This window comes from Peribacillus sedimenti, from assembly GCF_046237635.1.
GTDB lineage: Bacteria > Bacillota > Bacilli > Bacillales > DSM-1321 > Peribacillus > Peribacillus sedimenti.
Window position 1 is genome coordinate 4,397,843 of record NZ_CP143547.1, and the last position, 57,671, is coordinate 4,455,513.

General features: G+C 42.2%; 55 protein-coding genes and 4 riboswitches (1 of these 59 cut by a window edge). Of the genes, 9 read left to right on the forward strand and 46 right to left on the reverse strand.

Going from position 1 to position 57,671, the window contains the following annotated elements:
* The 5 genes from thrB to yutH all read right to left on the reverse strand — a co-directional run.
* Positions 1-322, reverse strand: the 5' portion of a protein-coding gene (gene thrB / locus V1500_RS21630) for a homoserine kinase (protein ID WP_409306077.1). The gene continues 596 nt to the left of window position 1, outside the view; 322 of the gene's 918 nt are visible here — the first part of the coding sequence; the start codon lies at positions 320-322; its stop codon lies beyond the left edge, outside the window.
* Positions 322-1,383 (reverse strand): threonine synthase, encoded by a 1,062-nt coding sequence (gene thrC, locus V1500_RS21635; protein WP_409302500.1) that lies wholly within the window; start codon positions 1,381-1,383, stop codon positions 322-324. The genes thrB and thrC overlap by 1 nt, the downstream gene beginning before the upstream one ends.
* Positions 1,380-2,678, reverse strand: a complete 1,299-nt coding sequence (locus tag V1500_RS21640) for a homoserine dehydrogenase (RefSeq protein WP_409302502.1) — start codon at positions 2,676-2,678, stop codon at positions 1,380-1,382. The genes thrC and V1500_RS21640 overlap by 4 nt, the downstream gene beginning before the upstream one ends.
* Positions 2,679-3,274: 596 nt before the next feature.
* Positions 3,275-4,255: a 2-hydroxyacid dehydrogenase gene (locus V1500_RS21645; protein ID WP_409302504.1), complete on the reverse strand. Its 981-nt coding sequence runs from the start codon at positions 4,253-4,255 to the stop codon at positions 3,275-3,277.
* 99 nt (positions 4,256-4,354) lie between these two features.
* Complete coding sequence (yutH, locus tag V1500_RS21650) at positions 4,355-5,356, reverse strand: spore coat putative kinase YutH (RefSeq protein ID WP_409302506.1); 1,002 nt, start codon at positions 5,354-5,356, stop codon at positions 4,355-4,357.
* A 362-nt stretch (positions 5,357-5,718) separates the two neighbouring features.
* On the opposite strand from yutH, the gene V1500_RS21655 reads away from it, so the two are divergent.
* Positions 5,719-6,471: an HAD family hydrolase gene (locus tag V1500_RS21655; RefSeq protein WP_409302508.1), complete on the forward strand. Its 753-nt coding sequence runs from the start codon at positions 5,719-5,721 to the stop codon at positions 6,469-6,471.
* 198 nt (positions 6,472-6,669) lie between these two features.
* Here the strand turns inward: V1500_RS21655 and V1500_RS21660 are convergent, their stop codons facing one another.
* The 3 genes from V1500_RS21660 to V1500_RS21670 form a co-directional block, all read right to left on the reverse strand.
* A complete protein-coding gene (locus V1500_RS21660; RefSeq protein ID WP_409302510.1) occupies positions 6,670-7,476 on the reverse strand; it encodes an HAD family hydrolase in 807 nt (268 codons plus the stop codon).
* Between the two features lie 563 nt (positions 7,477-8,039).
* Positions 8,040-8,807 (reverse strand): TIGR01457 family HAD-type hydrolase, encoded by a 768-nt coding sequence (locus V1500_RS21665; RefSeq protein WP_409302511.1) that lies wholly within the window; start codon positions 8,805-8,807, stop codon positions 8,040-8,042.
* 470 nt (positions 8,808-9,277) lie between these two features.
* On the reverse strand, positions 9,278-9,715 hold the full coding sequence (locus V1500_RS21670) for a DUF86 domain-containing protein (protein ID WP_409302513.1): 438 nt from the start codon (positions 9,713-9,715) through the stop codon (positions 9,278-9,280).
* A gap of 400 nt (positions 9,716-10,115) precedes the next feature.
* On the opposite strand from V1500_RS21670, the gene V1500_RS21675 reads away from it, so the two are divergent.
* Complete coding sequence (locus tag V1500_RS21675) at positions 10,116-10,382, forward strand: DUF3055 domain-containing protein (protein ID WP_409302515.1); 267 nt, start codon at positions 10,116-10,118, stop codon at positions 10,380-10,382.
* Between the two features lie 151 nt (positions 10,383-10,533).
* Here V1500_RS21675 and V1500_RS21680 read toward each other — a convergent pair whose 3' ends face one another.
* Positions 10,534-10,809 (reverse strand): YutD family protein, encoded by a 276-nt coding sequence (locus V1500_RS21680; RefSeq protein ID WP_409302517.1) that lies wholly within the window; start codon positions 10,807-10,809, stop codon positions 10,534-10,536.
* A gap of 118 nt (positions 10,810-10,927) precedes the next feature.
* Here V1500_RS21680 and V1500_RS21685 point away from each other — a divergent pair, with 118 nt between their 5' ends.
* On the forward strand, positions 10,928-11,485 hold the full coding sequence (locus tag V1500_RS21685) for a YhcN/YlaJ family sporulation lipoprotein (protein ID WP_409306078.1): 558 nt from the start codon (positions 10,928-10,930) through the stop codon (positions 11,483-11,485).
* A 61-nt stretch (positions 11,486-11,546) separates the two neighbouring features.
* On the opposite strand, the gene lipA is transcribed toward V1500_RS21685, so the two are convergent.
* Positions 11,547-12,461, reverse strand: a complete 915-nt coding sequence (gene lipA, locus V1500_RS21690; RefSeq protein WP_409302518.1) for a lipoyl synthase — start codon at positions 12,459-12,461, stop codon at positions 11,547-11,549.
* A 264-nt stretch (positions 12,462-12,725) separates the two neighbouring features.
* Here lipA and V1500_RS21695 point away from each other — a divergent pair, with 264 nt between their 5' ends.
* Positions 12,726-13,694, forward strand: coding sequence for a M23 family metallopeptidase (locus V1500_RS21695; protein ID WP_409306079.1), 969 nt, complete (start codon positions 12,726-12,728; stop codon positions 13,692-13,694).
* Between the two features lie 21 nt (positions 13,695-13,715).
* Here V1500_RS21695 and yunB read toward each other — a convergent pair whose 3' ends face one another.
* The 27 genes from yunB to V1500_RS21830 all read right to left on the reverse strand — a co-directional run bounded on the left by yunB (position 13,716) and on the right by V1500_RS21830 (position 43,278).
* A complete protein-coding gene (yunB, locus tag V1500_RS21700) occupies positions 13,716-14,480 on the reverse strand; it encodes a sporulation protein YunB (RefSeq protein ID WP_409302519.1) in 765 nt (254 codons plus the stop codon).
* Positions 14,481-14,533: 53 nt separating this feature from the next.
* Complete coding sequence (locus V1500_RS21705; protein ID WP_409302521.1) at positions 14,534-15,640, reverse strand: HD-GYP domain-containing protein; 1,107 nt, start codon at positions 15,638-15,640, stop codon at positions 14,534-14,536.
* 179 nt (positions 15,641-15,819) lie between these two features.
* Positions 15,820-16,122 carry a YunC family protein gene (locus V1500_RS21710; RefSeq protein WP_409302523.1) on the reverse strand — a complete coding sequence of 101 codons (303 nt, stop codon included), beginning with the start codon at positions 16,120-16,122 and terminating at the stop codon, positions 15,820-15,822.
* Positions 16,123-16,184: 62 nt separating this feature from the next.
* Complete coding sequence (locus V1500_RS21715; protein WP_409302524.1) at positions 16,185-17,564, reverse strand: bifunctional metallophosphatase/5'-nucleotidase; 1,380 nt, start codon at positions 17,562-17,564, stop codon at positions 16,185-16,187.
* A 684-nt stretch (positions 17,565-18,248) separates the two neighbouring features.
* The gene (locus tag V1500_RS21720) at positions 18,249-19,094 is read right to left on the reverse strand and encodes a DUF72 domain-containing protein (RefSeq protein WP_409302525.1); all 846 of its coding nucleotides are present in this window, start codon (positions 19,092-19,094) and stop codon (positions 18,249-18,251) included.
* Positions 19,095-19,594: 500 nt separating this feature from the next.
* Positions 19,595-20,992 carry a Fe-S cluster assembly protein SufB gene (sufB, locus tag V1500_RS21725; RefSeq protein WP_409302527.1) on the reverse strand — a complete coding sequence of 466 codons (1,398 nt, stop codon included), beginning with the start codon at positions 20,990-20,992 and terminating at the stop codon, positions 19,595-19,597.
* A gap of 77 nt (positions 20,993-21,069) precedes the next feature.
* Positions 21,070-21,501, reverse strand: a complete 432-nt coding sequence (sufU, locus tag V1500_RS21730; protein ID WP_409302528.1) for a Fe-S cluster assembly sulfur transfer protein SufU — start codon at positions 21,499-21,501, stop codon at positions 21,070-21,072.
* Complete coding sequence (locus V1500_RS21735) at positions 21,491-22,720, reverse strand: cysteine desulfurase (RefSeq protein WP_409302530.1); 1,230 nt, start codon at positions 22,718-22,720, stop codon at positions 21,491-21,493. The genes sufU and V1500_RS21735 overlap by 11 nt, the downstream gene beginning before the upstream one ends.
* Positions 22,720-24,030 (reverse strand): Fe-S cluster assembly protein SufD, encoded by a 1,311-nt coding sequence (gene sufD, locus V1500_RS21740; protein WP_409302532.1) that lies wholly within the window; start codon positions 24,028-24,030, stop codon positions 22,720-22,722. Before sufD ends, V1500_RS21735 begins: the two co-directional genes overlap by 1 nt.
* A 15-nt stretch (positions 24,031-24,045) precedes the next feature.
* A complete protein-coding gene (gene sufC, locus V1500_RS21745) occupies positions 24,046-24,828 on the reverse strand; it encodes a Fe-S cluster assembly ATPase SufC (protein WP_409302533.1) in 783 nt (260 codons plus the stop codon).
* Between the two features lie 549 nt (positions 24,829-25,377).
* Positions 25,378-25,596 (reverse strand): hypothetical protein, encoded by a 219-nt coding sequence (locus tag V1500_RS21750; protein WP_409302535.1) that lies wholly within the window; start codon positions 25,594-25,596, stop codon positions 25,378-25,380.
* 115 nt (positions 25,597-25,711) lie between these two features.
* Positions 25,712-26,074 carry a carboxymuconolactone decarboxylase family protein gene (locus V1500_RS21755; protein WP_409302537.1) on the reverse strand — a complete coding sequence of 121 codons (363 nt, stop codon included), beginning with the start codon at positions 26,072-26,074 and terminating at the stop codon, positions 25,712-25,714.
* 343 nt (positions 26,075-26,417) lie between these two features.
* Positions 26,418-27,260 carry a MetQ/NlpA family ABC transporter substrate-binding protein gene (locus V1500_RS21760; RefSeq protein ID WP_409302539.1) on the reverse strand — a complete coding sequence of 281 codons (843 nt, stop codon included), beginning with the start codon at positions 27,258-27,260 and terminating at the stop codon, positions 26,418-26,420.
* A 31-nt stretch (positions 27,261-27,291) separates the two neighbouring features.
* Positions 27,292-27,960 (reverse strand): methionine ABC transporter permease, encoded by a 669-nt coding sequence (locus tag V1500_RS21765; RefSeq protein WP_409302541.1) that lies wholly within the window; start codon positions 27,958-27,960, stop codon positions 27,292-27,294.
* Complete coding sequence (locus V1500_RS21770; RefSeq protein ID WP_409302543.1) at positions 27,953-28,987, reverse strand: methionine ABC transporter ATP-binding protein; 1,035 nt, start codon at positions 28,985-28,987, stop codon at positions 27,953-27,955. Before V1500_RS21770 ends, V1500_RS21765 begins: the two co-directional genes overlap by 8 nt.
* Before the next feature lie 302 nt (positions 28,988-29,289).
* A riboswitch (SAM riboswitch) is annotated at positions 29,290-29,397 on the reverse strand.
* Between the two features lie 139 nt (positions 29,398-29,536).
* A complete protein-coding gene (locus V1500_RS21775) occupies positions 29,537-30,859 on the reverse strand; it encodes an O-acetylhomoserine aminocarboxypropyltransferase/cysteine synthase family protein (protein ID WP_409302545.1) in 1,323 nt (440 codons plus the stop codon).
* A 98-nt stretch (positions 30,860-30,957) separates the two neighbouring features.
* Positions 30,958-31,062: riboswitch (SAM riboswitch) on the reverse strand.
* Between the two features lie 149 nt (positions 31,063-31,211).
* Positions 31,212-32,474 carry an MFS transporter gene (locus tag V1500_RS21780; protein ID WP_409302547.1) on the reverse strand — a complete coding sequence of 421 codons (1,263 nt, stop codon included), beginning with the start codon at positions 32,472-32,474 and terminating at the stop codon, positions 31,212-31,214.
* 344 nt (positions 32,475-32,818) lie between these two features.
* Positions 32,819-33,130, reverse strand: a complete 312-nt coding sequence (locus tag V1500_RS21785) for a thioredoxin family protein (RefSeq protein ID WP_409302549.1) — start codon at positions 33,128-33,130, stop codon at positions 32,819-32,821.
* Between the two features lie 5 nt (positions 33,131-33,135).
* A complete protein-coding gene (locus tag V1500_RS21790; RefSeq protein ID WP_409302551.1) occupies positions 33,136-33,498 on the reverse strand; it encodes a toprim domain-containing protein in 363 nt (120 codons plus the stop codon).
* Positions 33,499-33,660: 162 nt separating this feature from the next.
* Entirely contained in the window at positions 33,661-34,044 is a 384-nt protein-coding gene (gene gcvH, locus V1500_RS21795) for a glycine cleavage system protein GcvH (protein ID WP_409302553.1), read from the reverse strand.
* Between the two features lie 67 nt (positions 34,045-34,111).
* Entirely contained in the window at positions 34,112-34,468 is a 357-nt protein-coding gene (locus V1500_RS21800) for an arsenate reductase family protein (RefSeq protein WP_409302555.1), read from the reverse strand.
* 220 nt (positions 34,469-34,688) lie between these two features.
* Positions 34,689-36,473: an acyl-CoA dehydrogenase family protein gene (locus V1500_RS21805; RefSeq protein WP_409306080.1), complete on the reverse strand. Its 1,785-nt coding sequence runs from the start codon at positions 36,471-36,473 to the stop codon at positions 34,689-34,691.
* A 103-nt stretch (positions 36,474-36,576) separates the two neighbouring features.
* The gene (locus V1500_RS21810) at positions 36,577-37,755 is read right to left on the reverse strand and encodes an acetyl-CoA C-acetyltransferase (RefSeq protein WP_409302557.1); all 1,179 of its coding nucleotides are present in this window, start codon (positions 37,753-37,755) and stop codon (positions 36,577-36,579) included.
* A gap of 192 nt (positions 37,756-37,947) precedes the next feature.
* Entirely contained in the window at positions 37,948-40,335 is a 2,388-nt protein-coding gene (locus V1500_RS21815) for a 3-hydroxyacyl-CoA dehydrogenase NAD-binding domain-containing protein (protein ID WP_409302559.1), read from the reverse strand.
* Positions 40,336-40,525: 190 nt separating this feature from the next.
* The gene (locus tag V1500_RS21820) at positions 40,526-41,443 is read right to left on the reverse strand and encodes a proline dehydrogenase family protein (RefSeq protein ID WP_409302561.1); all 918 of its coding nucleotides are present in this window, start codon (positions 41,441-41,443) and stop codon (positions 40,526-40,528) included.
* A gap of 191 nt (positions 41,444-41,634) precedes the next feature.
* The gene (locus V1500_RS21825; protein ID WP_409302563.1) at positions 41,635-41,883 is read right to left on the reverse strand and encodes a DUF2573 family protein; all 249 of its coding nucleotides are present in this window, start codon (positions 41,881-41,883) and stop codon (positions 41,635-41,637) included.
* A gap of 222 nt (positions 41,884-42,105) precedes the next feature.
* Positions 42,106-43,278, reverse strand: a complete 1,173-nt coding sequence (locus V1500_RS21830) for an FtsW/RodA/SpoVE family cell cycle protein (RefSeq protein ID WP_409302565.1) — start codon at positions 43,276-43,278, stop codon at positions 42,106-42,108.
* Between the two features lie 464 nt (positions 43,279-43,742).
* Positions 43,743-43,928: riboswitch (Lysine riboswitch) on the forward strand.
* A 91-nt stretch (positions 43,929-44,019) separates the two neighbouring features.
* On the opposite strand from V1500_RS21830, the gene V1500_RS21835 reads away from it, so the two are divergent.
* Together V1500_RS21835 and V1500_RS21840 are read left to right on the forward strand one after the other, a co-directional pair.
* Positions 44,020-45,474 (forward strand): amino acid permease, encoded by a 1,455-nt coding sequence (locus V1500_RS21835; protein WP_409302567.1) that lies wholly within the window; start codon positions 44,020-44,022, stop codon positions 45,472-45,474.
* Between the two features lie 331 nt (positions 45,475-45,805).
* Entirely contained in the window at positions 45,806-46,993 is a 1,188-nt protein-coding gene (locus tag V1500_RS21840; RefSeq protein ID WP_409302569.1) for a D-alanyl-D-alanine carboxypeptidase family protein, read from the forward strand.
* A gap of 51 nt (positions 46,994-47,044) precedes the next feature.
* Here V1500_RS21840 and V1500_RS21845 read toward each other — a convergent pair whose 3' ends face one another.
* The 4 genes from V1500_RS21845 to V1500_RS21860 all read right to left on the reverse strand — a co-directional run bounded on the left by V1500_RS21845 (position 47,045) and on the right by V1500_RS21860 (position 50,775).
* A complete protein-coding gene (locus V1500_RS21845) occupies positions 47,045-47,932 on the reverse strand; it encodes an NAD-dependent epimerase/dehydratase family protein (RefSeq protein ID WP_409302570.1) in 888 nt (295 codons plus the stop codon).
* Positions 47,933-48,089: 157 nt separating this feature from the next.
* Positions 48,090-48,410, reverse strand: a complete 321-nt coding sequence (locus V1500_RS21850; RefSeq protein ID WP_409302571.1) for a DUF948 domain-containing protein — start codon at positions 48,408-48,410, stop codon at positions 48,090-48,092.
* A gap of 112 nt (positions 48,411-48,522) precedes the next feature.
* On the reverse strand, positions 48,523-48,681 hold the full coding sequence (locus V1500_RS21855) for a hypothetical protein (protein ID WP_409302573.1): 159 nt from the start codon (positions 48,679-48,681) through the stop codon (positions 48,523-48,525).
* A gap of 132 nt (positions 48,682-48,813) precedes the next feature.
* Positions 48,814-50,775 (reverse strand): LTA synthase family protein, encoded by a 1,962-nt coding sequence (locus V1500_RS21860; protein ID WP_409302575.1) that lies wholly within the window; start codon positions 50,773-50,775, stop codon positions 48,814-48,816.
* Between the two features lie 667 nt (positions 50,776-51,442).
* Positions 51,443-51,540: riboswitch (guanidine-I (ykkC/yxkD leader) on the forward strand.
* 126 nt (positions 51,541-51,666) lie between these two features.
* Between V1500_RS21860 and V1500_RS21865 the strand changes: the two genes are divergently transcribed.
* Positions 51,667-52,008, forward strand: coding sequence for a DMT family transporter (locus V1500_RS21865; RefSeq protein ID WP_409302577.1), 342 nt, complete (start codon positions 51,667-51,669; stop codon positions 52,006-52,008).
* Positions 52,008-52,322: a DMT family transporter gene (locus tag V1500_RS21870; RefSeq protein WP_409302578.1), complete on the forward strand. Its 315-nt coding sequence runs from the start codon at positions 52,008-52,010 to the stop codon at positions 52,320-52,322. Before V1500_RS21865 ends, V1500_RS21870 begins: the two co-directional genes overlap by 1 nt.
* A 39-nt stretch (positions 52,323-52,361) precedes the next feature.
* On the opposite strand, the gene V1500_RS21875 is transcribed toward V1500_RS21870, so the two are convergent.
* Genes V1500_RS21875 through V1500_RS21890 form a run of 4 tightly spaced genes read right to left on the reverse strand, consistent with a single transcriptional unit; the run spans position 52,362 to position 55,989 of the window.
* Positions 52,362-53,306, reverse strand: a complete 945-nt coding sequence (locus tag V1500_RS21875) for a siderophore ABC transporter substrate-binding protein (RefSeq protein WP_409302580.1) — start codon at positions 53,304-53,306, stop codon at positions 52,362-52,364.
* A 37-nt stretch (positions 53,307-53,343) separates the two neighbouring features.
* Positions 53,344-54,102 (reverse strand): ABC transporter ATP-binding protein, encoded by a 759-nt coding sequence (locus tag V1500_RS21880; RefSeq protein ID WP_409302582.1) that lies wholly within the window; start codon positions 54,100-54,102, stop codon positions 53,344-53,346.
* The gene (locus V1500_RS21885) at positions 54,096-55,046 is read right to left on the reverse strand and encodes an iron chelate uptake ABC transporter family permease subunit (RefSeq protein ID WP_409302584.1); all 951 of its coding nucleotides are present in this window, start codon (positions 55,044-55,046) and stop codon (positions 54,096-54,098) included. Before V1500_RS21885 ends, V1500_RS21880 begins: the two co-directional genes overlap by 7 nt.
* On the reverse strand, positions 55,039-55,989 hold the full coding sequence (locus V1500_RS21890) for an ABC transporter permease (protein WP_409302586.1): 951 nt from the start codon (positions 55,987-55,989) through the stop codon (positions 55,039-55,041). Before V1500_RS21890 ends, V1500_RS21885 begins: the two co-directional genes overlap by 8 nt.
* 395 nt (positions 55,990-56,384) lie before the next feature.
* Between V1500_RS21890 and V1500_RS21895 the strand changes: the two genes are divergently transcribed.
* Entirely contained in the window at positions 56,385-56,921 is a 537-nt protein-coding gene (locus V1500_RS21895) for a YceI family protein (RefSeq protein ID WP_409302588.1), read from the forward strand.
* A 75-nt stretch (positions 56,922-56,996) separates the two neighbouring features.
* Here V1500_RS21895 and V1500_RS21900 read toward each other — a convergent pair whose 3' ends face one another.
* Complete coding sequence (locus tag V1500_RS21900; protein ID WP_409302590.1) at positions 56,997-57,536, reverse strand: NADPH-dependent FMN reductase; 540 nt, start codon at positions 57,534-57,536, stop codon at positions 56,997-56,999.
* Between the last annotated feature and the right edge of the window lie 135 nt (positions 57,537-57,671).

Sequence of the window (57,671 nt, forward strand, 5' to 3'; positions counted from 1 at the left end):
ATTCAATCCCTGCAACTATCGCTGAAGCACTGCTCCCCAGCCCCCTTGTCAAAGGAATTTCGCTTGAGACCTCTACCCTGCAAGGAGCAAGCTTGGTTCCATAAGCAGACGCCACTTTTCGAGCAACTGTTATCATATAATTTGTTTCATCTGAAGGAAATTGCTTCAATTCCTTAGACAATGCCACTACTTCCCAATTCTGGGACAGTGATACCTGTAATTCAAGGTACAGGCCGAGTGCCATACCGATTGAGTCGAATCCTGGACCCAGGTTAGCAGTACTGGCCGGCACTCTAATTGAATATGTTTCTCCCCTGGCAATCATGGCTGTTTCACACCCTGAAGGTGCTCAATGATTATCCTCTCATCCATTGGGAGCAAAACAGGCTGAATCTTACTGCTTTCTACCGCCACATTAGGATCTTTCAATCCATTTCCAGTAAGAACCGCTACCACGCGGCTTCCTTTCTTAATTTCGCCTGTTTCAATTTGCTTTATGATTCCTGCGATCGAAGCACAGGACGCCGGTTCAGCAAATATACCCTCTTTGGATGCTAACAGATGGTAGGCTTTCAATATCTGTTCGTCCGATACTTCATCAATCTTTCCATGGGACTCCTCCGCTGCTGCTTCTGCGAATTGCCAGCTTGCTGGATTTCCAATTCGGATGGCCGAGGCAATGGTCTCTGGTTTTTCAAACACTCTGCCGTGCACAATCGCCGCTGAACCTTCGGCTTCAAATCCCCTCATTTGCGGGAGTCCAGTTTGTTTTTGCTCATGATATTCCTTAAATCCTTTCCAGTATGCCGTAATATTGCCGGCATTCCCTACCGGAAGTGCGAGAACGTCTGGCGCAGAACCAAGAACATCGCATATTTCAAAAGCTGCCGTTTTCTGCCCCTCAATCCGGTATGGATTTACAGAGTTCACAAGTGTGATAGGCTCAGATTTGCTGATGTTTCGTACAATTTCTAATGCGTTATCAAAATTGCCTTCAATCGATACGATTTCAGCTCCGTACATGACCGCCTGTGCAAGTTTTCCCATCGCAATTTTGCCTTCTGGAATGACAACGATACACCTGATTCCTGCCCTTGCAGCATAGGCGGCGGCAGCAGCGGAGGTATTGCCTGTAGAAGCGCAAATAATGGCATTGCTGCCTGCCTCAATCGCTTTTGCCACCGCCATTACCATGCCCCGATCCTTAAAGGATCCCGTTGGATTTGCACCCTCATATTTAACATACAGGTCTACTCCCAGTTCATAAGATAGCCTGCTGCAGGACAGCAGCGGAGTGTTTCCCTCCAATAATGACAAACTAGGCGTATCGTCAGTAACCGGTAAAAACTCCCTGTATTCCTGAATCAGCCCCTTCCAGCTCATATAACTTCCTCCCCTTCAACACGGTATATGCTTTTTATTTCTTTTACCATTTCGTAATCATTTAATCTTTCCACTATTTGGTCGAAATTATCCATGGATGCCCTATGTGTCACCAGGACTATTTCAGACGCTTCTCTTGGCTGAAGCGGAAGCTGAAGTATTTTATCAAAACTAACGCCGTACTCAGAGAACATCGATGTTATGCTCGCAAGTACACCCACTTCATCCTTTACATGCAGACGCACAAAAAATTTGGCAAAAATATCTTCAGGTCCCTTCAACGCTTTAGGGTATTGAGGAACTACAGCACTCCGTCCATTTACTCCCAATCTCATATTCTTCAAGACTCCAACCAGATCCGAGACCACAGCGGTCGCGGTTGGAAGGCTGCCGGCACCAGGACCATAAAACATCGTTTCACCCACGGCTTCGCCATATACATACACAGCGTTGTATTCATCATTTACAGAAGCAAGAGGATGTGATTCAGGCAGTAAGGCAGGCTGTACACTCACCTCAACCTTTTCACCGTCTCTTGCTGCCAATCCTATCAATTTCATAGTGTATCCCAATTTTTGGCTATATGATAGGTCATCCTTCGATATTTCGGTGATACCTCTTATCTGGACGTCATCAAGATCTATCGTCATTGAAAATCCAAGTGTTGAAAGAATCGCCATCTTCCGAGCAGAATCCATCCCGCTAACATCTGCAGTTGGATCTGCCTCAGCGAACCCAAGATCCTGTGCCTGCTTCAGTGCGGATTCATACTCACTTCCGTTTTTGCTCATTTTTGTAAGAATGAAATTTGTTGTTCCATTGACAATGCCCATCATTTTGGTAATTCGGTCAGACGCCAGCCCGTCCACCAGGCTCCTTAATATTGGGATGCCCCCGGCCACGCTTGCTTCATAGAACAAATCGCATTCGTTTGCAGCCGCTTCCTTAAGCAATTCCGGGCCATGAACGGCCATAAGGTCCTTGTTTGCCGTTACCACATGCTTTCTATTTCTCAGCGCTTTTAGAAGATATGATTTGGTCTCCTCAATTCCGCCCATTACCTCTATAACTACATCGATTTCAGGATCTTCCAGGACCTCGTTCGGATTATCCGTCAATAGATGGGAATCTATCTTAACCTGCCGTTCTTTTTGTAAATCCTTAACCGAGACTTTTCTTATAATGACTGGACAGCCAACCTGATGCATCAATTTATCCTGATGACTTTCCACAATCTTGACCACTCCAGAACCAACAGTGCCTAATCCTAATAAACCTATCGAGATCGCCCGCATCCTCTTCCCTCTTTTCTGTTCATCTGAAAAGTACATTTGTTTTCATATAATAGACATTATATGGGTAAAATCCGGGATTTTCAATAGAAAAAAGTTATACCAAAAGTGTGTAAGCGTTTCACAGACTGGTATGAAGGTATTTTCACACAAGAAAATTTTTTGAAAAGTGAATCAATAAATGGTCCGCTTGCCTCAAGCGTACTTTTCCCAAATGTTTCTTACGGGGATATTTCATACACCTTCATAAACTCCCTATTCCTGGCCAAAGAAAAACCCTCCCATATATGGAAAGGCATTCTTTAGGTATTACAACCTGGCTGCCTTAGCATAGTTAGAATACATCGAACTCATGTATGAGGGCCGCATCTGTGGATCCATTCATATTACAAGGGGACACGGCTTTTTTCTTGGTTGCTTCGTACCATGGGTTGGCTGATCTGGAAGGAAATAATCTTGTTTCATACTCCGGAAGCCTCCCTTTCGACAGCTAGCTACAGTTCCAGCAGCTCTCGCGCCGATGGCACAAAAACAAGAAAGGAAAAAATCGAGAATAATGCTGTTATTAGGTTAATTTATCCCTGTACATTTATCCTCGTTCATTTTGCAAGCTGTTTGTTAACCAGCGTTTTTGGAGCATTGTTATGTAGTACCAGCTCGATATTTTCGATACATAGGTTCATCATGGCAGTCCTGGTATCAATGCTCGAACTTGCAATATGAGGCAACGCCACTACATTTTTCAAGGAAAGTAATGGATGGCCGGCATCTATGGGTTCTTGCTCGAATACATCTAGGCCGGCGGCTGCTATTTCTCCTGAAATGAGAGCATTGTGCAATGCAGCCTCATCTACAACAGGGCCTCTGGATGCATTGACAAATACTGCGGTGGTTTTCATTTTCATAAAGGACTGCTTGTTGAACATTTTTGTTGTTTCCGGGGTTAATGGAGCAAGACAAACAATAAAATCGGATGTGGAGATCAGCTCTTCGAATGAACAGTAGCGCGCGCCATACAGCTCCTCTGCCATAGGGTTCCTGCTGCGGTTATGGTATAGGATTTCCATATCAAACCCCTTGGCGCGTTTTGCGACCGAAGTTCCGATTTTCCCCATTCCTACAATTCCTATTTTTTTATGATGAATATCATGACCTGCCAGTAAAAGAGGACTCCAGCTTTTCCATTCACCGTTTTTAACGATATCTGCAGCTTCTACTATTCTTCTTGCTGCAGCCATCATTAATGCAAATGTTAAATCAGCAGTTGTTTCTGTCAGTACATCAGGCGTATTGCATACAAAAATGTCCCTATTCGTGGCTGCATCAATATCTATATTGTCAAACCCCACCGCAAGATTGGCTATCACCCGTAAATTCTTTGCCTCATCCATTACAGCTGCATCTATTTTTTCTGACAGCATAGTCAGCAAACCTGCTGCTTCCTTTGCCTCTTGCATCAATACTTCTCGCGGGATAGGCTCATCCTCCGACTCCCACATCTTTACCCTGAAGTTCGTTTCAAGCTTCTTGACGATTTGGGCTGGCAATTTTCTAGTGATAAAAACGTAAGGATTATCCATGATTTTTCTCCTGTCTCTCCAGTTTTTTACTGTATATAATTATCATAACATACAGAAAAATGAAGATTCAAAATCATTAGCCCAGTTCTTTCTTTCTCATTAGAGCCAGCTAAGAAGCGGTATTTGGAGGCTTTTTGCAGGAATTCCGGCAGCGTCAAAGAAACTCCTGAGAAAATCTTCATAGCGGCTGGATTTTTCAGTGTATTCGACTATCTTTTCTTCCAGCTGGTTGAGTCTTGTTTCTGATTGCTGCTGATAATAATTTTCCACCGTTTCGAAATAATGGATGGGCAATATCAAGCGTGCGTATAAAAGCCTGAAGGAAAAGTTTGACAGCCTGTTTGCACTTTGATAATCGTATAAAAATTGGCGCATTCCTGGCTGGTATGTTTGCTGATTTGATAAGTAGTGCTCTCTTATCCATTCGCTAAGATCCCTGGCTCCATGGTCAAATACCCAATCAAAGGGATTCTTGATACAATATACTCCACTCCAGCTCGTATTTGAGAAACGTTCGTATCCCGCAGTCCCTGCGTCACATTCCTCCGGATTTTCATCAATTTCCGTATCCACCAAATATTGTATAGCGTTTTCGGCCAGAGCCATGAAATAAGGAAAGGACTCCACAAAAATTCTTTCAAACTGATTATTCGGGTGTGCTTGCAGCTTCTCCATCCATACTTTTTCCAGCTGGTCGATCCTGACTTCCCATAGCTGCTTCCACTGTCCAATCCTTGAGCACTTTTTTATCGGGTAATTTATAGATCGCGCCCGGTGATGAAATTTTGCAAGCTTTCTTCCCAGCCTGGTTCCCTTTGGAAGCCCAATTGGATTGTTGGCAAGAAGCATGAACATGCGGTTATCTATTTCCGAAATATAGCTTTGCTTATTTGACATGACAAAAGCAGATATATAACGGTCGCCTGACCCGATCAAGTGCTCAGACAATTTCAGCCTTTCCATCAGTTCGTCCTGATCCAGCTTCTCAAGTGGAACGATGCTGTATAATAAGTTCCCCGAGCGAAAAGAAGGGAAACGGCCTACGCGCTCCTCCCGTTCGACCTCTATGCCATAATTCTGTTTAATTACATCCTCTAACATTTGCCGCACCGCCCTCCACTGAACCCAATTACAGAAATTGGACATTTTATCTTTATGTATATGTGGAAAATGGCAATGTTTGAACGAAAAATAGCTGTCATGTAGATTTGTATTGAAATCATTTTTTCCGAATCCGTGTGGAGCTAGGTTTTGCTTCAACAAAGGCGCTGCTGGCAGGCCGGCATATGCTTAGTAATAATTTTATTTCGGCGTGCACTATTTATCTCAAAAAGGGTAATAGATATATGTGGAATTATGTATATGGAGTGCTGAAATACACTCAATTGTGACTATTTTATGAACATCGCGGCGGCACTTCTACATATAATATTTATACACCGTAGAAAAGGAGACTTGAACATATGGAGAAACAAACATTGATATTTGACCTAGATGATACTCTCATTCATTGTAATAAATACTTTAGGGATACGATTAATAAATTTGTTAATCAGATTCAAGAATGGTTTCCTGCCCTGGACACACAAGAGATCAGGCAGATACAGCTTGAAATTGATCTAAAAAGCATCGCGGAACACGGACTTCATTCCTCTCGTTTCCCTGAATCATTAGTGTCTACCTATATATATTTCTGCGAAAAATTCAGCCAAAAAGTCGAACCTGATAGGGCTGATAAGGTGAGGCAAATCGGGCAAAGTGTCTTTCAAATTGAGGTACAACCTTTCCCTAATATGTATGAAGTATTGAATGCCCTTAAACAAGATGGCCACGATCTCTATATGTATACAGGCGGAGATAAAGAAAATCAGACTCGAAAAATCATGCAGCTGGAGTTGGAGGCTTATTTCGGGCGAAGGGTGTTTATTTATGAACACAAAAATTCATCCGCTCTAAAAGAAGTGCTTCAGATTATTGAAGCAGATCCTAGAACTACATGGATGATAGGAAATTCCTTAAAAACCGATATTAAGCCAGCTATCGAAAATGGAATTCATGCCATCCATATTCCCTCAGAGTTAGAATGGAGCTATAACAATGTTAAAATTGATATAGATCCTAAAGGAGAACTGCTTACAGTCAATTCCTTGGATCAGCTCCCTGAAATTTTCAGAAAGTATGGGACCATGAATTATAGAGATGAAGCTGCGATTTAAAACATTTCTGGTCGGTCCATACGATCGGTTCTATAAGACAAGTTCCGGCTTATCCAGTATTAGACCCCGAAAATTCGCATGTCCGGGGAGTCTCTGTCGAATATGGGTAAATAAAGACCCTGTTTATAAGGGTCTTTTCTGTTTTTCCATTCATGCAGCCATATCATGTATGCAGTTACCTAATTTTTACATTACCGGTTATAGATCAGCCTGATTATGAGAATTCAGTGTATTTTGAGTTTCGCTGCCATGCAGATTCCCGGCAAAGTCACATGATTCATATGAATTGTCCCTAATAAACTGAGGAAGCTCCCTAAGTGAAGGTATAGTCATCGCTTTACCAAGAGCAGGCTGATTTGCTTCCAGACTGTTGTTGTAGCTCCATTCGATTTCTGAGGGAATGTGAATGGTGTTCAACCCCAGCTCGAGCGCTGGAGAAATATCTGTCCTCAATGAATTTCCAATCATCCAAGTGGAACGGAGGTCGCACTTAATCGTTTTTAACACCTTTCTTAATGCCTCGGTATTCTTATGCGTAACAATGAATACTCTATCTCCAAAATATGTTTCTAATTCAAGCTGAATGATTTTCCTGCTTTGATTGGCTTCATCCCCGCCTGTAAACAAATACAGCTCGTGTCCATCTTCCTGAAGCTCATTCAGCACTTCATACATATAAGGAAAAGCCTCCACCTCTATTTGAAAAACCTGCAGACCAATCGACCGCACGCGTTCCATTTCACTTTCCTTTGTTTCCCTCTTAAATTGCTTGCAATAATGCTGGTAAGCCGAAACAAATGATTCCGGAAACCGGGATGAGTTAAGGCCATGGATTTCTATGCTTTTGATGTCGATTTCAAGCTGTTTTGCTTTTATATCATTTTCGGATACATCCGGAAACCATATTTGCATCTGTTCGGCAAATTGATTTGTAGCATCTCTGAAATATTTATTACATTCAATTAAGGTATCATCAAGGTCAAAAATAAGTGTTTGCGGATTCATCTAATTACCCCTTTTTCACCGTCGATTGACCTTATTATGTGTCAAAAAGGCAGTTCCACCGTTTTGTAAATTTTGTGAGCACAAATAAAAACTGGGCTGTGCATCACAAGGTCAGATGACCGTATATAAGGGTATCGAATGAAGTCTTAGGGCCTTTTTTAAATCTCTGGTTTGCCACCGTAAAATCAATTTTTCATGGACAAGCGATTTAAGGCAATTCATCTTTTATTGATTTTACATTTTTGATATTCGATGCCTACGTCATTTTACTTATCCACTCAGGATGGTGTTTGGCAACCTCCAACATAACATTTGAAAACCTGTTAATCTTCATTACAGGGGCGAAGACTTCTGCGGGAGCAGCGGACAGGTGAGACCCTCGAGGTACGGCACTGACGAGGAGGCTCACCGCCCGTCCCGCGGAAAGCGAATCGTCTTTCACTGCAATCTAGAAATCCTATTAACGAGCCAAATAAAAAAGACTATAGGCAAGCTCGATTTTTCATCGCACCTGTCTACAGTCTGATCCGGTTATGTATTACCGGATAAAAAAGCAGCAGTTTCTATTCAAATTTCCAGTCCTTTAAAGAATCAATAGCGTAAGTAGGTCTTTCTTTATAATGTTCGAGCAGTTCCCTGGTTGTCACGCCAGTATGGACCAGCAAAGTATCCATTCCTGCATTGATACCTGCCATAATATCTGTATCATAGTTATCACCAACCATGATGGTCTCCTCTTTTGGCAAGCCCAGTACTTTCAAAGCCTGCTCTACAATTACCGATTCCGGTTTCCCGATGAAAATTGGCTGAACCTGGGTTGAAACGGAAATTACAGAAGTCAGAGATCCGTTTCCAGGCAGCAAGCCTCTTTCAGTCGGAATTGCGATATCGCCATTCGTTGAGATAAAGGTTGCCCCGTTACGGACGGCTATACAGGCGAGCGCAAGCTTCTCATAGTTAATGTTCCGGTCAATGCCTACTACCACGAAATCAGGACTGTCTTCAACAAGCTTGACCCCATTTTCTTCAAGCGCAGTGATGATCCCTTCCTCTCCAATCACATAAGCGCTGGCATCACTCTTTTGTTCCACAATATAGTTGGCTGTAGCCATACTAGTCGTGAAGACTTGCTCGTCCTCTGTCGGGATATCAAAACCTCTGAGCTTTTCGGCAACCTGCGCGGGTGTCCTAGAGGAATTATTCGTAACAAACAAATATGGAATATTTCTTTTATTCAGTTCTTTAATAAATAAGCCAGCTTCCTCAATTTTCTCTGTTCCTCGATACATCGTGCCATCTAAATCAATTAAATATCCTTTATATTGTCTCATCCATCTTCACTCCTGTATTTTTTACAATACCCAAAATCAAAATAGGTATGAAATCGATACTCACAAATTCAATTATAATCATATATTCCCGCCATTAAAATAAAAAAGGCCGGAATCTTGCAGGCACCCTTTGACAGGTTCGCCAAGAAACCAGCTGTTTGACGCAGACGGATTTGCTAACATCGGGGTTTTCAGGCCCCGCAAGACGCATGTCAATGTTGTCAGGAATCACAGGACTTGAGGTCAGTCAGCGTTTCCGGCCCCACACGATGTGGCGTTCTTAGTTGACTTTCATCTTGTGGCGCTTGTAGTTGACTCTCAACTTGTGGCGTTCTTAACTGACTATCAACATGTAACGGGTTGAACTGATTGACATTCCACAGTGTCACTGTAATCGTGGACGGGTCGAGCTGCCTTCCGCTTGTTGTGCTTGCAGCCGATGATCCCTAACTCTGCAGAGTTTATTATGCCTAGTTCTTAAACGCTGAAACCGGGCCGAGTTGACTGTTCAAGTACTGCCGAATGGCATCGGGGTATTTTTTGAATGCATCTAAGTTCTCCCCAAAAACAGCCAGGTGATCAGAAAGCGCTGGATCCGTATATTCCTGAACCAGATTTTTCCGTAATGGCAGTGTATTTTTAAACTGGACACTATCCGATTCTGTAATCACGTTTTCATCAAGCAATATATCTATAATATCTTCGAAACTGCCGGGGTCACGCATAATAAAGCCGTCTATCATGGCATTTCCGACATCAAGTACAGAATCTATGGATGTTTGGATAATCCTTTCCAGCGATAAAGCAAGCAGTTGATCGTCCCAATTTTTATTGCCTTCAAATAGGGTTAACTGCTTTTCCAAATATATTAAAAGCTGTTCAATTTTTTGCCGGTCTACAAAGTACATCTGTCACAGATCCTTTCCGGTATTTATGTATGCAGGCTGAACAGATGGCTGCACGCAGCAAGCCAGTGCACAGGATTTTGCACCTTAATAGCCCCAACTGCTAAAGCCTGTTTATCTGTTGCGAGGGGCGGAAATCTCTTCGAAATAAGTGAGTTTTGTATCCCTGCAAGATCAACCTTATTCTAACATAATACCACAGCCTCCTTAGCTCTCTCAATTCCATGTGACAGGTTTAAGGATTCTGGCTGTATATTTATACCGCATCTTGTGGTATCCGGTGTGCAGGTGCATCCCGTAAGATATTCATCCCCACTATTATGTATTTTTTACATACTTTACACACATAAATTTGTTATGATTTAGACATCGATTATATTCCGGATAAACAGGGGGGCTTCATTTGTCAGAACGTTTTTTCTTATATAATGACCTTATTGATACAAAAACGCGTTTTGTAAGTTTCATGGGAGACAATTCACGATATGATCTGGCAATTATCATGACAGACAGATTCTATGGCAAGAAGCTTGTACTTGATATGCAAAGCAGCCGATTTGCCATCATTGGCCACGATGACCTGGAAGAAGAGGGCTACATTGAACACGCCTTTCACATTTCTGAAGAAGAAGCCTCTGAGCTAAAATCCTTCTTATACGAAGTGATTTAAATTTATTGCTGCATCGGTTGCTAATGCCATAAGCAGCTCTGAATGCCTAGCTACTTCCTAATTGCTGATTTCCCATGTGTTAATGTGATTTACAAAACGAAAGTGTACAGTAAACTCCAGCAAAAAAGCCGGATTGTGGTCCGGCTTTTTTTTATTTTTTTATTTTCTTTAAAACGAAATAAGGGCAGCCAAAATTACAGTATTCATATAAATATTCGGTTAGAGTGCTTATTTTGGTATCAAATGTTGCCTTTTGGTTTTGGTCATCAAAAAAGCCTTTCAACCTCAATTGCCCATATCCCCAATCACCCACAATGTAGTCATATTTCGTAAGTATTTCACTATATCTGGCACGAAAAGCCTCTTCATTGAAGCCTTCCCTGTAATTCTCGACTACTTCAAATTCCATATTATTTATGGTTAGCATGATATCACCTCTCAATAGATATCCTTTAATTAAATTATAACTCATTCACCACTAATTTCTAAGCTAATTTTCAGTTACCAGCCCATCATAAGCATAGGGGGTGTCTTTTTTGAGAAATATGATTTATCCGATTTGTCTGGTCTGCTTGTTTTTCGTTCAAGCGTGTGGAAATGAAACCACGGGTGAGGACAAAGTTCATACTGCGCGTATTAACTCGCCAGACCGTTATTACAATGAAGATGACCGAAATAACGATACACGCAGTGAACAGTTCGGATTTGTCCGGTTGACCCAAACAACCGGGAACGAGCACATGATGGCTGATTCACCATCACTTGACCGGGAACAGCTTGCCGATATTATTGCCAGGCTTACTTTACAGCTGCCCAATGTCGATGATGCCGCTGCTCTGGTAACGGATGAAGAGGTATTGATTGTGTATGACAACGATGCTAAGGACAGAAATTTGATCGCAGATCAGGTAAAAAGGACAGCAGCTTCCGTTGTGCCAAGTTATTTTCATATATATGTAAGTGACAATGAAGCCCTTATGCAGGACATAGAAAATTACGCAAACCTTGGTACTAATAGTAGGGACATTGACGAGTCCCTGGATGTTACCATATCCCATATGCTTAAATCTCCACAGGGCAAGAATAAGACAAACCAAGACTAGCGTTAAAAACAAAAAGTGCCGTGAACGATTCACGGCACTATTTTCATACGGATAGAATGTATTAAGCCTCTACAGCCTGTTCACCCTGTAATTGAATTTGCTTAGCAGCAGCATTTACCTGCTCATCAGCATGATAGGACGAGCGAACTAACGGACCTGCTTCACAATGGCTAAATCCCTTGGTCAGTGCGATTTCTTTTAATTCTGCGAATTCTTGAGGAGTATAGTACTTCTGAACCTTCAAATGCTTTTTCGTAGGCTGCAGATATTGTCCGATTGTCATTATATCTACTTTATGGGCACGAAGGTCATCCATAGTTTCTATAATTTCCTCTTTTGTCTCGCCCAGACCGATCATCAAACTGGATTTTGTAGGAATTTCAGGATACATTTCCTTTGCTCTCAATAGAAGCTCAAGAGAGCGGGTGTATTTAGCTCTAGCTCGAACCCTGTCAGATAGTCGTCTGACAGTTTCTATATTATGGTTCAATATATCAGGTTTAGCGTCCATCAATGTTTTCAGATTTTCATGCACTCCGCCCATATCCGAAGGGAGTACTTCAATTGTAGTGAAAGGATTCTTTCTGCGGATGGCACGAACTGTTTCTGCAAAAACTGCAGATCCTCCGTCCTTAAGGTCATCACGGGCCACTGCAGTGATGACGGCATGCTTTAAGTTCATCGCGAATACAGAATCAGCCACACGCTCCGGTTCGGCTAAGTCCAGCTCGGTAGGCAGGCCTGTTTTCACAGCACAAAAACGGCACGCCCTCGTACAAATGTCCCCCAGGATCATAAAGGTCGCCGTACGGCGCACCGCCCAGCACTCATGTATGTTTGGGCATTTAGCTTCTTCACAGACTGTATGTAAATTTTTTTCTCGCATCATTTTTTTAAGGTCAGTATAGTTTTCATTGGTGTTTAACTTTATCTTTAGCCACTCCGGCTTCCGAAGGTGCTCTTCTTTTGTACTCATGAAGATGTCACTCCAATTCAAATTTGTAGGCGTAAAAAGAATCCTTCTTTTGTCACTTTATCATAATAAAACGCTTTCCGACAAGTCCCATGGCTTATTACCATAATTTTGATTTCATTATTTTCTCAATAAATCAGCAAACTAATCACGAAATAAAAAGGAGAATGAACAGATTGAATTGTGCGGAATGTTTCAATCGGTTACAAACCGGAAAGGAGTGAGAATGTGCTTGTTATTAAATTCCTTTCAATCCTCTTAGTATTCATGTTAGGGAACAGCCTCCATGTGAATGGCTCAGCGGCAACACCCGGTCAGCAGGCAGAAAGAGACCTGATTAAGCGCAGGATGGACCTTTATAAAACGGTAGAGGCTGCATCATTTTTACCGTGGTATTACCTGGCGGCTGTCGACCAATATGAACATGCTGTTCGCAAGGCTAGAAAAGACCGCGAACAGGCCAGGGGGGCCATCGGCATCTATATTGAACCTGAAAGATGGAGCGGATTCCTGAATCCTGACCCTAATGACAATGATCCAATGTCTATCAGTTTTTTCGATGGTATTGGACTTGATGGAAACGGAGATGGCAAAGCAGACCGCAATAACGATGAGGATTTGATTGTTACTATGGCCAACCAGCTTCTGTATTACGGTACAGACGAAGATAATATTAGAATTGCCTTGTGGAACTATTATAAAAGAGATAAAGCAGTGGGCATCATTATGGGAAATGCACGCCTGTTTAAATACACTGGCCGTATTGATCTTCAGGAAAAAGTGTTCCCCGTTCCTGTTCGGACTCATTACAGCTATCGAAGTACATGGGGTGTAGCTCGAGGCTGGGGAGGGCGCCGCAGCCATGAAGGAACCGATATCTTTGCAGACTATGGTTTGCCAGTGCGTTCTACTTGTTATGGCATTATCGAAATGAAGGGCTGGAATAAATATGGAGGATGGCGCATCGGTATCAGGGACATCAATAATACCTATCACTATTTTGCACATCTAAGCGGTTTTGCCAAAGGTATAAAAGCCGGCCAGATCGTCGAGCCTGGCATGCTCATTGGAGGTGTGGGAAGTTCGGGATACGGACCGCCGGGAACGTCCGGAAAATTTCCGCCTCATCTGCATTATGGAATGTATAAGGATAATGGCAAAATTGAGTGGAGCTTCGATCCTTATCCATATTTACGTATTTGGGAACGAGCGGATTTGAGGAAAAAACGAAAGTAGAGACCTCGGTCAGGAGGTCTCTTACTTCTTATTTTTTTTCGGCAGTTCAATGGCTGGGGCTGTTGATCCTCCATTGTTAAAATACTCGGGAACTTCTCCCTCGATATTTTCCATGCCAAGCGGTATATCCCTTTTCACAGTGACCTTCTTAGAAGCAAAAGGCAAAATCATCTGCACGTTGACTTCAATATGGACATAAAGGTGAATAAAGGCGTTATTAATGCCCCATTCTTCAATTTTATGGTCAACGGTGGTCGATACGCTGCTGACGGGCTGGAATTTAACAGGAACTTTCGGACCTAGATTGCCCAGTAGTGATATGTTAGTTGCCTGGCCCAAGGGTACATAAAATACAAGGCCATCTGACTTTCTTCCCGTCATCTTGATGTCTACGTCTGTCAGTGATTCCAAATCCGCCAGATTTCCTTTTTCTGCTTCTTTTAAGTTTTTCAGAATCAAGTTTTCCGTTTCTCCCTGGACGCGGATTACTTTGGCGGGGTCATAATCCTTGATCGGATTTCCCGTACCATTTGGATTTGGGACAATGGTTATGATATCATTCAAATCGTTTTCCTCGATTACCTTCTTCGTTATGGCATTATTGATGACAAGCGTAGCAATTTTTTTCGTCTGGGCTTCAGCATAACTGGACAGTGTAGGCTCAATTCCCTTATTAATAATAAATAAACCTCCCGCTGTCGAAAAAACAAAGAATACAAAAGTAAGCAAAAATACATATCTCACGGGCAGAGGGCCCTTTGGTATCACTTTACGTTTGAACCCCAAACAAAAATCCCCCCTTACAAGCTAAGTGTATGCTCGTATGGAGGGATATAGGTTTACATTTTGATCGTTTCTTTAATGGCGGTATCACATCCTGTAATCACCACATCTATTTTTCCGCTTAAATCTATTTCATAGGGAATACTGACAGGCATGCCTTGCTCCTCTAGAATACGAACGACAGGGCGGTCGCTCATGCCCTTGTTTTGACTGGATACAACGCCCTTTCGCCCATCATTTAAAATAACTCCCAAGCCGTTGGGATAAATCGCCACCGATTTTCTGAATGCATCGATGATTTTTACATCAAACTGGCGGCCCGCTCCGGCATACAATATCTCTAATCCCTCATGCGGAAGCATCGCCGTCCTATATACCCTGTGGGAAGTAACAGCATCAAACACATCGGCAACTGCTATGATTTTGCCAAAATCATGTATTTCATCTCCAATCAATCCACGGGGATATCCAGAGCCATCTAATCTTTCATGATGCTGAAACGCACAGTGTGCAACAAGGAGCGGCAATGTATCCACATTTCGGATTAAATCAAACCCCCATTCGGAATGCTTCTTCATGGCACCGAATTCATCTTCGGTCAATTTTCCTGGTTTCATTAGGATCTCTAAAGGAACCTGCATCTTGCCGACATCATGCAGGATTGCGCCCAGTCCGAGCGTTTCAAGCTGCTTTTGTGGCAGCTTCAGTTCAAGTCCTATGGCGAGAGTATATAACGTAACATTCAATGAGTGAGTGAAAATATAATTATCATAGGTATAAACATCGGCCAGCAATGTGATAAGTTCGGTCCTGGATTTAACTTCCTCCATGATATTCCTGATTATGCCCAGAAATCGGCGAGATGCTTTTTGCAAAGATAAGGTATTTTTAAGGGCATCCCTTTTTTGCATCTCATAAAAGGTAGTTTCTATCGCCTCCATGGCTTCCTGTCTAAGAGGTTCCGAAATGGCGCTCTCAATTCGGATATTCTCCGTTCGGGGATCCTGAACATAAACATAGGGAATATTAAGCTCGGTCAGGCGCTGTATCATGCGGCTCGTAAGTTCAACACCTTCATTAATCAAAATGTGCCCGCTGCTGTTTCGTATGCTTTTCCCCAATTTTTGACCATGGCTGATAGAATCCAGTTTTAATAATCTCATGTTTATTCTCCCGTTCACATTCAGGTACAATCTATTATGTATAGTACCATATCCTATTGAATTATAGAGGAAATTTTTTCATGAAGGCCGGATTTTCCTCAAACCATCATTGTCGCCATCTGGATCTTGTTATGTAATTTACCATAGAAAATGCTACACCAAATGATGCAGCATTACACTCAGTACATATATAATAAAGCTTCCCTTCCGGTCATCCCTGTTTTGATCCCTGATTTTTCAGCTTCATAGGTTACCGATTCCAATGGAGCATTCAGCAACTCGTCCAACGTCTTAACTCCAACAGCTCTTCCGGCAATAATTTTGCGCTCACTCAGCTTCTCATTAAGAAGGGCTACATCCAAAGCTCCGCACATAATGTATCCTTTCTCAGATGTAATGACAAGAAGATTTGTCTTGGGGAGCGCAACAGAGATTCCCAGAAAAGTTTTGCCATCAATTATTATAGGTGTTATATTCATCATGTATATCGCCCCTTTCCCCATATTTTATGAAATAAAGGAAAGAAACGTGTGTACTGCTGGTTTTACTGAAACATATTTTTCAGTTTCCAAGCCATAACATCTCTTAAAAATTCAGGCATGTGGTATTCCTTAGTCTTCGAGCGATGGATGTTCGGAAAAAAATGGCCGAATGTGAACATATCAGGCAGTGCAAGCTTATAGATTTGTTCCCGCTGAAGCGGCAATCCATTTATTAATATGCTTATGACTTGATCATTTTCATTACATACAAATTCAATCCCGTCATATACCATCGTCCCTAATACCTTGCCTCTAAATCCAAACCCATTCAACTGCAGGTGAGGCCATTCGGGATTACGTGACTCCAGCAACGTTTCCTTTAATTCACTGCCGCTCAAAAGAACGGTACAAGGATTGATCGGATGAGGAAGTATTCTATGGATATCTCCTTTAGTCACCAGACCTTTAGGCAATGAATCCAGTGCGAGGCCTGCATTTAATAAAGCACAGTCTGCATCACACCATTCCCTGACAGCTTTACACATGATTTCCGGGAGTTCCGAACGTTCAAACCAATCACTAGAAATTGGCCTAGGCAGGTCGACACAAATTTCATTGAGAGCCTCCTTGCCATTTTGGATTATTTTCTCTAGCCACTCAGGATCACTGGCATTCTCGTCGATTTCATTTGTGTCATACAAGCTTGCTGTTTTAGCGATTACAGAACGGTTGTCGTCAATTGTGAGCTCTACATGGCCCAGAAACATCCCAAATTTTCCTGCACAGCAAAGCAGGCCGTTATTGACTAGTTTCCCATGATGTAAAATATGATGGGTATGTGATCCAAGAATTACATCGATTTCTGGAAAGTCTTTTGCCATTCTTTCATCGTCATGAATCCCTAGATGCGACAGGATCACAATCACATCTGTCTGGCTTTTTATCTTTTCCAATTGTATAGCCAGTTCTTGGAAAGGATCACTAATCTGCCAATCCAGCTTTGAGTAAAATGCTTCAAAGAAGGCTGTAACTCCAACCATCCCTATCCTTGTACCCTTTCTGGTAGTATGAATGGCATAAGGCAGTGCCCATCCCGGTCTTTTTCCGTCCAAATTGAAAAGATTCGCCACCAGCACTTTAAACTGGGCCCCTTCATATAATTCATCCAATGATTCATGCGGAAGGGTAATGCCCTCATTATTTCCAATAGTCACATAATCATAACCAGCATCATTGAGAAGCATTACATTTCCTTTACCATGAGTTCCCTCGGTGAAAGGATGCCAGCGATCCATATGGTCTCCAATATCCAGGATCAATGTTTCTTCTCCGGTCTCACTATGCAGATTTTTTCGTTCGTTAACAAAATCAACAATTCTTGGCCATTTATCAAAATGGCTATGTACATCGTTTGTATGGTAAAAATGAATGGTTTCCGGCATCTAAATCCCTCTTATTCTGTTATAACCCTATAATCGGCCACAAGCTAACGCACGCCGGGATGATGATGGTTCTCTCGGACGGTATCGTTAAAGATTTCACCAGACTTTGACCGTATTCGGAAAAAGAACAATAAACGTTAACAATATCATAACTTTGCCAAAATGGCATTTTCAATATGTACGTTCCATAGTTCTATGATTCTTCGTTTCTGATTTCAATCTTGCCACTGACTAGGAAAAAGGCATGAATTGTGGTTTGTCTTCTATGTATTTTTAAAGTCACTCATGAAAGTAAGATATTATTTTTAACCGTTACTATTGGATTTATAGCCCAAAAGAGTTTACACCGTTTAAAAATCAATAGGCGGGGAGATATAATCCACCGCCTTCTATCAAACATTGGATGGACCGGGCTGCATGCCGCGGCCATCCACCTTGTGCCATCATATTCTATTTGCGGGCTTTTTTATGGCAGAAAGAGAGTACTGATATCCAGTTCCAGGCGCTTCGCTTTTCTTTTGGGCGGTCAGTGAGCCGCCCGGCGGGTCTCATCAGTCCCCGTGCTCCTGCAGGAGTGTTCGGCTTAAGTGAAATCAACAGGTTTTTAATTAATAGTATCAGGTTGTTGCTGTGTATTTGAACAATTAGAGCCTACACCTCTGCGTAAATTAAAAGAGTTTCGCTTTAAAACAGATCCATCTGCCTTGGGGCTAGCCCTTCATACTCTATTCCCAATATATCCAGCATTTCCTTTGCGTTGTCAGCAGCGTCTCCGCCAGAATTATTATTAAACAGGACAAAAATATCTTTACTTTGCTGCTCTAGAGCAAGTAAACGCTCTGCCCATTCCTCCATCTCCCTGCTGTTATAGCGGTATAAATAACGGACTTCTCTCCAATTGCCGCTAGAAGGCTTCTTCCAGCCATGTACATTCCGTCCATGAAAACGCACCACAGTGGCATCTTTATTTGTTGCATGAAGAATTATTGGAACAGACCCTTCGCCTGCCTGAGGTTCATCGCATATGGAATGAATCCATCCCTCATCCTCCATGAAACGAAGTGTTTTCTCGTAGTATTGGGAATTGAACCAGGTATTATTTCTAAATTCGAGTGCCGAAGGAAAAATGTCCATTTCCTGCTTGCACATACGTAAATATTCTACATTTTCCTTTGTACAATCGAACCACGGAGGAAATTGAAAAAGGACCATTGCCAGCTTTCCCGCCTCCTGATAAGGAAGTAACGAATCCTTAAAGGCATCGAACATTTCCTGCCTATTCTCAAACGGAATCTGTCCGCGCTGGTGGCCGGTCATACCCTGGTAAGCCTTAACTATGAACTTAAATCCTTCAGGAGTATCCCGTACCCATTTCTCAACATTTCTTTTGGGCTGGATGGCATAGAAAGCTGAGTCCACTTCCACTATAGGGAAATTAGCGCCATATTCTTTCAGTTTGTCGCGGGGTGCTATTTTGTCAGGGTATAAAGAATCATGGTCTCCCCACCCTGTTACCCCAATATAAATCATACTAATCACACCGTCTCATCATATAATATTACTCATCATATCATAATTTCATAAACAAATCGTACATATGTAGCCTATACCCCACGCCGTCTCCTTCTTAACCATTGGATTAGGATTAAAAGCAGATCAGGTCAGAAAAACGGAAGCGCCCTGCGAATGAACCTGAGCTTACTGCTGCCACGTCATATGGCAAACCGAGGTTAGCAAATCCTGTGGAAGTGCGACCAGCATAAGAAGCAACTCGCAGGGAGACCTGCCTTCCGAAACAGGGGTGACTTATGACCTTGAGGCGGGCAAAAACGCCAAATATGGTACGTTTAGGTATAACCGTCACTTGTGGAAGGTCAGCTAAACCCGTCACATGTGGGGCATGCCGACGTCTGCACTTGTATAGATCGTGTACGACGATTCTAGACATCAGCTTAGGTGAAAAAAGCTATATTTTCTTATTTTATAACAAAAAAAGACCGCCAATAACAGCGGCCTTTCTATTGTGGTGATTAACCAATGGAACCTTCCATTTCAAACTTGATCAAACGGTTCATCTCAACTGCGTATTCCATTGGAAGTTCTTTTGTAAACGGCTCAATGAATCCCATAACAATCATTTCTGTCGCTTCCTGTTCGGAAATACCGCGGCTCATCAAATAGAATAACTGTTCTTCTGAAACCTTGGAAACCTTCGCTTCGTGCTCTAGAGAAATGTTGTCATTAAGGATTTCGTTGTATGGGATGGTATCAGAAGTAGACTGATTATCCATAATTAGTGTATCACACTCGATATTCGCACGTGCCCCATCCGCTTTGCGTCCAAAATGAACGATACCGCGGTATGTTACCTTTCCGCCTTGCTTGGAAATTGATTTAGACACGATAGTTGAAGAAGTGTTAGGTGCAAGGTGAGTCATTTTTGCCCCGGCATCCTGGTGTTGTCCCTTACCAGCGATTGCGATGGATAGAGTCATTCCCCTTGCTCCCTCGCCTCTAAGGATAACAGCTGGATATTTCATTGTCAGCTTCGAACCGATGTTTCCGTCAATCCATTCCATAGTTGCGTTTGCGTCACAGACAGCACGCTTGGTAACAAGGTTATAAACATTGTTAGCCCAGTTCTGAATTGTAGTATAACGGCAGTAGCCGCCTTTCTTTACAATAATTTCAACTACCGCACTGTGAAGTGAGTTAGTTGTATATACCGGAGCTGTACAGCCTTCAACATAGTGAACGTGAGCATCTTCATCCACGATAATAAGTGTGCGTTCAAATTGTCCCATATTTTCTGAATTGATGCGGAAGTAAGCCTGAAGCGGAGTATCTACTTTTACACCTTTAGGTACATAGATAAAAGAACCGCCAGACCATACTGCTGAATTCAAGGCAGCGAACTTGTTATCAGTCGGAGGAATAGTCTTTCCGAAATGTTCACGGAAAATGTCCTCATTTTCTTTAAGGGCCGAATCCGTGTCCTTGAACACAATTCCCAATTGTTCAAGATCCTCTTTCATGTTGTGATAAACAACCTCTGATTCATACTGTGCGGAAACACCTGCAAGATACTTTTGCTCCGCTTCAGGAATTCCCAGCTTATCGAAAGTCTGCTTGATTTCTTCCGGTACTTCATCCCAGGATTTTTCAGATTTCTCAGAAGGCTTCACATAATACGTAATCTCATCAAAGTTAAGGCTGTTTAAATCCCCGCCCCACTGAGGCATTGGCATGTTATAGAAATGTTCCAATGACTTCAGACGAAAATCCAGCATCCATTGCGGCTCTTCCTTCATACGTGAAATTTCTTCGACGATTTCACGTGTTAAACCACGCTTTGAACGGAAGATAGAGACGTCTCTATCTGCAAAGCCATATTTATAATCTCCGATTTCAGGCATTTTTTTTGCCATTGCTCGTTTTCCTCCCTTTCAGGAAGCAGAGAATGTATGTGAGCAGAGTCATATACATTCTGACTGCTCCTTTTTTGTTATTCCTGCAGACCCTTCTCGAGTGCCTTCCAGGCAAGTGTGGCACATTTAATGCGGGCGGGGAATTTAGAAACTCCCTGCAGGGCTTCTATATCACCAAGGTCCATGCCATGATCATCATATTCTTTACCCTGTATCATATCAGAAAAAGTTCTAGAAAGCTTCAATGCTGTTTCAACATCTTTACCTTTTACGGCTTGTGTCATCATGGAAGCAGAGCTCATTGAAATGGAACAGCCTTCCCCCTCGAACTTTGTGTCTGCCACCTTTCCGTCTTCAACCTTCATTGTTAGACGGATACGGTCCCCGCAAGTAGGATTGTTCATATCAACAGTCAGACTGCCATTTTCCAATATCCCTTTATTGCGTGGATTCTTGTAATGGTCCATGATGACCTGACGGTATAATGCATCCAGATTATTAGAAGACATTGCTGAAATACTCCTTTGTTTTGACCAGCCCTGCTACAAGCTTATCAATCTCTTCTTCCGTGTTATATAGGTAAAAGCTGGCTCTTGCCGTTGCAGAGACATTAAGCCATTTCATAAGCGGCTGTGCACAATGGTGGCCAGCACGCACCGCAATTCCATCCGCATCGAGAACCGTTGCTACATCATGCGGATGGACGTCATCGATATTAAAAGTGATGACACCAGCGCGCTGGTTAGCATTTTTCGGACCGAATATCCTAATGCCTTCTACAGTTGACATTCTCTCCAATGCATAGGCAGCAAGCTTATGTTCATGAGCTTCAATATTCTCCATTCCTACATTCTCGAGGAAATCGATCGCAGCCCCGAGGCCTATCGCCCCAGCAATGATAGGAGTTCCGCCTTCAAACTTCCAAGGCAGCTCTTTCCAGGTTGATTCGTACAAGCCAACAAAGTCGATCATCTCGCCGCCAAATTCGATTGGCTCCATCTTCTCGAGGTGTTCTTTTTTACCATATAACACACCGATTCCGGTAGGACCTACCATTTTGTGACCTGAGAAAGCAAAGAAATCACAGTCCAGGTCTTGTACATCAACCTTAAGATGCGGAGTGCTCTGCGCTCCATCAACAACCATGATGGCGCCATTTTCATGAGCAATTTTCGCAATTTCCTTAATCGGATTGATCACGCCAAGCACATTGGACACATGCATGATTGAAACAATCTTGGTATTTGGCGTTACGGTATTTCTCATGGCTTCAAGGGAGATCGTTCCATCCTCCTGAAGATCCACATATTTCAAGGAAGCGCCGGTTTCTTTAGCGATCTGCTGCCATGGGATGATGTTGCTGTGATGCTCCATATGAGAAATCACAATTTCATCACCCTCCGACAAATTAGCGCTGCCATAGCTTCTTGCGACAGTGTTAAGGGCTGTTGTTGTACCTCTTGTGAAAATTACTTCTTCAGTTGAAGAGGCATTAATGAACTTACGTACTTTCTCACGTGCACCTTCATACGCATCGGTAGCCCTCGTCCCGAGTGTATGAACCCCGCGGTGAACATTTGAATTATAGCCGCGATAATATTTATCTAGTGCCTCAATGACCTCTACAGGCTTCTGTGAAGTCGCTGCACTGTCCAGATAAACTAATGGCTGGCCGTTGACTTCCTGATGAAGGATTGGAAAATGCTTACGCAGTTCGTTAGGGTTCATTATCTAACTTTCCTTTCGATTACCTCAGTGAGCTGTTTCTTAACTCCTTCAATTGGAAGCTGGTTAACTACCGGGGCAAGGAAACCGTGGATAACAAGTCTTTCAGCTTCCTGTCTTGAGATACCTCGGCTCATTAGGTAATAGAGCTGAATCGGGTCAACACGCCCGACAGAGGCTGCATGGCCTGCAGTAACGTCATCTTCGTCAATTAACAGAATTGGGTTTGCATCTCCACGTGCTTTTTCGCTAAGCATCAGGACACGTGATTCTTGTTCAGCATTTGCCTTGGTTGCTCCGTGTTCGATTTTACCGATTCCGTTGAAGATAGAAGATGCATTATCCTTCATAACACCATGCTTCAGGATATAGCCTTCAGATCGTTTTCCATAATGGATAACCGAGGTGGTGAAATTTTGTCTTTGCTCTCCACGGCCGACTACCACAGTTTTAGTATCACCAAAAGAACCATCACCCATTAGGTAAGTAGTATTATCGGAAATGGTATTTCCATCGTTCATTAAGCCAAGCGCCCATTCAATACGAGCGTCGCGGCCAGCTACACCGCGGCGGTTTACATAAGTGGTGAAACCTTTTGATAATGTATCGACAGCACCATATTCCACTCTCGCATTGTCGCCGGCAATCACTTCAGTGATGATGTTTGCAACGCCGTTATCGGCTTCAACAGTGGAAATGTAGTTTTCTACATAAGTTACAGAACTATTTGTATCCGCCACCACAAGCACATGGTTGAATAAGGTAGTGTTTGGGTCATCAACCAAGAATACCGCCTGGAAAGGTTCACTGATTTCTACATTTTTAGGTACATATAAAAATGATCCGCCATTTAGTAAAGCTGCGTGCAGAGCTGCCAATCGGTGTTCATTAACCTTCACGCCGTCTTTCATAAAATACTTCTCTACCAGGTCAGCATGTTCCCGGGCTGCAGTCAGTATATCAGTGAAGATGACACCTTTGTTCTTAAGGTCATCTGATAGATTGCTGTAAGCAGCATTATTATTGCGCTGGATATACACATTTGCACCCGCATCATCCAGCTGGATTAATGATTTCACTTCTTCAGGAAGCTCATCCAATGTAGTGAAAGCACTGCTTTCCACAGTGTGGGCAGCAAAAGAAGTGAAGTTCCAATTATCTATTTTGGTTTTGTCCGGCTTGGGCATAGGCAGGTTTTCGGATTCCGCAAGAGCTTGAACCCTAAGATTTGCTAGCCATTCCGGTTCATTATTTTTAGCAGATAAGTTGCTAATATATTCCTTATCAAAAGGTAGTTTCGTTTCCGTAGTCATTGCAAATCCTCCTACTTACGCTTCTTGGCCAACTGTTTCGTCTTCAATGCCCAATTCTTGCTTGATCCAATCATATCCCTCTGCTTCTAGGCGCTGCGCAAGCTCAGGTCCGCCAGATTTGACAACGCGGCCTTGCATCATAACGTGCACGAAGTCAGGCGTAATGTAGTTAAGCAAACGCTGATAGTGAGTTATGATCAGGCAGCCGAAGTCCTCTCCGCGCATTTGATTGATACCTTTAGAAACGACCTTCAATGCATCTATATCAAGACCGGAGTCAATTTCATCAAGAATCGCAATCTTTGGCTCAATCATCATCAACTGAAGGATTTCATTGCGCTTCTTCTCGCCACCGGAGAAGCCTTCGTTTAAGTAGCGCTGAGCCATATCTTCGTTCATTTCAAGGAATTCCATTTTCTCATCCATCTTACGAATGAATTTCATAAGAGAAATTTCATCGCCTTCTTCACGTCGGCTGTTAATAGCTGAACGCAGGAAGTCAGCGTTTGTTACACCGTTTATTTCACTTGGATATTGCATAGCAAGGAAAAGTCCTACTTTAGCACGCTCGTCAACTTCCATCTCAAGAACGTCTTCACCATCGAATGTGATGCTGCCGCTCGTTACTTCATATTTAGGGTGTCCCATGATAGCAGAGGAAAGGGTTGATTTACCTGTACCATTCGGACCCATGATTGCATGGATTTCTCCGCCCTTAACTTCAAGATTTACACCCTTTAAAATTTCTTTTCCGTCGATTGAAACATGAAGATCTTTAATAGTTAATGTTGATGCCATTGTTTTTACCTCCGTGGATCTAGTCCTGTTTTGATAGTTGGAAAAAAAAAGAGCTTCTTTCCTCTATGATTATTTTTACAACCATTCTCATTTTATTCTCATTACAATATTATAACAAATGAAAAGTGGAATCAACTAATTAACGCAGAGTTATCTATAGACACATAATATGCATTTGGCAGGCCCGTAAGATGCGGGGGGAATTTATATTCCCAGGCCATACAGGAAGTCAGGTCTGCCAGCGTTGCCAGGCCCACAGGATGTAAGTCTTCAGCATTGCCAAGCCCACAGGATGTAGCTGATCTACCCCACGTGGCGGACTTAGCTGGCAGTATTCACGACGCGTTCTGAGCTGACTTCCTTGTCAGCCGATGATTTTTTATACGCTATCTTTTATGTTGCTCGATTTTCCGAATCTTAATTCCATTAAAATCTGCGAGGCACATATAAAAAAGGCCAGTCTCAAAGCAATTCTAACAGGGGCCAATCTGGCTGTTGAATCAATAGTTATGCTTTAAGTCTGTCCTTTTATATCGTTTCTATATATGTTTAGAAATGTAGTCTTCTATTCAGATTATCCACCATTGCATGACATTTTTCATATTCTCTCTCGCGGCGTTTCTCTACCTGGAGGCGTATGTCCAGACGCCTGCTATATTCACTGTAGCCTACACCGTGTGCTTGCTGCATCGCCTTTTCCATTTCACTAGTAACGTTTAAATCTAGAGGGTTAATAATGAACCAATCCTTTCTGGTATTAAGAATCAATACCTTTGACCTTTTCCCTCTGCCATTCATTGTAAACAGGAAATATACACCAAAAGAAAGGTGCAGCATTCTTGGTAAATGGAATAGCCCTGTCGCAGGGGACAGGGCTATTCCATCAATGTTTCTGCCGAAGGTCCTCGATTGCATCCTGAACGAGTGTAACAGCCATGCTCATAACAGGACCGCCTCCGAATGCGGCTGCCACTCCGATTGCATCATAAATTTCTTCTGGCGCGGCTCCATGGTCCAGGCAGCCCTTCACATGGTATACGATACAATACTCATCCTGTAAGTTCATACTTATTCCAAGGGCAATCAACTGCTTCTCTTTTTGGGACAGTACGCCTTCTTCAAAGCAAGCTTCGGTAAATGCATTATAATGCTGGGCCAGACTCGGCATTTTTTCCATGAAAACACCAAGGCCTTCTTTATAATCCATAATTACCGCTTCTGATGGATTCATCGGATCTTCAATCATGGTTATCACTCCTCTTTCTTTGTCGTCTATAGTATGGACATTGCACATACTACTATACAGAAATGAGAAAGCTCGGTGAGTCCCAAAGCAAAGTACGGGAACATGCAGGCCCGGCAATTGTTTTTCAGTATTCTTGCTTTGAAATAATAGCGTGTTCCGTTCTTTACTGGTGCTAGCCGCTAGGGCCATATCTCTGTATTGCTTTAGGAACTGCCTCCTCGCAGTCTGTCTATGCTGGTATGCGACTGAAAGTGCCGTCCGATTTTCTTGGGGATCGCCCTCAGAAAGCAAGTGATTGTTCATAAAAAAGAGGCAGCTCTTCATCGAGCCGCCCTTGTCGTTATTATTCAGCTGCAGGAATTACAGCACCTTTGTACTCATTTTTAATGAAGTCTTGAATTTCTTTAGATTGGAGTACTTCGACCAAAGTCTTGATTTCCTTGCGGTCCTCGTCACCTTTGTTTACAGTGATGATGTTTACATATGGATTATTCTTTGGAGATTCTACAGCAATTGGATCTTTAACCGGATCTAACCCAGCATCTAAAGCGTAGTTTGCATTAATAACAACTGCATCGCCTTCATTGTTTTTGAACACCTGCGGCAATAGGCCAGCTTCTACATCAGCCTTGAATTTCAGGTTTTTAGGGTTTTCAATAATGTCATTGATTGTCGCTTTAGTTTTATCCACACCATCTTTCAGTTTAAGCAGCCCTTTTTCCTGAAGCATAGCCAGAATACGGCCATGGTCGGCAACGGAATCCCTCATGATGATGGTAGCACCCTTTGGAAGCTCCTCAAGGCTCTTGTACTTCTTGGAATAGATTCCGATTGGCTCGATATGCACGCCGCCAGCGTTAACAAATTTGTAGCCTTCTTCCTTCATCTGCAACTCCATGTAAGGGATGTGCTGGAAGTAGTTTGCATCGATTTCTTTATCATTAAGCGCTTTGTTCGGTAAAATATAATCTTGGAAAACTTTGATTTCAAGATCTACGCCCTTTTCTTTAAGAATAGGCTTTGCCTTTTCCAGAATCTTTGCGTGCGGAATATTTGAAGCTCCCACTACAATTTTCTTATCCTCTGAATCGGATCCGGAAGACCCTTTGTCGCCGTCTGCTCCACATGCTGTCAAAGATAACACTAACGCTGCAGAAGCTGCAATTGCTGATAACCACTTTTTCATTTCTTTTCCTCCCACTATTATAAAATTCATATTATCGTTTATCTATTTTTGAAGTGATAATATCACCTATGAACTGAATAATGAATACAATGACCAAAATCAATACTGTAGCCAGTAAGGTTACATCATTATTGCTTCTCTGGAACCCCTGCAGGTACGCCAGGTTGCCCAATCCCCCGGCACTGATGGCACCCGCCATCGCGGTAAAGCCTACCAATGCTATCGCCGTAACGGTAATACCTGAGACCAGGGCAGGCATTGACTCCGGCAGCAGAACCTTAAAAATAAGCGTGCTGGTTTTTGCCCCCATGGACTTTGCCGCCTCTATTACTCCTTTATCAACCTCACGCAGCCCAATTTCAACCAATCTTGCATAGAACGGGGCAGCCCCGATAATCAATGCCGGCAATGCAGCGCTTGGTCCAAGCATTGTTCCCACAATCGCCTTAGTGAACGGTATGAGCAGGATGATTAGGATAATGAAGGGAATTGATCTAAAGATATTTACAAACGCCGAAATCACGACATTGATCATTCTATTTTCCCACAACTGCCCTTTGGAAGTCAGGAAAAGCAATAAGCCTAATAAGATGCCAAGAAAGAAGGTGGCAATGAGCGAAACCCCGCTCATATATAAAGTTTGGCGTGTAGCCTCCCAAAGATCCGGCCAGACGACATTGGGAAATAGTTCACTAATCATGTGACATCACCTCCACGCCTACCTCTTGCTGCTTGATGAATTCAATCGCGCGGACTATTTCTTCCTCACTGCCGTTTATGTGCACAAATAAAGTACCATAAGAACCATTTTGGGTTTTAGAAATTTTCCCCTGGACAATGTTCACTTCCAGGTTATAGTTGCGGACCAACTTGGTAATCAGCGGATTTTCCGCACTATCCCCGACAAAGGTCAGTTGAACTACCTTGCCTTCCGGATATTGATGCAGCAGGTGCTCAATTGTTTCCTTTGTTTCTTCCGGTTCTGTGACCTGCTGAACGAATCGTTTTGTGATCGGCGCCTTCGGATTGCGGAATACATCCAGGACAGGCCCAAGTTCAACAATCCTTCCGTTTTCCATAACGGCAACACGATGGCATATTTTACGAATAACATGCATTTCGTGAGTGATCAAAACAATGGTCAAACCTAGACGCTTATTTATATCAACAAGCAGTTCCAATATTGAGTCCGTTGTCTGCGGGTCCAAAGCTGATGTTGCTTCATCACAAAGAAGAACCTTAGGATTATTGGCCAGAGCCCTGGCAATCCCTACTCTTTGTTTTTGCCCCCCGCTGAGCTGGGATGGGTATGCATTGCTCCGTCCTTCGAGCCCGACAAGGGATATAAGTTCTTTCACTCTCGCATCTCGCTCTTTCTTTGGAACACCGGCTATTTCCAATGGAAAGGCAATATTTTCATGCACTGTCCTGGACCAGAGGATATTAAAATGTTGAAAAATCATGCTGATTTCCTGGCGGGCCTTTCTGAGGCTGGGACCCTTAATTTTAGAAATCTCTTTCCCGGCAACCATCACTGTCCCCTCTGTCGGTGTCTCCAGGCCATTCAGCATACGGATCAGCGTACTTTTTCCCGCGCCGCTGTATCCGATGATACCGAAAATCTCGCCCTGATTGATTTCCAGATTGACATCTTTTACTGCAGTGATTTCTTCACCGCGGGCAGCTCCCGACCGGAATATTTTGCTGATCTTTGAAAGAGTTATCATTGTCACTCACCTCTCTTTTCCCAATGAGACCTATGAACTTAGCATTCCAGCAAGGAGGATTTCTCTTTTTAATATTTATAAAACCAAGTTAGTTTATTAATGTTTTCACTGAGTTTTATAATTAAATCTGTACCCTTGCCTTGTTTTTAACTAACCATTTTTCGGAATAAAATGATACACACGAGCAGGGTATCACTTTATTCTCCAGGAAGATCTCTATGTACCGGACTTCCTAATCTACTAAATAAAAATGCCTTTCTGCGAGAGCAGAAAGGCATTATATGTTGATTCAGCAGGCCTTTCTCTCATCTTCCAAAGCTGCGCTTTGTGTGAATTGGCACCTTTTCAAGGTTTACCTTGCCGGTTGCCGGGCTTCATAGGGCACATCCCTCCACCTCTCTCGATAAGAGCAAATATTTATATTTAAAAATAATTAATTAATGTTTAGTTCAAAAAGCTCATTTTCTATCACGAAAGTGATTGTATCATGGGAAAAGAAGGAGTGTCAATGAATAAAATTAATGTCCAATTATTCCCGACTTTTCGGCTTTAGCGTACTTTTACTCCTGCTATCGATACCTTTCCGGACGCATTTTCAATTGCCTGCTCCAAATCATCGATCAAATCCTCCACATTCTCTATTCCAACTGACAGACGCACTAATTCTTCAGTAACCCCTGACTTTGCTAAATCTTCTGCCCCTAGCTGCTGGTGAGTGGTGCTTGCAGGATGAATAATCAGGCTTTTAGCATCTCCGACGTTCGCAACATGTGACCACAGCTTGACTGCATTTATCAATTTGGCACCCGCTTCCCTGCCGCCTGATATTCCAAATGTGACCACCGCTCCTGCACCCTTCGGCAAGTATTTGTCTGCTAATCCCTTATCAGGATGATCTGCATTTCCCGGATAAGAAATCCAATTCACAGCCGGGTGAGCTTCCAAGTACTCGACCACTTTTTTGGTATTGGCAATATGCTCTTTCATTCTTACATGCAATGTCTCCAAACCCAGTGTAAACTGGAACGCGCTATGCGGGCTTAATGACGGACCCAAATCTCTCAAAAGCTGCACACGGGCTTTTGCGATATAAGCTGCCGATCCAAGAGCCTCACTGTATACAAGATTATCATAGCTAGGATCAGGCTCTATAAACGAAGGAAACTTGGGAGAATTCCAATCGAACTTTCCGGCATCTACTATAATTCCTCCTAGTGTCGTGCCGTTCCCCAGCAGCCATTTAGTGGCGGAGTGAACGATGATATCCGCACCGAAGTCTATCGGCCTGCAAAGATATGGCGTTGCAAATGTATTATCTACTATTAATGGAATTCCTGCGTCGTGGGCAATGGAGGCTACTGTTTCTATATCCAGTACCTGCAGGCTCGGATTTCCGATAGTTTCCCCGAAAATCGCTTTCGTCTTAGGTGTAATGGCCCTGCGGAAGTTTTCCGGATCGGCTGCGTCCACAAAATGGACCTTTATTCCGTATCTGGGCAATGTATTCGCAAATAAATTATAGGTTCCTCCGTATAACGTGGATGCCGAGACAATTTCATCGCCTGCTGAGGCAAGGTTCAAGATGGCAAGCGTAATCGCAGCCATACCGCTGGAAACTGCGAGTGCCCCAATTCCGCCCTCCAATAGTGCCACTCTTTCTTCAAAAACAGTTACTGTTGGATTGTGAATCCTTGTATATATGTATCCCTCTTCCTTTAAACCGAATAGATTGGCGGCATGCTCAGTATCTTTAAACAAAAATGCATTACTTGGATAAATCGGAAGTGCACGTGCACCTGTAACTGGATCCGCCTGCAGTCCGCCATGTACGCTTAATGTTTCAAATCTGTAACCTTTTTGTTCTTCTGCCATCAAAAACACTCCTTTTCATAAGATTTTCCGGTCTCAACTAGGAAGAATGACTTGAGATAGAAACAAAAAAACCCCTTCCTAAGAAGAGGCTGTATCTCTCCTTATCTTTCAGAGCAAAATACTCCGCTGGAATTAGCACCGTGTATTTACATACCGGTTGCCGGGCATCTTCGGGCCAGTCCCTCCGCCTCTCTTGATAAGAATGCTTTATTCGATTAATTCGCTTACAAGGAAATATAACATGAAGAAAATATAACGTCAACAAATTGTTCGAAAAATTCAAACTTTTATTCAAATGTATACTTTGTGATAGAAAATTTCAGCTGACTAAACTAGCCTTGCTGTTTCCGCATCATGCTGCTGCGGGCGCCTCCCCTGTTTGACCGCTTCTTTTAAAGGATTTTAAAATAAAATAAAAGTACAGGGTTCCTAATAAATAGATGAATGCAGTGATTGTAAAGACAGCAGCATACCCCCAATAATCCCCAAAATTCATCACCAACGATGCAGATACAGGTCCCATGAATGCCCAGCCAAAATTAAAAGCCATTTGATTGATCGAATTCGCCAAGCCTTTATAACGGTCTTCTACAAGCGACATCATCAGGGACATCTGAATCGGGTTTCCAGCGTTCATGAGTGCCTGCCTGAATAGAAAAGCGATACCAGCAATCCATAAGCTTTCCGTATAGGCAGTGAGCAATAAAAACGGAAGGGAAAGGAGCTGGAGGATCATAACAGCCTTCACTTCACCGAATCTCTTAACAAAAGCAGGCCCAACGAACATCGCAACGGCAGTGGCAGCCTGCCCGATCGCTAAGATCACTCCAATTACCGAATTGGATGCTAAGAAGCGATCTGCAAAATACAAATTCAGGTAAGGGATAACCAATCCTGATCCCGTTCCAATAAATAATTGGGAGATAAAGAAAATAACGATGATACGGATGCTGTCCCTATCTATTGTTGCTTTGGTCATCCGGCCGCTATTTTTCTGGTGAACCTGCCTCTTCTGTTCGGTAATTTTGAAAAGCGGGATAGATCCTGCAACAAATATAATAACACCGATGATTAACGAAATACGTATTGCGTGCAAGTCTGACAGAAAAAGTGAAAGGCCGTCTGTCAAAGAGCCTCCAATTAAATTCCCGACTACATTTGCGGCAGTGGTTACGGCGAAATGAAAACTAAATAAATGCACCCTCTCTTCAACACTGGAGTTTTCAGCCAGAAGCGGAATCACGGACACCTGAAAAAACGCGGTGGAAGCTCCCATTAGGAAGGCAAGCGTCAACAGTAAAGATTCTGATTCAAACACAGACCGGAAGAGCATAAAAATCCCCGATGCAATCAAGCCTGCCAACAATACTTTTTTCCTTCCTTTATGGTCACCCATCAATCCTGCCGGAATTAGAAATAGAGCTGTGGCCAGGGATGCTAATGAAATGACATGACCGTTAACAGCTTCCTCAAATCCCAGCGTGCGGATATAGAAGTTGTAAATGATGGACGTGATTCCCAGTCCGATTTGAATAAATATATTGCCTAGTATCAACAATTTGATATTTCTGTTATAGGATGTAAAACGGGTAATAGAATCTTGAAGCATATTCATATGTCGCCCCTCTGATATTTCGTTACCCTAAACATTATAAGGGAAATCCGTGGCTTTCACTATAAAATTTTTAATATAGTGAACATTCAATCCACTTTTGCTTATATGGGCTGGATGCCCGAAGGTCTTTGCAGTAAGGAAATTTCGGCGGGGGTTGAGGTGGAACGACCTCGTTGGTTATTTTAAATATCGTTCACTATAAAAAACACCTATGCATATAACTCCACAGCTTCACGCAATGGACGAGATCATTCCCTAAAAGAAGGCTAGTTAAATAAATATATCCTTTCGTCACAATTAAAAAGATGGCATATGCAGGGCACAGGCCATCTTCGATGAGAACATCATCTGCTTACATGCTTAAGTATGTCGCAAATATACGGAACAGAATGAAACGCATATATTTTATTTTGCAGATTTCCATTTTTAAAAACCAACAGACATGGTACGCTTTCGATTTCATATTGCCGGGGGAAGTGCCTTAAAAAATTCAGATTCATTTTCCCGCATGTAACAACTGGATATAATTCAAGGGATATGGATAAAATACGGGATGCTAGCTGGCATGTTCCGCACATCGGCGTATATAAAAATACGCAAAAATTACCTTTTGATTGTATGGCTGCGTTTAATTCATGTTCCTGCCATTCCTGCATAGTGACTAAATCATCCTTTGTTCAACAAATTCCATGTTTACATCTATATTCGCACCTAGAAGCACGGTTGCGATGTGATTAGCGGGAGCTGTCGCTACCTCACGATACATCCTATCAATGTAGAGATGGATAGCCTCTGGCAGCTCCCTTTTAAATTGTTTTCGAAGCTTTTCTCCTGAATCATCTGCGTCAACCAGGATGTAGACTTCCTTATTGAACAGTTCATCGACAAGCTCATCCAGCCTGGAAAGGGAAATGGTGCCGTTTGTACAAATAACCTGTATAGGCTCTCTCAATACACTGTTTACTTTCCGTTTATCAGAAGTCCCCTCAACAATGATAACTTTATCCAACGAATAATCTTCCATTGTCATCACCTGTCATTTCGAATTCTTACTTTCGGCCACAGATGTTCAACTTAAAAAAACCTGTGTTTTAGTTTTCTACTTTCCCGTTATAGTGATTCAAGAAACCGGAATGCCATTTTGTTGAAAGAAAAAATAGAGAAGGCAGCTGCCTTCCCTACCAGATCATTCTTCGTTGATCATTTGCTGATATTGTTCTGCGTTCATTAATTTGTCCAATTGATCCTTATCGGATGGCTGTATGACAATCATCCACGCTTTTTCATATGGAGACTCATTCACAAATTCAGGATTATCATTCAGGTCTTGATTTACTTCCACAACTTTTCCGCTTATGGGTGCATAAAGCTCAGACACAGTTTTAACGGATTCCACACTGCCAAAAGGCTGGTCGACCGTTAATTCATCGCCGACTTCCGGAAGCTCAACAAATACGATGTCCCCAAGCTCAGATTGTGCAAAATGCGTAATCCCTACGCGGAACGTGTCTCCTTCGGTTTTTACCCATTCATGTTCTTTTGAATACAAAAGCTCCTTTGGTACTGCCATAACAAATCCCTCCATTGTATGTAATTAAAAAGCATCTATTGAAAAAATACATATCTACATTATGAAATTAAAGCCAGGTTTTCAGGTACTCATCTTCCTTGAAGCCCACTGTTACGTTATTTCCGTCGGTTGCAATCGGTCTTTTAATCAGCATTCCATCTGACGCAAGGATATCAAGCATCTCGTCCTCAGCAGCGGACTTTAGCTTTTCCTTTAATCCGAGTTCCCGGTACTTCATTCCACTTGTGTTGAAAAACTTTTTCAGCTCCAGCCCGCTATTGCGATAAAGCTCAAGAAGCTCAGCTTTTGACGGAGGATTTTCGGCAATGTTTATCTCATTGTATGATAGATTCTGGTTATCCAGCCACTTCTTGGCATTCCGGCAAGTACCGCATTTTGGATACCAGTAAAATGTTATGGCCAAATTCGTCACCACCTATTGTTAGAATACCCGTTTTGGATTTACAATACAAAGTTCGAGCAAGCGCTCTCCGGGATATTATGGCATAAAAATGGTACATAAATAAAGAGAAAAAGATGAAACTATATGGAAAGTATAGCATTGTAATAAAGAAAAGTCAGAAAAAAATAAAAACGGGAATACCTAACAGCAGGATATTCCCGTCAGCAAAGCCGGAATTGAATTATAATACTAGTCTTTCAGCTTCAATCAGTTTAACAGACGCTTCACGCTTTTTAGCGATGACATTGATCGGATTATGTCTTGTCAGTTTACGAAGCGCAGACAGCATAATGCGAAGTGTATCGCCAGTCTCCGTAGCAATCAATGTTTCCTTTGCATGCTGCTCGATTGCATTGAATGCTTCCTGGCAGAAAATTTCAGTATAAAGAACCTTTTGCTGATTCTTTTCAAGTCCAGTTGCAGCAATCGCCTTTTCTGTACGAAGTACTACAGATTCCATTGCGTAGGCAAAAGAAACAATATCAGCAATGTTTACCAGAATCTCCTGTTCCTGCTCAAGCTTTGTGCCATATTTCTGTGCGGCTAGGCCAGCTGCCAAAAGCCCGATTTTCTTGGCGTTGGAAACTAATTGCTTTTCTTGTGCCAACGGCTCATCACCTGGCTCTTCAGGCATCATCATCATCAATTCCTCTTGAAGGCTCTGTGCCTTTTGAAGCAATGGAAGCTCGCCCTTTAGCGCCTTCTTTAAGAATGTGCCTGGAACTAGCAGACGGTTGATTTCGTTGGTTCCTTCAAAGATTCGATTGATGCGGGAGTCGCGGTATGCCCTTTCGATTTCATATTCCTGCATAAATCCATAACCGCCGTGAAGCTGTACGCCTTCATCGACTACATAATCAAGTACTTCAGAAGCAAAGAACTTGTTTAGTGAGCATTCAATCGCATATTCTGCGATCGCCTTTGCCACTTCTTTTCCATCCTTCACTTCTTCTTCTGATAATGTGCCCATACGTTCTTCAAAAAGCCCTACGGTACGGTAAACAGAGCTTTCAGCTGCATAAATTTTGGAAGCCATTGTCGCCAGCTTTTCTTTTGTAAGGTTAAAGGAAGATAGCGGTGTTTTGAATTGCTGGCGTTGATTTGTATAGGCAGCGGCTAATTCAAAAGCACGTTTGGCTCCGCCGACAGCCCCAACCCCAAGCTTGTAACGTCCGATATTCAATATGTTAAATGCAATGACATGCCCTTTTCCGGCTTCGCCAAGAAGGTTTTCTACAGGAACTTGAGCATCTTCCAGGATTAAGGTACGTGTGGATGAACTTTTGATTCCCATCTTCTTTTCTTCTGCACCTGTAGATACTCCAGGGTATTCACGTTCTACGATAAAAGCGGAGAATTTTTCGCCGTCAATCTTGGCATATACAACGAATACATCAGCAAAGCCTGCATTAGTGATCCATTGCTTTTCTCCGTTCAGTAGGTAATGTGTGCCTTCTGCATTCAGTTTGGCAGTTGTTTTGGCGCCAAGAGCATCTGAACCGGAGCTTGGCTCTGTAAGTGCGTAGGCAGCAATTTTCTCACCAGTTGCAAGCAAAGGAAGATACTTTTGCTTTTGCTGCTCGTTCCCGAACAAAACAATCGGCAGTGAACCGATACCGACATGTGCCCCGTGAGTGATGGAAAAGCCGCCTGCACGTGCAAATTTTTCTGAAATTAAAGCAGAACTGATTTTATCAAGGCCCAAACCTCCATACTCTTCAGGTACATCGGCACCAAGAAGGCCAAGTTCTCCAGCTTGCTTTAAAAGCTTTACTGACCGCTCAAATTCATGATTCTCCAAGTGCTCTACCTGTGGAAGGACCTCGTTGACAACAAAATCCTCAGATGTCTTGGCAATCATTTTTTGTTCATCAGAATAGTCCTCTGGTGTAAACACATTTTCATAAGAAATATCATCAATTAAAAAGCTTCCGCCCTTTACTAATTTTTCAGTTTGGTTTGTCATAGTCAATGTACCTCCTGATTTTTTCAAAGTGGGCCCCTCCCGTTTAGGCGGGGCAAGATGGCTCAGGTAATGATTTCCCTTTTGGAGAAGGTGAACCCTTCATTTATGCAAGCAGTTCAAACACTCCAGCAGCACCCATGCCGCCTCCAATACACATGGTCACTACTCCGAACTGAGTATTTCGGCGTTTCATTTCATGAAGCAGGCTAAGCGTCAATTTGGCTCCTGTACATCCAAGCGGATGCCCCAGTGCAATAGCTCCCCCGTTTACATTCACAATATCCTCGTTTAATCCAAGCTCACGGATAATCTGGATTGATTGGGAAGCAAATGCTTCATTGAGTTCGAATAAGCCAATATCGGATAGCTCAAGGCCTGCCAATTTAAGCGCTTTTGGAATGGCAGCCACCGGCCCAATTCCCATGATTTCTGGCGGCACTCCGGCAACTGCGAACGAACGGAATCTACCCATTGGCTGCAAGCCGAGGGAGGAAGCTTTTTCGCTGTCCATGATCATGACAGCGGCTGCTCCGTCGCTTGTTTGTGATGCATTTCCTGCGGTGACAGAGCCCGTAACAGAGAATGCAGGCCTTAGCTTTGCCAGCACTTCGGCTGTGGTCCCTTCCCTCACTCCTTCATCCTGTGTGAACTGGAATGTCTTCTCTTTTAATTTATGGTCAGCCCCTACTGAGCGAACTGTTACATCCACAGGTACGATTTCATCTGTAAACTTGCCTTCCGCGATAGCCTTGGCTGCTTTTTGATGGCTTCGTACAGCAAAAGCATCCTGATCTTCCCGGGTTATGCCATATTTCTTTGCCACTTCCTCGGCGGTATGCCCCATCCCCATATAATATTCAGGAGCCGTTTCAGCAAGCTTTGAGTTCGGACGGGTTACATGTCCCATCATCGGCACCATGCTCATGGACTCAGCCCCGCCAGCGATGATCGTATCGCTTTGGCCCAGCATGATTCGTTCTGCCCCGTAGGCAATGCTTTGTAATCCGCTGGAGCAGTAACGATTGATAGTAATAGCAGGGACGTTATACGGCAGCCCGGCGAGTGCTCCGATGTTTCTGGCCATGTTAAGCCCTTGCTCTGCTTCCGGCATAGCACACCCTATTATCAAATCGTCAATATTTCCTTCATAATTGCCGGCACGCTTTAAAGTCTCTTTAACAGCCAGGGCACCTAAATCGTCTGGGCGCACAGTAGCAAGAGAGCCCTTTTTTGCTTTGCCAACCGGAGTCCTCGCTCCGGCAACGATAACCGCTTCTCTCATGGAGATCCCCCTTACAAAATTTTTCGGATCAATTGCACTGGATCATACAAATCCTCTTTCCCTGCAACTGTTTCAGCGTCTAATACACTGCTGTAAGTTTCACTTAAAATAGTTACCTTTGTTCCAAGGCAGGCCTTGCCAGGATAGATGCAAGGCCTGACATCTGGAGTTACAATGAAACTACTTTTCCTGTTAGTTGCGAAGCGGTTTACCTTTTACCAGCATATGCTGCATTCTTTGTTGGGTTTTCGGCTTTGCCACAAGGTCCAGGAATGCTTCTCTTTCCAAATCCAGCAAATACTGTTCGTCTACTTCGGTACCATAAGGAACCTTTCCTCCGGCAATGACATAAGCTAGTTTTCTCGCAATATACATATCATGGTCTGAAATATAGCCTGTCAGCCTCATAGATTCTGCACCCAATAATAGGGCTGCATAACCAGGTTCACCCACTACCGGGATCTTAGCCCGCACAGGCGCTGTATATCCTTGCTCAAATAGTGAAAGAACGGCTTGTTTCGCATCATATAATAAATGGTCAGAATTAACGGATATTCCGTCTGCAAAGTTCAAGAAATTGTTTTCTCGTGCTTCTTCCGCCGAGGTAGAAACCTTGGCTGTAGCTATGGATTCAAACACCTTATTCGCAACCTTTTGGAGGTCAAAATCAATTCCTTGCGGCATGCTCTTTAAATTTTTGATATAAAGCTCTTTGTTTCCGCCTCCTCCTGGAATCAGACCGACTCCGACCTCTACCAGCCCCATATAAGTCTCACTGGACGCCTGGATACGGGCTGCAGGAAGACAAACTTCAGCTCCCCCTCCAAGGGCCATGTTAAATGGAGCGGCTACAACCGGCTTATTGCTGTATTTAATTTTCAGCATAGCCTGCTGGAAGTGGCGCACCACCATATCCAATTCAAAGAAATTGTCATCCTGGGCTTCCATAAGCATCATTGCCAGATTTGCACCGACACAGAAATTTTTGCCCTGGTTTCCGATTACAAGTCCCTTATAATTAGCTTCCACTTCCTCAACCGCAAAATTGATCATCTGGACAATATCAAGGCCAATTGCATTGTTTTGAGATGTAAACTCCAGCAATGCTACGCCATCCCCAATGTCAATCAATGACGCACCGCTGTTTTTCTTGATTACTTTTCCTTGTTTTTTCAATCTTGCCAGATTGATCACCTTGGGATTTTCTACAAGCTCACGATACTCCCCATTCACAAAGTAGGAGACACTGCCTTCTTCTGATGCCTGGTAGAAAGATGTAAATCCGTTGGCTATCATATTCTTGATCCAGTCTGGCACCTTCAGGCCTTCAGCTTCCATACGGGATACCGATTTTTCCAACCCAATCGCATCCCATGTTTCAAACGGGCCCGATGACCAGCCGAATCCCCACTTCATAGCCTGGTCAATCGCTACTATGTCATCAGCAATTTCTCCTACAAGATCAGCAGAATATACAAGCACAGGACTAAGGATGCTCCATAGCAGCTGACCCGCACGGTCATCGCTGTATACAAGCGCTTTCATTTTGTTCGCTAAACCCTTTTGCTGCTTGGCAGCTTCCATTGAAGGAGTTTTTAGCTTTTTACGTTCCTGGTATTCAAGAGTAACCGGATTCAGCTCCAGTATCTCTTTACCCTTTTTAAGGAAGAATCCCTGACCAGATTTGCTTCCAAGCCACCCGTTCTGAATCATTTTGTTAAGGAATTCCGGAATCTCAAATACTTCCTTCTCTTCACCTTCTACTTGTTCATACACGTTTCTTGCAACGTGAGCGAAAGTATCGAGCCCCACCACATCCAAGGTCCGGAAAGTGGCACTTTTGGCTCTTCCAATTAACGGGCCTGTGACTGAATCTACTTCACCGACACTATATTCTGCTGTAAGCATTTCCCGTACAGTCACAAGAAGACCGTAAGTACCAATCCGGTTTGCAATGAAGTTTGGAGTATCCTTTGCTTCGACGACTCCTTTACCAAGCACATCCTCGCCAAATACTTTCATGAACGAAAGGACTTCAGGAGCTGTATGTTTCGTCGGGATTATTTCTAACAGCTTTAAATAGCGGGGCGGGTTGAAAAAGTGAGTTCCAAGGAAATTTCTTTGGAAATCCTCTGAACGCCCTTCAGCCATGGCTTCAATGGAAATACCCGATGTATTGGAGCTGATGATGCTGCCCGGTTTACGATACTGGTCTACCTTTTCAAATACCTGTTTTTTCACTGCAAGATTTTCTACGACAACCTCAATCACCCAATCTACTTCTCCGAGTCTTTTAAGGTCGTCCTCCAGGTTTCCCGCTTCGATAAGAGCCAGATTCTTTTTGGCTGTCAGCGGAGCCGGCTTTTGTTTTAAAAGCTTATGGATCGCCGTTTGGCTGATTCGGTTTCTCACAATTTTATCTTCAAGTGTTAGTCCCTTTTTCTTCTCATCCTCGGATAGCTCGCGAGGCACAATATCTAATAATAAAGTTGGAATGCCGATGTTTGCAAGGTGTGCAGCAATCCCTGATCCCATAACTCCTGACCCCAGAACAGCAGCCTTTCGTATTTGTCGAACCAAGTTCTTATCCCCCTTACCTGATTGTATTGAATGAATGCTCATTCAGTTTGTGATTACTTATAATATAAGATATTTTAGAAAATTGCGCAATTGCAAATACTTAAAAAAACACATATTTTCATCGAAAGTTTTTCGGCAAACAAAAAGGATGGGTAAAATCACCTCATCCTAATGGTTGTTCATAAATATCCTATTTTTTAAACATGCCTTTTAACACAAAGGCAACATTAGCAGGCCTTTCGGCAAGCCTGCGCATGAAATAGCCGTACCAGTCCGTTCCATAGGGGACATACACCCTCATTTTATATCCTTCCTTCACCAGTTCTAACTGTCTTTCATTCCGGATTCCGTAAAGCATCTGGAATTCAAACTGGTCATTCGGTATGTTATGCTCCTTCACAATTTGTTTCGTATATTCAATAATCGCTTCATCATGGGATGCGATTGCCGTATAATTTCCATTCAATAAATGCGTTTTGATAATTTTTTTGTAATTGTCATCCACATCCTTCTTCTCCGGAAACGCAACTTCAGGAGATTCTTTATAAGCTCCCTTCACCAGACGGAGATTCGGATGCAGACTGTTTAAATCGTCTATATCCTTTTCAGTACGGTATAGGTAAGCCTGGATTACGGTGCCCACATTATCATAATCTTCTCGCAGTTTTTTAAAAATATCGATCGTCTTCTGGCAACGGGAATAGTCTTCCATATCAATAGTCACAAAAACATTGTGTTGCTTCGCAGCATCCAGTATTCTTGTCATATTTCTCATAACCACAGCATCAGAAATATCCATTCCCATAGAGGTCATTTTCAGCGACAGCTGTGAGTTCAATTTATGCTTACCAATAGCCTCGATCGCTACAATCGAATTATCCGCCATTTCATTGGCTTCTTTTTCATTATCTACAAATTCACCTAGATAATCGATCGTCACAGACAGCCCATTTTTATTTAATTCCCTGATTTTTGCAACTGCAAGGTCAATAGTCTCACCTGCCACAAATCGGGACGCACCAAAACGAAGTCCATATTTTTTTGCCAGTTTAGTCAGGCTTTTATTCTTTGATAGAAAAAGAAAAAAATCTCTCATAAGTTGTTCCATTAAATATCCCCCTAAAACCCGATGTCCGTGAAAAATGATCTGTTCTACTATACAGAAAATATATTAAAATTCGACAATTCCATTTTAACATTTTGCTTTTGGATTTGATACGAAAAAAATTGCCGGGACTACGGGAGTTTACTTCACTGGTTTTGTCCAAAAAAAAAAGAGACTGCCCAATTAAAAATTGGTCAATCTCTTTTATTCCGATGATTTTCGTTTAGCACTTTAATTTCAGATATAATTTCCATCATCTGCTCTTTTCCTTTAGGATATAAAGCATTCCAATGTTTAGCAAGAGCAGGCATTGTTTTTGCAATATAGGTGTATAAAACCCAGTATCGTACCTTCTCCTCCAGCTCTTCTCCATTGGTGCCAGTCATCAATTCTGTATATTTGGACAGCAGAGCTTCAAACTGCCCCTTAAATTCCTCATTCATTATAAAAAACTCCCTCCTGAATGCTTGGCTCCACAGGATGTGGGGTCAGTCAGTCTTGCCAGGCCTACAGGATGCGGGCTGTCTGCGCTGCCATATGACGCGGCAGGTTTAGCTGACCTTCCACTCGTGAAGGGTTTAACTGACCTTCTTCGTGTGGCACTATTAGCTGACCTTCCACATGTTTAACAATCTTAGCCGATCATCCTTAAGCTGACATCCATTTTACGTATCAGTGGAGAACATATACTTTTTATAATGATATCTTATACTGAAAATGATTCCCATTGCCAGCATGTTGCCAAGCAGAGAACTTCCTCCATAACTGATGAAAGGCAGAGGGATTCCTGTAATAGGCAGTACACCTATTGTCATTCCTACGTTTTGGAACACATGGAATGTGACCATGCTAATAACCCCAACACATACATACGTATAGAAATTGTTTTTCGTTTCCATCCCAATCTTCGTAATGTGATAAATTAGCAGGAAGAATAAACTGATCACAATGCTTGAGCCAATAAAACCCGTTTCTTCTCCAATAATGCTGAAGATGAAATCCGTCTGGCTTTCCGGCATATAGACTTCGCGGGAACCCAGCCCTTTCCCTGTTGTTTGGCCAGAGCCAATGGCAAGCAAGGATCTGGTCAGATGGTATCCTTCCGCCTTTTGGTAATTATATGGGTCAATCCAGGAATAAATGCGGCCGAACTGGTATTGTTTTACTCCCAAATATTTCTCCAATATATCGGGGTGCCAGATGACAAAGAACAGAATGGTCGAAGCCAGGACGGCTCCTGCTGAAAATATGGGTACCAATATCCTCCAGGATATCCCAGAGATAAAGATAGTTCCGAGCAGAATCGCCAAAAATACAAGCGAAGTTCCCAGGTCGGGCTGCTTCATAACCAGCGCAAGCGGCAATGCTGTCACCATTCCAAGCTTGACTAATAACCATAAATCCGTCTGGATAGTCTTGATCGGCGTTTTAATGTGGTGACTGGAAATCACATTTGCCAATGAAAGAATAAGAAAAACCTTCATAAATTCTGATGGCTGCATTGAACCCATGAACGGTACTTGATACCAGCTCTTCGCACCATTGACCGGCCGCGCAATGCTCTCAGGAGCAACAATCAGGAAAGCCAGAAGCAAACATCCGAAACCATATGAATACCATGATATTTTTTTTAATTGATCAGAATCCAATGTTATTGTCCCAACGATAATTCCAACTCCGACAACATACCAGAGCAGCTGCTTGAGCAGGAAGTTTTCCCCATACTGCCCGGTAGATTGTGCACTGAATATAGCAGACAGACTAGCGAGAAATAATAGAAACAATATAAATGCCAACCCGTAATCTATCCGGGATGAGATATTTTTATCTGACTGCATGTTGAACTCTCCCCTTTAAAAAAGCGCAGGGCGCATACTGAAAACACTCATCGGCACCAGAAGCGATGGAACCGCGCGGCTCGCAAAAAAACATTTAATTTTTCGGCATTTTCACCGAAATCCATTTGATTTTAGCCTCATAAAACACTATGGCTTTTTTTAATGAAAGAAAGCTAATTTTAGATACTTTTACATTATACTTGATACGGCTAAAATCACAACAATATAGATGTATTGGGTTTATTTTCAATATTTTTCGCCTTCTTTGCAGCAATTATTTTCAGTATTCCCCGATGTAACTGCAAAGTGTTTCGTAAAAAGATGTCATTTTTTCAGAAAAGTATATCTTTTTTAGGAAAATTATTAATCTCTTTTTATTTATAATACCTACCAAAAAAAGTTATTGCACATATCTCCGTCATAAACTATACTTCAATAATATAAAAGAATACTTCCTCATTAACCGATGAGGTAGAGGCTGCAGCTTATATCAGTATGGCGGACGAGATACAGGGAATATTCATGACTCCGCATAGAAAGGATAAGCTGCCGAAGTCCGGATATATTCACTGAATATCCTGGCTGGTATTGTTGCCGAACAGGGACGATACTGTCACGTTGTTTTTACAGCGTGGGGAGCTACTTTCGGAAGGATTACACGGGTACATTACACGGCCTTCGATCTTTTTCGATGGCCGTTTTTTATTTGTTCATCCTTTCAGAACAAAAGGAGTGTTAATAATGGAAAAAAAGGCAACACATAATCCTTCTCAATTACAGAGAGGGTTAAAGACCAGGCACCTGACGATGATTTCCCTCGGTGGAACAATCGGGACAGGACTGTTCCTGGCAAGCGGCGGTGCTATTCATAATGCGGGGCCTGGCGGAGCACTTCTCGCTTATGCCGTGATTGGCCTTATGGTTTACTTCTTAATGACCGGGCTTGCTGAGATGGCAGCATATATGCCTGTATCAGGCTCATTCCGTGTCTATGCGACTAAATTCGTCGATCCATCGTTTGGCTTTGCACTGGGCTGGAATTACTGGTACAACTGGGCAATCACTGTTGCCGCCGAGCTAGCAGCTGTTGTGCTGATTATGAAATTCTGGTTCCCTGACAGCCCTTCCCTTTTATGGAGTGCAATATGCCTGGTGATTATGTTCGGCATTAACTATATGTCCGTCAAAGGATTTGGAGAAACAGAATATTGGTTCTCATTAATTAAAGTGGTGACTGTTATCGTTTTCCTTATTACCGGTGTTTTAATGATACTTGGGATTATGGGCGGAGAAGCGATCGGATTCAAAAATTTCACCGTTGACGATGCTCCCTTTAACGGAGGGTTCATGACTATACTTGGCATCTTTATGGCAGCAGGGTTCTCATTCCAGGGAACTGAATTGCTTGGTGTGGCAGCAGGAGAAAGCGAAAATCCAAGACAAAGTATTCCTAAGGCCATACGTTCGGTCTTCTGGCGTATTTTGCTTTTCTATATTTTGGCCATCTTTGTCATCGGATTGATTATTCCTTACAATACGGAGAGTTTATTAAGCTCTGATATCGCAGTCAGCCCATTTACACTGGTATTCGAGAAGGCTGGCCTGGCGTTCGCTGCTTCGGTAATGAATGCAGTCATTCTGAGCGCGATATTATCTGCAGGAAATTCCGGTATGTACGCCTCAACACGTATGCTATGGGATTTGGCGCGTGAAGGAAAGGCTCCTAAATTCCTCGGCAAACTAGATAAGCGCGGAGTACCGGTCAATGCCTTGATCGCTACGTCTCTTGTTGGGACTTTGGCTTTTCTTACAACATTCTTCGGGGACGGCCAGGTATATGTTTGGCTGCTGAATGCATCCGGAATGTCAGGATTTATCGCATGGATTGGGATTGCAGTCAGCCACTATCGCTTCCGAAAAGCTTATGTTGCACAGGGCCGAGATCTGAATGATCTTCCTTACCGTGCAAAATGGTTCCCTCTGGGCCCAATTCTAGCTTTCGTCATTTGTCTGATTGTAACACTTGGACAAAATTATGGAGCATTTACCGGAGAGTCAATTGACTGGAAAGGTGCTCTTGTATCCTATATTGGCTTGCCTTTATTCTTGATCATCTGGTTTATTTTTAAAGTAAAATATAAAACAAAACTTGTTCCATTAACAGAAGTTGATCTAGAAAAGCAAGATAAATTTTAAGGATCGAGCCTGTATTTTGCCAGATGCAAAATACAGGTTTTTTTAGTTTGTTCAACGTCGATTTTGCATACACTATACCAGCGTCAGACCTCTCCAAGTCCCTCAAACGTTCAGACTCTGTCCCCCAAAAATAACCCAAACGAAAACTTTGGCAGGAAGTGAAAATTAATCCTTGGTAAATGGTTCATGAATTGTAGAGCATATCCTGCTTTTTTAACGATAGATTACTCCAAGATTACATTTTAAGAATAATTACGATTTATTATAGATTTTTATTTTTTTTATTTCTAAAATGAAAAAGGATATGTAAATGACATTTTTCAGGAGCTTTATGATGAGAACTAAATTAACTGGGTTTATAGTGGTAATTATTATTGTACTTGTATTTGGAAAAACAAATGCTTATGCCAAAGACAGCAGCACACCTGCCATAAAGAGCGAATCTGCCATAATGATCGATGCAAAAACCGGAAGGACTTTGTTGGGTAAGCATGAAAACGCCCAAATGTACCCAGCAAGCCTGACGAAGGTCGCCACGGCAATCTACGCAATTGAAAAAGGCAATTTACATGATCAAGTAAAGATCAGCCCGGCAGCTGCAGCAGCGGTTGGTTCATCAGTATATGTAACTGCAGGAGAAACCATCCCTCTGTTAAACCTTGTACAGGGGTTTTTAATTAATTCTGGCAACGATGCGGGAGTGGCTATAGCAGAGCATTTATCCGGCAGCCAGGAGAATTTTGCAACGGACCTGAATACATTTCTTCAAACAAAGGTTAAAACTACCGGCACTAATTTCACGAACCCTCATGGACTGTTTGATAAAAACCATTATACGACTGCTGACGACCTGGCCAAAATTACTCAGTTCGCCATGAAAAACCCAATCTTCAGGGATGCCTTCAGCAAGAAAGAACTGCCGTGGCATGTAAAAACTTGGGATACTACACTCATTACACATCATCGGCTTTTAAAGGGTGAGCAACCATACAAAGGGATTACAGGAGGCAAAACCGGATTCGTGAGCAAGTCCGGCCACACACTGATAACCAGTGCCAAAAGAGGGAACATGGAGCTTATTGCAGTAACACTAAAGTCCACATCGGCCAGGCAGGCATACAACGACACAAAGAGCATGCTTAACTATGGCTTTTCTCATTTCACTACATCCAAGATTGATAAAAGTAAAAGATTTTCCGTAAAGGGAAAGACATTCTCCCTAAAACAAGATTTGTATTATACTCAATTAAAGGATGATACCCCTGTCTTCAAAACTGAGAAAAATGGAATTTTGGAAGTAAAAAACCAAATAGGCGAAGTTATGCAGTCCTTCGATTTGGAGCTCGTGGCTAACGCCGAGGAAATGCCCAAACCAAAACCAGATCAAAAAGAGCTTAAAGATACTCAGGGCAAACGCCTCTTTTACCCGTCTCTATTAGTTCTTTTTCTTCTATTATGTTCTGGGATGTTCGTTCAGAAGCGAAGAGCAAAAAAACGGAGAAATAAGTATCACTGGTAGGGAAAAAGAAAACCGCATCGGGTTGCGGTTTTCTTTTTTATTTGTATTCCATCAAGTTGGTTTATGATCCGTGATTAATTGGTCTACCAGTGAGGAAAATTCCATGAATGTAAATCCCAGGGACTGTGCTTTTTGGGCTGAAAGTGCCAATGATTTTCCCAAATCATATGGTGAGCGGTCTGCCCCGCTTTTTGCATCAGGGACAACTACAGGCTCCCTTCCGACCCTATTCCCTATTCTGGATATCAGTTCACCCAGAGAAATATCACCGCTGGATAATGGATTTAAAGGACCATTATACTCCCCTTTTGCTGCATCGAGGAGGAAGCGTGCTGCATCTCCGGAGTATACAAATCCCAGTCTGGCATCAGGATTTCTTACCGCGATCGGCTTTCCATTTTTCACATGCTCCACATGGAAAGCAAAGCGTTCTGTATAATCATCTTCACCGACAATATAAGGGAAACGGGCAGCCACTACAGGAAAGTAATTCTTTTGATATAAAATTGCCTCAGCTGTCCGCTTGGCTTCCTGATATCCAGTGAATCCCGGATATTCTCTTCTTGTTTTAAGTACAATAGGAAAGCTATATGGATCAAAATCATCTTCTGCCAAATGTTCGCCAAAATCATAAACGGCAGAAGATGATATAAGTATGTATTTCTTTACTCTATTTTTTAACAATTCAGCGGCATCTTCAGCCTCCTGTGCAGAGTAGCAGGTATTATCAAAAACAACATCCCATTCCATATCTCCTAAAGCTGATTGGACACTTCTTCTATCCTCGCGGTCTAGGATTATTCTCTGGACTCGATCCCCAAAATCATCAGATCTGATCCCCCTTGTCCCAATCGTGACCTCAATCCCTTCATCTAAAAGCATTTTTACAAGCCTCTTTCCAACAAACTGGGTGCCTCCAAAGATTAGCGCCTTTTTCATTGTTGATCTCCTCCCGTCTTATTCGACACTTTGTTTAATTGGCCATATCCTGCCTAAAATCCTCCTTGGTTAAAGGCTTACGAAAACATTAAGTCTATGGAAGCATAAAAAACATAAAAAAACAGCACCCGTTTAAGTGCTGTTGATCCCCTGTTTTTTATCGAAAGACGCGCGTGTGCCTCTTGCCTTTTGTAGCGTCCCAAAGCTGTTTTATTGGTTTCGGCGTCTGCTTTACTGCTTGTATTGTTTCCTGCACAGATTGTTTTTTAAATTGTACATCTGATTGGATTTCTTTCTGGGTTACGGACAATTTATCTGTTTCTGAGGTAATTTGTTCTGTTTTTGCCTGCATTCTTGCAGTCGTCGCTGAGATCCTGTTGAGGGTTGGCTTTGTTTCCTTGAATGTTTTCACGGCACTGAAAGCCAGGTAAATAAGGGAGCCGACAACAAGTGCTATACTTATATACACAATGATCATATTTGTTCCTCCTCCACGCTTCGTTACGTATCTTTACCCGCTGCCGCACTCCCGAAACTGATTTCCTAAAGACTGCTTCTGATCAGTTAGCGTGGGAAAATGAAAGAAGTCCTTACTCTGAAGTTTTTGGTTTTGGAACCGTACCGTCTTTACTATCTGGAATAGGTCCATAGCCAAGATCATTCCTGCTCCATTTGCTGTCATGGTCGGGTCCTGCGCCCGGTGCGATATTAGACATAGGCAGCTGCTTTAATTCCTTGCCGTTTGGCATTTTCCATCACCTCATCTTTAGGATGTACAAGAAGAACGGAAACAATCGAATCAATACAAAAAGCAGATAAGTTATTTCTCCAAAATAAAAAAGCTGTTAAGGAATCATTTATCCTTAACAGCTTTCCTGCGGTTATTGACCGACAGCAGTTTTAACCTTTGGTTCATCTTCATCATGCGTATAATCATAATCTGATGGGTCAATTGGTTCAAAACCTTTTGGAGTATAGAAACGCAGGAGATCGCCATTTACGACTTCATCAGAAAGTCTTAGCATCGTTTCAACCATTTCTTGATCCTGCTCGATTTCCTTTGTTTTTTCTAGCGGTTCGCCCGTGTTAGTATCATAGTATTTTCCTTTAAGAACCGTGACCTTTGGTGTTATAAAGTCGCCATTCCTGAATGGAACAACTTGATGATGCTCTTTGGAAAGCAGGTCAGTACCGAATTGTACGTAGTCTTTCGTATCAACACCCAATAAATGGAGCATGGTTGGCATTAAATCCACCTGGCCTCCATATTGATGCTTCACGCCGCCTTCCACCCCGGGTACATGAATCAATAGAGGCACCCGCTGCAGCTGGGCATTTTCAAACTTGCCAACTTCCTTGCCAAGAACTTTTGACATTGCACTATTATGGTTTTCCGAAATACCATAATGGTCGCCATACATGATAATAACGGAATTATCATATAGTCCTGATTGTTTCAGATAATCAAAGAATTCTCGAAGGGCTTCATCTGCATATCTGGCAGTCTGGAAATAGTTATCCACCGATGAGTCCCCTGTGGAATGCTTCGCAATGGTTGCTTCCTCTTGATCCAGAGGATACGGGAAGTGATTGGAAAGCGAGATGAACTTCGCATAAAACGGTTGAGGAAGAGTATTGATCAACGGTATGGATTCTCTGAAGAATGGCTTATCCTTCAATCCATAGTTCATCACATCTTCATCGTTCATGTCATAATAGCTTGCGTCAAAGAATTTATCGAAGCCAAGTGATTTATAAATCTTGTCACGATTCCAGAATGACTTGTAATTGCCGTGGAACACAGCAGATGTATATCCCCGCTGACCTAATATGGCCGGTGCGGCCTGATACGTGTTTTGAGCCTGAGTAGTAAATGCAGCACCCTGCGGCAGCCCGAACAAGGAATTTTCAAGCATAAACTCTGCATCTGCGGTTTTACCCTGCCCTGTCTGGTGGAAAAAGTTATCAAAGTACATAAAATCCTTGCTGCCTGCAAGTGAATTTAAGAAAGGAGTAACTTCTTCCCCATTCAATTTATAGTTGATGATAAAGTTTTGCATGGACTCAAGATGCAGATAGATTACGTTTTTGCCTTTTGCTTTTCCAAAATACTTTGGATTTGGCTCTGCTTTTGTAGCTTTCGTATAGTTCACAACTTCAGCAATATCTGAACTGTTTGCCGTTGCTCGCTGAGCATAGGTCTTTGTGTTTTGGATCATGTCATAAACGGTATAATTGTACATACCAAGATATTTGACAATATAATTACGGTCAAAAGTTCTTGATAACAACTGCGGACGATCCTTTTCAGCAAGCCCAAGATTGATAGTAAAAACCATAACGGCTGTCAAAAATACCGAAGTAACCGTGCGTCTCTTTAGCCTTTCATCTTCCGGCTTAACAACCTTTCCAAAATAAAGCACAAGCAAAGTGATGGTATCCAGAAAATAAAAGAAGTCATATGGACTGGTCAACGCTGTAATGCTCTGTCCCAAATCTCCCGCATTGTTCACTTGGGTGAGCGTTGGCAGCGTAATAAAATCACTGAAAAATCGGTAGTACATAATATTTGCGTAAAGAAGGAAAGAAAGCATAAAGTTCAGTGCGATAATCCATCTATAAGCTTTTTTTCCTTTGGCAAAAAGAGCTAATCCAAAAATTAACAGGGCTGAACTTAGCGGGTTAAGGAAAAGGAGGAATTCTTGGATTCCATTCTCCACGCCAAGGTTGAACTCCGTTCGATATGCGATATAGGTTTTTAGCCAGAAAAGAACTACTGCGATAGCAAAGAAGCCCAGCAGTTTTTTAGTGATGTTCTGGTTTAGTTTCAGAAATTTAGCCATGTTTTTTCACCTCTATTAATCTAGTGGTCCCTTTTGTAAATGTTTCAGGAAAGTAAAAAACTCTCTTACACGAAAACAAAGAGAGAGTAGGCATACAATCCATAATACCATCTCAGCCAAAGAAGTCAAGGCAATGGAGCCTATTCCCTCATATTCACTAACTAAATCCATTTACAAATTATACAGCTTTTTCAAGGTAAGATAAGATCCAAAATACTCAGTTTGGCGGCATTTCAAAAACGTCCCGCTCAGTGACTCAGCATGTCTATCAGGCCTTTTGTATTTTATGTTGCTGATTATCAATTAAGTACAAGTCTTTTTAATTTTTATGATTATTAATCATATATCAGTTTCAAACAACAATCAAAAAAAGATTACCTTTCATTAGATACCACGTTATGGCAATCCGCTAACCAGGTCATTTTACTTTAAATCACATGTTTATTATATAGTTTCGCTTTTCAGATTTCCACTAAATGACATAAGCTGGAATATTCTGACTTTATAAATTAACCCGCTCATACTTCATAAAAGCACCATTCATATGTCCTGGCAATTTAGCGAATGAACCCAAAGATAACACCCAGGCAAGTATAAAACGCCTATAATGTTCTGAAAACCTTGAAATTTTGATAACCTGGGATATAATAATACATAATAATAATCGTAAAATGTTTTCTAGGGTTCCGCGATGATTCATCGGTCTGGTCCGAGAGAAAACTCACGGCGCCAGCCGTGCCACGGAGGGACAAAAGCCTGGGAGATCTGTTATACAGTTCACCCAGGCTTTTTTTATTTTGGATAAACTAATGTACATCCAATACCCGGCTTGATCATGCTTGACTCTCTGCATTGCTCTTAAGCGATGTAACACATTTAGGGGTGAATAAGATGAATAAGTATTGGCTTTATATTTTTATCGCGGCTTTTTTCGAGGTATTTTGGGTCATCGGGCTCAAACACGCCGACAGTGTTCTTTCATGGTGTGCAACCGTCTTTGCTATAATTGTCAGTTTTTATGTGTTGATCATTGCAGGTAAATGGCTTCCTGTAGGTACCGTCTATGCGGTCTTTGTTGGCCTGGGGACAGGAGGAACTGTGTTAGCGGATATTCTCTTATTTAATGAAGAATTAAAATTAAGTAAAATCGTTTTAATTTTGCTCCTGTTAACTGGAGTGATGGGGCTAAAATTGGTTACCGGTGATCATTACGGGAAAGGCAGTGATATATAATGGCATGGGTTTCTCTTTTACTGGCAGGAATGTGCGAAATGCTTGGTGTTTTGATGATCAATAAGTTTCATAAGGATAGAAACTGGAAGGCAGTCCTATACCTGATTTTGGCTTTTGGCGGGAGCTTCTGCTTTCTGGCAATGGCCATGGAGACACTGCCAATGGGTACCGCATATGCCATTTGGACAGGAATTGGAGCTTCAGGGGGTGCTATCTTGGGGATATTGATATATGGAGAACCGAAGGATTGGAGAAGAATCCTTTTTATCATTATGATTCTAGGTTGCGCAATAGGCTTAAAACTAGTGGGATAAAAAAACTGTCCCTTCGGCAGGGACAGCTCCATTTTTGTATTATTTCAAACCTTTATCCACCTCTTGTACCATTTCACCTACAGAAACCAATCCTCCACCGGCAAGATACCAGTACTCAGGATTGAGATATATAATGTTTCCATTCTTATATGCATTGGTCTTCTTTACCAGACTGTTTTCAATTACTTTCTTGGCACTTTGTCCTTCTCCTACCGCAGCATCTCTGTCCACCACAAACAGGATATCAGGGTTCCGCTCCACCAGGTATTCAAAGGATATATTCTGGCCGTGCCTAGGATCAGCATCCAAATCGTCGGCGGCTGGCTTAATTCCAAGAACATCATGTATGATGCCGAAACGAGAACCGGGACCAAATGCTGTTACCTTTCCGCCGGAAGTCAGGGTGATAAGGGCCTTCCCATTCCCGGAAGCGACATGCTCTTTCACAGATTCAATATTATCCTCAATCTTCGCAACTTCCGCTTTGACTTCTTCCTCTTTATCGAATATTTCTCCAACTGTAGTCATGTTCTTCTTGAAGGATCCCATATAATCCTTATAGTCGAATCCCATAAATACGGTCGGCGCAATTTCTGCAAATTTATCGTAGGAATCTTGCTGCCTGCCAGAAATAATAATAAGGTCTGGCTTCATCTCATTAATTTTTTCAAAGTTAGGCTCCATCAGCCCTCCAACATTTTCATACTTGCTTCCTTTATATTTATCAAGGTAAGAAGGTAAATTATCCTTGGGCACACCCGCTGCCTCTACCCCTAATCGATCCATAGTCTCCAAAATCCCAAAGTCAAACACGACCACTTTCTTTGGATTTTTCTTTACAGGAGTCTCTCCAAATTGATGCTTTACTGTAATTGTATCAGAGTCATTATTTGCACCTGTTCCCGAACTGTCCTTCGAGGCGCAGGCTGCTGTGAGCACAGCGAAAACCGCAAGTATCATCAATAATGAAATTTTCCGTTTCATTTTGTCTGCACCCTCCTTCTGCCGTTTTTTTAAATCATTAGGCGTAGTATACTGCAATCTTGTTTTCATCTATCGTTTGAATATTGATGTCCATATCGTATAAAGTCTTTAACAGGTCCGGCCTGATAATATTTTCTGTAGCCCCCTGCTGAATAATTTTGCCGTCCTTCAAAGCAACAATATAATCTGAATAACAGGAAGCAAAATTAATATCGTGGATGACGATGACCACCGTCTTTCCAAGCTCATCAGCGAGCTTCCTCAAGACTTTCATAATTTGTACGGAATGTTTCATATCCAAATTATTCAACGGCTCATCCAGCAGGATATACTCGGTATCCTGGGCGATCACCATCGCGATAAAGGCGCGCTGCTGCTGGCCGCCGCTCAATTGGTCCAGATATTTATCCTGGATGTCAGCAAGCTCCATATACTTTATAGCTGCATCGACATGCTTCCAGTCTTCTTTGGTAAGCCTGCCTTGTGAGTATGGAAAACGGCCAAAAGATACTAATTCCCTTATCGTCAGGCGCACATTTATATAATTTGATTGTTTTAAGATTGCTATCTTTTTAGCCAGTTCGTTACTTTTGCATCGTGCAATATCCATTCCATCTATCAATATATCGCCTGTATCCTTGCTGAGGATTCTGCTGATAATGGATAAAAGTGTACTTTTCCCAGCACCGTTAGGACCAATGAACGAAGTGATCTTGCCCTTCTCGATCTTCAAGGAAACATTTTCGATAACATTTTTGTCGCCGTACTGTTTGGATACATTCTTTACCTCTACCATGCTTTATTCTCCTTTAGTAAAAGATATATGAAATACACTCCACCGATGAAGTTGACAATCACACTGAGAGTTGTAGAAAAAGTAAACACCCTCTCCACAATAAGCAAACCGCCGATTAAGGCAATGATACTGATCAAAACGGACCCCGCAGCCAAGTATGCATGGCGATACGTCTTAAAGAATTGATAAGAAACATTGACAACCAGAAGACCTAGAAATGTTATGGGACCTACCAAAGCAGTTGCAACAGATACCAAAATAGCTACAAGTATTAACAGCCTTTTTACTACATGATCATAGTCAACGCCTAGATTGATGGCCTGTTCCCTGCCAAGAGAAAGGACATCGAGATATTTAATTTCCCTGAAAAAATATATGAACACGGCTGCAATAATAAATACAGAAATACCCAATAAATCAGTATTGATATTATTGAAGCTTGCAAACATACGGTCCTGGATAATTTGAAACTCATTAGGATCAATGATTACCTGCATAAACGATGAGAAGCTCTGGAACATCGTACCCATTATCAGACCTATTAATAGGAGAAAGTAGATGTTTTGTGACTCTCTTTTAAACAGAAATTTATATAATAAGGCTGCAAATAACACCATCAAGCCAACTGAAATTACGAAATTAAGATTATTATTCATAACCGATTGGCTGCCTGAACCAAACACAAAAATAAGTGCAGTCTGGATTAGCATATATAAGGAATCGAGCCCTATTATGCTGGGCGTTAAAATCCGGTTATTGGTGATCGTTTGAAACACAATCGTCGAAAACCCGATCGCCGCTGCGGTCAGTACAACGGCTGCTATCTTTATGCCCCGCTTCGGCAGCACATAATCCCAGTAGCTCCCTATATCTGTGAATAGGTAGATGATAATTAAAACAGCGGTTAGTAAAGCGAGAATACTGAGTCTACCTTTGTTATGCATATGCTTTTCTCCTCATCAGCAGATAAAGAAAGATCCCGCTTCCAATTACCCCTACTGTTAACCCGATCGGCATTTCATATGGGAAAATAATGACTCTTCCCAAAATATCACAAAACAGCAGGAACACTGCTCCCAGGAGAGCTGTATGAGTCAGATTTTTCTTTAAATTGTCGCCATTATAAATAGAGACTATATTGGGGACAACCAGCCCTAAAAATGGAATCATCCCTACAGTAAGCAAGACAGCCGTAGTGGATAAAGCGACAATGATCAGGCCTGTATTGACTACAACCCTATAATTCAAGCCTAAATTGACAGCAAATTCTTCTCCCATTCCTGCAATAGTGAATTTGTTGGCAAATAAATAAGCCACAATTACCAGCGGGATGCTTATATAGATCATTTCATATCTTCCGGCCATAATCATGGAAAAATCGCCATGCAGCCAAGCAGATATACTTTGAATCAAATCGTGTTTGTATGCGAAGAATGTTGTAATGGAACTAATGATATTTCCAAACATCAACCCTACAAGAGGAATGAATATCGCATCTTTGAACTTGATTCTATCAAGAAGCCTCATGAACAGAAACGTACCGGCAAGCGCAAACACAGAAGCAATCAGCATCTTCTCCATCATGCTGGCCGATGAGAAGAGAATTAATGAAACAAGAATCCCCAGTCTTGCGGAGTCCATGGTCCCAGCCGTGCTTGGAGATACGAACTTATTCCTGCTTAGCTGCTGCATGATAAGTCCACAGATGCTCATGCTGACTCCGGCAATAATCAGGCTGATTAACCGGGGGAATCTGCTGATAAAAAGAATATCCCTCTGGTCTTTAGTCATATGTAGTAAATCGAGTGGAGTAATATCCTTTACACCTATGAACAATGAGGCCAGAGAAAGTACTACGAATGCGATAATTAAGTATCTCTTTTTCATTGTTTTCCTTCTCTTTCTGTTGACATGATGTGCATCATTTCAGCAACTGTTAAGCTGGTATTATATTAATGAGATTAATTATCAATGAAACGCAAAAAAATAATGTCAAACTGACAAAACTTTAATGAGATTCATTATCAATTACCATTACTATTGTAAAATCTTATATGTATATGTGTCAATTCATTTTCACCAATAATCAGAAAATAAAGGTTATCGTCCTTAATTTTTAACAAGCAAGGAAGAAATATTTTCTATATATAGGAAATATATTTAAAGATGTGCATTGACATACAGTAATCCATTCCGTATAATTCATCTCAAGGTAATATATCTCAAATTCAAGATATAAGACTTAAAAATATGATTTTATGTAAATATGGGAGGAATTTAACATGACAAAAACAAAATGGGCAGTAGATCCAACTCATAGCAGCATTGATTTCTCAGTAAAACACATGATGGTTGCAAAAGTAAAAGGAACATTTCATAAATTCGACGCTCAAATCGAAGCCGATCCCACTGACTTAACAACAGCTGATATCGAGTTCAACATTGATATTTCAAGCATTGATACACGAAACGCTGACCGCGACAATCACCTTCGTTCAGCTGACTTTTTCGATGTGGAGAACTCTTCAACTCTAAACTTCAAGGCTACAAATATTGTAAAAGCAGATGAAGATGAATATCAAGTCACTGGAGACTTAACAATTGGCAAGATTACACGCCAAGAAACATTTACTGTAACGTTTGAAGGCCAAGGCAAAAACCCTTGGGGGGCAGAAGTAGTCGGGTTCAGCGGAAAAGGAGCTATCAACCGCAGTGATTATGGTTTAACATACAATGCCGCTCTTGAAACTGGCGGGGTCCTGATTGGTGATAAAATCAATATTACTCTAGAAATCGAAGCATCTGCACAAGCATCCTAATCTTTGATAGCTGCAATGCAAAAAAACAGGAAGACTGCCAGTCTTCCTGTTTTTTTTGTGCTTCTTGCCGTTAATTTATGTATTTGCCAATTTGGTTTGCAAATAGACCAATTCCTGCGAAAGCTCTGTTAGCCTTCTATCTATATCTTCATCAATGATCTGGCTTTCCTTGTTAAAGCTGTCATTAGGCACAAATACACTTTTTGTGGCAACAATGGCCTTGAAGAATGATAGGATTGGCCGCAGCTGATTTTCGGCAACCAGGGAGTGATGGCTGGATCCGGCAGTGGATACATATCCTACTACCTTGGATTCAAACACGGTAACCGGGAGATGATCGAGCAGGTTTTTCAAAACCCCCGGGATCGATGCTTGATATACGGGAGTCCCTATTACGAAGAAATCTGCATCTATAATTTTCCCAATAACATTTTTTGTATCATCATTATATGATTCTAAAGGGCGTCCATCGACCATTTCTACCAGATAATCCTTCAAATCAATAAGTTCTATATCGATCTCCGGTCCATAAGCCTTGGCCCGGGTTAACACCTCATCGACTATCTTGGCTGTCTTTGAGCCGATAATCGCACCGGAAATACCTACTAATTTCACTGCCTTATCCTCCTTAACAACGGGAAGTATCCCGTTTAATTTACCGACTAGGAAGCAATCGTTGATGTAAATTCGTGATCGTCGAAGATTAATTATCTTGCTATAAAAAAGATTATCATTTTTAAAAACCAAATG

Bases quoted from the DNA above. Each gene is read 5' to 3' on its own strand.
- V1500_RS21835 (WP_409302567.1), top strand. From the start codon at position 44,020: ATGGAAAAAAAGGCAACACATAATCCTTCTCAATTACAGAGAGGGTTA.
- V1500_RS21670 (WP_409302513.1), bottom strand. From the start codon at position 9,715: ATGTACTTTGTAGACCGGCAAAAAATTGAACAGCTTTTAATATATTTG.
- V1500_RS21720 (WP_409302525.1), bottom strand. From the start codon at position 19,094: ATGATTTATATTGGGGTAACAGGGTGGGGAGACCATGATTCTTTATAC.
- V1500_RS21655 (WP_409302508.1), top strand. From the start codon at position 5,719: ATGGAGAAACAAACATTGATATTTGACCTAGATGATACTCTCATTCAT.
- V1500_RS21805 (WP_409306080.1), bottom strand. From the start codon at position 36,473: ATGACAAACCAAACTGAAAAATTAGTAAAGGGCGGAAGCTTTTTAATT.
- V1500_RS21665 (WP_409302511.1), bottom strand. From the start codon at position 8,807: ATGAGACAATATAAAGGATATTTAATTGATTTAGATGGCACGATGTAT.
- V1500_RS21640 (WP_409302502.1), bottom strand. From the start codon at position 2,678: ATGCGGGCGATCTCGATAGGTTTATTAGGATTAGGCACTGTTGGTTCT.
- V1500_RS21685 (WP_409306078.1), top strand. From the start codon at position 10,928: ATGATTTATCCGATTTGTCTGGTCTGCTTGTTTTTCGTTCAAGCGTGT.
- V1500_RS21760 (WP_409302539.1), bottom strand. From the start codon at position 27,260: ATGAAAAAGTGGTTATCAGCAATTGCAGCTTCTGCAGCGTTAGTGTTA.
- gcvH (WP_409302553.1), bottom strand. From the start codon at position 34,044: ATGGCAGTACCAAAGGAGCTTTTGTATTCAAAAGAACATGAATGGGTA.
- V1500_RS21715 (WP_409302524.1), bottom strand. From the start codon at position 17,564: ATGCCGGAAACCATTCATTTTTACCATACAAACGATGTACATAGCCAT.
- sufD (WP_409302532.1), bottom strand. From the start codon at position 24,030: ATGACTACGGAAACGAAACTACCTTTTGATAAGGAATATATTAGCAAC.
- V1500_RS21755 (WP_409302537.1), bottom strand. From the start codon at position 26,074: ATGATTGAAGATCCGATGAATCCATCAGAAGCGGTAATTATGGATTAT.
- yutH (WP_409302506.1), bottom strand. From the start codon at position 5,356: ATGTTAGAGGATGTAATTAAACAGAATTATGGCATAGAGGTCGAACGG.
- V1500_RS21850 (WP_409302571.1), bottom strand. From the start codon at position 48,410: ATGATCATTGTGTATATAAGTATAGCACTTGTTGTCGGCTCCCTTATT.
- thrC (WP_409302500.1), bottom strand. From the start codon at position 1,383: ATGAGCTGGAAGGGGCTGATTCAGGAATACAGGGAGTTTTTACCGGTT.
- V1500_RS21785 (WP_409302549.1), bottom strand. From the start codon at position 33,130: ATGCAGGAATGGCAGGAACATGAATTAAACGCAGCCATACAATCAAAA.
- V1500_RS21790 (WP_409302551.1), bottom strand. From the start codon at position 33,498: ATGGAAGATTATTCGTTGGATAAAGTTATCATTGTTGAGGGGACTTCT.
- V1500_RS21645 (WP_409302504.1), bottom strand. From the start codon at position 4,255: ATGGATAATCCTTACGTTTTTATCACTAGAAAATTGCCAGCCCAAATC.
- V1500_RS21780 (WP_409302547.1), bottom strand. From the start codon at position 32,474: ATGAATATGCTTCAAGATTCTATTACCCGTTTTACATCCTATAACAGA.
- V1500_RS21885 (WP_409302584.1), bottom strand. From the start codon at position 55,046: ATGCATAACAAAGGTAGACTCAGTATTCTCGCTTTACTAACCGCTGTT.
- V1500_RS21860 (WP_409302575.1), bottom strand. From the start codon at position 50,775: ATGGCTAAATTTCTGAAACTAAACCAGAACATCACTAAAAAACTGCTG.
- V1500_RS21895 (WP_409302588.1), top strand. From the start codon at position 56,385: ATGACAAAAACAAAATGGGCAGTAGATCCAACTCATAGCAGCATTGAT.
- V1500_RS21855 (WP_409302573.1), bottom strand. From the start codon at position 48,681: ATGCCAAACGGCAAGGAATTAAAGCAGCTGCCTATGTCTAATATCGCA.
- sufC (WP_409302533.1), bottom strand. From the start codon at position 24,828: ATGGCATCAACATTAACTATTAAAGATCTTCATGTTTCAATCGACGGA.
- sufU (WP_409302528.1), bottom strand. From the start codon at position 21,501: ATGTCTTCTAATAATCTGGATGCATTATACCGTCAGGTCATCATGGAC.
- V1500_RS21875 (WP_409302580.1), bottom strand. From the start codon at position 53,306: ATGAAACGGAAAATTTCATTATTGATGATACTTGCGGTTTTCGCTGTG.
- lipA (WP_409302518.1), bottom strand. From the start codon at position 12,461: ATGAGTACAAAAGAAGAGCACCTTCGGAAGCCGGAGTGGCTAAAGATA.
- V1500_RS21775 (WP_409302545.1), bottom strand. From the start codon at position 30,859: ATGGCAGAAGAACAAAAAGGTTACAGATTTGAAACATTAAGCGTACAT.
- V1500_RS21810 (WP_409302557.1), bottom strand. From the start codon at position 37,755: ATGAGAGAAGCGGTTATCGTTGCCGGAGCGAGGACTCCGGTTGGCAAA.
- V1500_RS21695 (WP_409306079.1), top strand. From the start codon at position 12,726: ATGTTAGGGAACAGCCTCCATGTGAATGGCTCAGCGGCAACACCCGGT.
- V1500_RS21870 (WP_409302578.1), top strand. From the start codon at position 52,008: ATGGCATGGGTTTCTCTTTTACTGGCAGGAATGTGCGAAATGCTTGGT.
- V1500_RS21820 (WP_409302561.1), bottom strand. From the start codon at position 41,443: ATGGAACAACTTATGAGAGATTTTTTTCTTTTTCTATCAAAGAATAAA.
- V1500_RS21770 (WP_409302543.1), bottom strand. From the start codon at position 28,987: ATGATAACTCTTTCAAAGATCAGCAAAATATTCCGGTCGGGAGCTGCC.
- V1500_RS21840 (WP_409302569.1), top strand. From the start codon at position 45,806: ATGATGAGAACTAAATTAACTGGGTTTATAGTGGTAATTATTATTGTA.
- V1500_RS21765 (WP_409302541.1), bottom strand. From the start codon at position 27,960: ATGATTAGTGAACTATTTCCCAATGTCGTCTGGCCGGATCTTTGGGAG.
- V1500_RS21890 (WP_409302586.1), bottom strand. From the start codon at position 55,989: ATGAAAAAGAGATACTTAATTATCGCATTCGTAGTACTTTCTCTGGCC.
- V1500_RS21865 (WP_409302577.1), top strand. From the start codon at position 51,667: ATGAATAAGTATTGGCTTTATATTTTTATCGCGGCTTTTTTCGAGGTA.
- V1500_RS21660 (WP_409302510.1), bottom strand. From the start codon at position 7,476: ATGAATCCGCAAACACTTATTTTTGACCTTGATGATACCTTAATTGAA.
- V1500_RS21735 (WP_409302530.1), bottom strand. From the start codon at position 22,720: ATGAACCCTAACGAACTGCGTAAGCATTTTCCAATCCTTCATCAGGAA.
- V1500_RS21680 (WP_409302517.1), bottom strand. From the start codon at position 10,809: ATGCTAACCATAAATAATATGGAATTTGAAGTAGTCGAGAATTACAGG.
- V1500_RS21830 (WP_409302565.1), bottom strand. From the start codon at position 43,278: ATGCAGTCAGATAAAAATATCTCATCCCGGATAGATTACGGGTTGGCA.
- V1500_RS21825 (WP_409302563.1), bottom strand. From the start codon at position 41,883: ATGAATGAGGAATTTAAGGGGCAGTTTGAAGCTCTGCTGTCCAAATAT.
- V1500_RS21880 (WP_409302582.1), bottom strand. From the start codon at position 54,102: ATGGTAGAGGTAAAGAATGTATCCAAACAGTACGGCGACAAAAATGTT.
- V1500_RS21710 (WP_409302523.1), bottom strand. From the start codon at position 16,122: ATGATGAATATAACACCTATAATAATTGATGGCAAAACTTTTCTGGGA.
- sufB (WP_409302527.1), bottom strand. From the start codon at position 20,992: ATGGCAAAAAAAATGCCTGAAATCGGAGATTATAAATATGGCTTTGCA.
- V1500_RS21845 (WP_409302570.1), bottom strand. From the start codon at position 47,932: ATGAAAAAGGCGCTAATCTTTGGAGGCACCCAGTTTGTTGGAAAGAGG.
- V1500_RS21705 (WP_409302521.1), bottom strand. From the start codon at position 15,640: ATGAGATTATTAAAACTGGATTCTATCAGCCATGGTCAAAAATTGGGG.